The 57,671-nt window shown below is 54.7% G+C and carries 51 protein-coding genes and 1 pseudogene (2 of these 52 only partly in view); 39 read left to right on the top strand and 13 right to left on the bottom strand.

Translation table 11 applies throughout. From position 1 onward, the window contains the following. From purL to KGP17_RS20180, 16 genes are all read left to right on the top strand, one after another. Window positions 1-3,373 carry the 3' portion of a phosphoribosylformylglycinamidine synthase gene (purL, locus tag KGP17_RS20255; RefSeq protein ID WP_223499698.1) on the top strand. It extends 521 nt beyond the left edge of the window, so the window shows 3,373 of its 3,894 coding nt (coding positions 522-3,894); the start codon falls outside the window, past its left edge; it ends in the stop codon at window positions 3,371-3,373. 821 nt (window positions 3,374-4,194) lie between these two features. Further along, window positions 4,195-5,631, top strand: a complete 1,437-nt coding sequence (locus tag KGP17_RS20250; protein WP_037376562.1) for a HAMP domain-containing sensor histidine kinase — start codon at window positions 4,195-4,197, stop codon at window positions 5,629-5,631. A gap of 3 nt (window positions 5,632-5,634) precedes the next feature. Next, the gene (gene qseG / locus KGP17_RS20245) at window positions 5,635-6,516 is read left to right on the top strand and encodes a two-component system QseEF-associated lipoprotein QseG (RefSeq protein WP_021807697.1); all 882 of its coding nucleotides are present in this window, start codon (window positions 5,635-5,637) and stop codon (window positions 6,514-6,516) included. Further along, entirely contained in the window at window positions 6,513-7,853 is a 1,341-nt protein-coding gene (gene glrR, locus KGP17_RS20240) for a two-component system response regulator GlrR (protein WP_021178888.1), read from the top strand. The genes qseG and glrR overlap by 4 nt, the downstream gene beginning before the upstream one ends. 99 nt (window positions 7,854-7,952) lie before the next feature. Then, window positions 7,953-9,575 carry an NAD+ synthase gene (locus tag KGP17_RS20235; RefSeq protein ID WP_021178887.1) on the top strand — a complete coding sequence of 541 codons (1,623 nt, stop codon included), beginning with the start codon at window positions 7,953-7,955 and terminating at the stop codon, window positions 9,573-9,575. Between the two features lie 13 nt (window positions 9,576-9,588). Beyond that, on the top strand, window positions 9,589-9,927 hold the full coding sequence (gene glnB, locus KGP17_RS20230; protein ID WP_004847623.1) for a nitrogen regulatory protein P-II: 339 nt from the start codon (window positions 9,589-9,591) through the stop codon (window positions 9,925-9,927). Between the two features lie 180 nt (window positions 9,928-10,107). Continuing rightward, window positions 10,108-11,031, top strand: coding sequence for a LysR substrate-binding domain-containing protein (locus KGP17_RS20225; protein WP_021807699.1), 924 nt, complete (start codon window positions 10,108-10,110; stop codon window positions 11,029-11,031). Window positions 11,032-11,142: 111 nt separating this feature from the next. Continuing rightward, window positions 11,143-12,606, top strand: coding sequence for a gamma-aminobutyraldehyde dehydrogenase (locus KGP17_RS20220; RefSeq protein ID WP_021807700.1), 1,464 nt, complete (start codon window positions 11,143-11,145; stop codon window positions 12,604-12,606). A gap of 115 nt (window positions 12,607-12,721) precedes the next feature. Beyond that, the gene (gene ydcS, locus KGP17_RS20215) at window positions 12,722-13,831 is read left to right on the top strand and encodes a putative ABC transporter substrate-binding protein YdcS (protein WP_371822210.1); all 1,110 of its coding nucleotides are present in this window, start codon (window positions 12,722-12,724) and stop codon (window positions 13,829-13,831) included. A 258-nt stretch (window positions 13,832-14,089) separates the two neighbouring features. Beyond that, window positions 14,090-15,118, top strand: a complete 1,029-nt coding sequence (locus KGP17_RS20210; RefSeq protein WP_021178883.1) for an ABC transporter ATP-binding protein — start codon at window positions 14,090-14,092, stop codon at window positions 15,116-15,118. A 1-nt stretch (window position 15,119) separates the two neighbouring features. Then, window positions 15,120-16,064: an ABC transporter permease gene (locus tag KGP17_RS20205; protein ID WP_223498219.1), complete on the top strand. Its 945-nt coding sequence runs from the start codon at window positions 15,120-15,122 to the stop codon at window positions 16,062-16,064. Further along, window positions 16,054-16,860 (top strand): ABC transporter permease, encoded by an 807-nt coding sequence (locus KGP17_RS20200; RefSeq protein ID WP_021178881.1) that lies wholly within the window; start codon window positions 16,054-16,056, stop codon window positions 16,858-16,860. Before KGP17_RS20205 ends, KGP17_RS20200 begins: the two co-directional genes overlap by 11 nt. A 48-nt stretch (window positions 16,861-16,908) precedes the next feature. Continuing rightward, window positions 16,909-18,333: an aminobutyraldehyde dehydrogenase gene (patD, locus tag KGP17_RS20195; protein ID WP_094982601.1), complete on the top strand. Its 1,425-nt coding sequence runs from the start codon at window positions 16,909-16,911 to the stop codon at window positions 18,331-18,333. Between the two features lie 95 nt (window positions 18,334-18,428). Continuing rightward, entirely contained in the window at window positions 18,429-20,339 is a 1,911-nt protein-coding gene (locus tag KGP17_RS20190) for an FAD/NAD(P)-binding protein (protein ID WP_223498218.1), read from the top strand. After that, a complete protein-coding gene (locus KGP17_RS20185) occupies window positions 20,336-21,517 on the top strand; it encodes a cytochrome c (protein WP_223498217.1) in 1,182 nt (393 codons plus the stop codon). The genes KGP17_RS20190 and KGP17_RS20185 overlap by 4 nt, the downstream gene beginning before the upstream one ends. 380 nt (window positions 21,518-21,897) lie before the next feature. Further along, window positions 21,898-22,929, top strand: coding sequence for an IS630 family transposase (locus KGP17_RS20180; RefSeq protein WP_059201542.1), 1,032 nt, complete (start codon window positions 21,898-21,900; stop codon window positions 22,927-22,929). 111 nt (window positions 22,930-23,040) lie between these two features. On the opposite strand, the gene KGP17_RS20175 is transcribed toward KGP17_RS20180, so the two are convergent. From KGP17_RS20175 to hmpA, 11 genes and pseudogenes are all read right to left on the bottom strand, one after another. Then, entirely contained in the window at window positions 23,041-23,349 is a 309-nt protein-coding gene (locus KGP17_RS20175; RefSeq protein ID WP_037376419.1) for a hypothetical protein, read from the bottom strand. A 2-nt stretch (window positions 23,350-23,351) separates the two neighbouring features. Beyond that, window positions 23,352-23,909: a hypothetical protein gene (locus KGP17_RS20170; protein ID WP_223498216.1), complete on the bottom strand. Its 558-nt coding sequence runs from the start codon at window positions 23,907-23,909 to the stop codon at window positions 23,352-23,354. A gap of 57 nt (window positions 23,910-23,966) precedes the next feature. Then, window positions 23,967-24,095 (bottom strand): annotated as a pseudogene (locus tag KGP17_RS28015) (RHS repeat-associated core domain-containing protein); the annotation flags it as partial. 154 nt (window positions 24,096-24,249) lie between these two features. Beyond that, window positions 24,250-24,429 carry a hypothetical protein gene (locus KGP17_RS20160; RefSeq protein ID WP_137751187.1) on the bottom strand — a complete coding sequence of 60 codons (180 nt, stop codon included), beginning with the start codon at window positions 24,427-24,429 and terminating at the stop codon, window positions 24,250-24,252. Window positions 24,430-25,013: 584 nt separating this feature from the next. Continuing rightward, window positions 25,014-25,394 carry a hypothetical protein gene (locus KGP17_RS20155; protein WP_223498215.1) on the bottom strand — a complete coding sequence of 127 codons (381 nt, stop codon included), beginning with the start codon at window positions 25,392-25,394 and terminating at the stop codon, window positions 25,014-25,016. A 196-nt stretch (window positions 25,395-25,590) separates the two neighbouring features. After that, the gene (locus KGP17_RS20150) at window positions 25,591-25,938 is read right to left on the bottom strand and encodes a hypothetical protein (RefSeq protein ID WP_059201538.1); all 348 of its coding nucleotides are present in this window, start codon (window positions 25,936-25,938) and stop codon (window positions 25,591-25,593) included. A 2-nt stretch (window positions 25,939-25,940) separates the two neighbouring features. Further along, window positions 25,941-26,687: an RHS repeat domain-containing protein gene (locus KGP17_RS20145; RefSeq protein WP_371822051.1), complete on the bottom strand. Its 747-nt coding sequence runs from the start codon at window positions 26,685-26,687 to the stop codon at window positions 25,941-25,943. A gap of 231 nt (window positions 26,688-26,918) precedes the next feature. After that, window positions 26,919-27,254 carry a hypothetical protein gene (locus KGP17_RS20140; protein ID WP_059201537.1) on the bottom strand — a complete coding sequence of 112 codons (336 nt, stop codon included), beginning with the start codon at window positions 27,252-27,254 and terminating at the stop codon, window positions 26,919-26,921. Continuing rightward, window positions 27,254-32,149 (bottom strand): RHS repeat-associated core domain-containing protein, encoded by a 4,896-nt coding sequence (locus tag KGP17_RS20135; protein ID WP_223498214.1) that lies wholly within the window; start codon window positions 32,147-32,149, stop codon window positions 27,254-27,256. Before KGP17_RS20135 ends, KGP17_RS20140 begins: the two co-directional genes overlap by 1 nt. 10 nt (window positions 32,150-32,159) lie before the next feature. After that, window positions 32,160-32,945, bottom strand: a complete 786-nt coding sequence (locus KGP17_RS20130; RefSeq protein ID WP_021807200.1) for a DUF4123 domain-containing protein — start codon at window positions 32,943-32,945, stop codon at window positions 32,160-32,162. Between the two features lie 413 nt (window positions 32,946-33,358). Next, entirely contained in the window at window positions 33,359-34,549 is a 1,191-nt protein-coding gene (hmpA, locus tag KGP17_RS20125; RefSeq protein ID WP_094982796.1) for an NO-inducible flavohemoprotein, read from the bottom strand. A 341-nt stretch (window positions 34,550-34,890) separates the two neighbouring features. Here hmpA and glyA point away from each other — a divergent pair, with 341 nt between their 5' ends. Both glyA and KGP17_RS20115 read left to right on the top strand, forming a co-directional pair. Then, entirely contained in the window at window positions 34,891-36,144 is a 1,254-nt protein-coding gene (gene glyA / locus KGP17_RS20120) for a serine hydroxymethyltransferase (RefSeq protein WP_223498213.1), read from the top strand. A gap of 161 nt (window positions 36,145-36,305) precedes the next feature. Further along, window positions 36,306-37,457, top strand: coding sequence for a 3-phenylpropionate MFS transporter (locus KGP17_RS20115; RefSeq protein ID WP_223498212.1), 1,152 nt, complete (start codon window positions 36,306-36,308; stop codon window positions 37,455-37,457). Here the strand turns inward: KGP17_RS20115 and csiE are convergent. Beyond that, window positions 37,454-38,719 carry a stationary phase inducible protein CsiE gene (csiE, locus tag KGP17_RS20110; RefSeq protein WP_223498211.1) on the bottom strand — a complete coding sequence of 422 codons (1,266 nt, stop codon included), beginning with the start codon at window positions 38,717-38,719 and terminating at the stop codon, window positions 37,454-37,456. The genes KGP17_RS20115 and csiE overlap by 4 nt on opposite strands. Before the next feature lie 177 nt (window positions 38,720-38,896). On the opposite strand from csiE, the gene KGP17_RS20105 reads away from it, so the two are divergent. Beyond that, complete coding sequence (locus tag KGP17_RS20105) at window positions 38,897-39,532, top strand: DUF1007 family protein (RefSeq protein WP_223498210.1); 636 nt, start codon at window positions 38,897-38,899, stop codon at window positions 39,530-39,532. Beyond that, window positions 39,523-40,545 carry a nickel/cobalt transporter gene (locus KGP17_RS20100; RefSeq protein ID WP_209529323.1) on the top strand — a complete coding sequence of 341 codons (1,023 nt, stop codon included), beginning with the start codon at window positions 39,523-39,525 and terminating at the stop codon, window positions 40,543-40,545. Before KGP17_RS20105 ends, KGP17_RS20100 begins: the two co-directional genes overlap by 10 nt. Before the next feature lie 48 nt (window positions 40,546-40,593). Here KGP17_RS20100 and suhB read toward each other — a convergent pair whose 3' ends face one another. Continuing rightward, the gene (suhB, locus tag KGP17_RS20095) at window positions 40,594-41,397 is read right to left on the bottom strand and encodes an inositol-1-monophosphatase (RefSeq protein ID WP_021178863.1); all 804 of its coding nucleotides are present in this window, start codon (window positions 41,395-41,397) and stop codon (window positions 40,594-40,596) included. A 117-nt stretch (window positions 41,398-41,514) separates the two neighbouring features. Here suhB and trmJ point away from each other — a divergent pair, with 117 nt between their 5' ends. The 19 genes from trmJ to bamB all read left to right on the top strand — a co-directional run. Next, window positions 41,515-42,249, top strand: coding sequence for a tRNA (cytosine(32)/uridine(32)-2'-O)-methyltransferase TrmJ (gene trmJ / locus KGP17_RS20090; RefSeq protein ID WP_021807193.1), 735 nt, complete (start codon window positions 41,515-41,517; stop codon window positions 42,247-42,249). Between the two features lie 194 nt (window positions 42,250-42,443). Further along, the gene (gene iscR, locus KGP17_RS20085; RefSeq protein WP_021807192.1) at window positions 42,444-42,938 is read left to right on the top strand and encodes a Fe-S cluster assembly transcriptional regulator IscR; all 495 of its coding nucleotides are present in this window, start codon (window positions 42,444-42,446) and stop codon (window positions 42,936-42,938) included. A gap of 55 nt (window positions 42,939-42,993) precedes the next feature. After that, complete coding sequence (locus tag KGP17_RS20080) at window positions 42,994-44,208, top strand: IscS subfamily cysteine desulfurase (protein ID WP_021178860.1); 1,215 nt, start codon at window positions 42,994-42,996, stop codon at window positions 44,206-44,208. A 24-nt stretch (window positions 44,209-44,232) separates the two neighbouring features. Next, window positions 44,233-44,619, top strand: coding sequence for a Fe-S cluster assembly scaffold IscU (gene iscU, locus KGP17_RS20075; protein ID WP_004952090.1), 387 nt, complete (start codon window positions 44,233-44,235; stop codon window positions 44,617-44,619). Window positions 44,620-44,671: 52 nt separating this feature from the next. After that, window positions 44,672-44,995, top strand: coding sequence for an iron-sulfur cluster assembly protein IscA (gene iscA / locus KGP17_RS20070; RefSeq protein WP_021178859.1), 324 nt, complete (start codon window positions 44,672-44,674; stop codon window positions 44,993-44,995). Between the two features lie 68 nt (window positions 44,996-45,063). Beyond that, window positions 45,064-45,585 (top strand): co-chaperone HscB, encoded by a 522-nt coding sequence (gene hscB, locus KGP17_RS20065; protein WP_021807191.1) that lies wholly within the window; start codon window positions 45,064-45,066, stop codon window positions 45,583-45,585. A 34-nt stretch (window positions 45,586-45,619) separates the two neighbouring features. Continuing rightward, window positions 45,620-47,470, top strand: coding sequence for a Fe-S protein assembly chaperone HscA (gene hscA, locus KGP17_RS20060; RefSeq protein WP_094982792.1), 1,851 nt, complete (start codon window positions 45,620-45,622; stop codon window positions 47,468-47,470). 2 nt (window positions 47,471-47,472) lie between these two features. Further along, a complete protein-coding gene (gene fdx / locus KGP17_RS20055; RefSeq protein ID WP_021178856.1) occupies window positions 47,473-47,808 on the top strand; it encodes an ISC system 2Fe-2S type ferredoxin in 336 nt (111 codons plus the stop codon). Between the two features lie 9 nt (window positions 47,809-47,817). Next, the gene (gene iscX / locus KGP17_RS20050) at window positions 47,818-48,018 is read left to right on the top strand and encodes a Fe-S cluster assembly protein IscX (RefSeq protein ID WP_021178855.1); all 201 of its coding nucleotides are present in this window, start codon (window positions 47,818-47,820) and stop codon (window positions 48,016-48,018) included. Window positions 48,019-48,098: 80 nt separating this feature from the next. Beyond that, a complete protein-coding gene (gene pepB / locus KGP17_RS20045; protein ID WP_223498209.1) occupies window positions 48,099-49,394 on the top strand; it encodes an aminopeptidase PepB in 1,296 nt (431 codons plus the stop codon). 67 nt (window positions 49,395-49,461) lie between these two features. Further along, window positions 49,462-50,298, top strand: a complete 837-nt coding sequence (gene sseB, locus KGP17_RS20040) for an enhanced serine sensitivity protein SseB (RefSeq protein WP_021807188.1) — start codon at window positions 49,462-49,464, stop codon at window positions 50,296-50,298. A gap of 180 nt (window positions 50,299-50,478) precedes the next feature. Continuing rightward, on the top strand, window positions 50,479-50,904 hold the full coding sequence (ndk, locus tag KGP17_RS20035) for a nucleoside-diphosphate kinase (RefSeq protein ID WP_004952077.1): 426 nt from the start codon (window positions 50,479-50,481) through the stop codon (window positions 50,902-50,904). A gap of 208 nt (window positions 50,905-51,112) precedes the next feature. Further along, a complete protein-coding gene (locus KGP17_RS20030; protein WP_021178852.1) occupies window positions 51,113-52,300 on the top strand; it encodes a bifunctional tRNA (adenosine(37)-C2)-methyltransferase TrmG/ribosomal RNA large subunit methyltransferase RlmN in 1,188 nt (395 codons plus the stop codon). A gap of 98 nt (window positions 52,301-52,398) precedes the next feature. Beyond that, window positions 52,399-53,148 carry a type IV pilus biogenesis/stability protein PilW gene (gene pilW, locus KGP17_RS20025; RefSeq protein ID WP_021807187.1) on the top strand — a complete coding sequence of 250 codons (750 nt, stop codon included), beginning with the start codon at window positions 52,399-52,401 and terminating at the stop codon, window positions 53,146-53,148. After that, window positions 53,138-54,118: a cytoskeleton protein RodZ gene (gene rodZ / locus KGP17_RS20020; RefSeq protein ID WP_094982790.1), complete on the top strand. Its 981-nt coding sequence runs from the start codon at window positions 53,138-53,140 to the stop codon at window positions 54,116-54,118. The genes pilW and rodZ overlap by 11 nt, the downstream gene beginning before the upstream one ends. A 47-nt stretch (window positions 54,119-54,165) precedes the next feature. Continuing rightward, complete coding sequence (gene ispG, locus KGP17_RS20015) at window positions 54,166-55,287, top strand: flavodoxin-dependent (E)-4-hydroxy-3-methylbut-2-enyl-diphosphate synthase (RefSeq protein ID WP_021178849.1); 1,122 nt, start codon at window positions 54,166-54,168, stop codon at window positions 55,285-55,287. 121 nt (window positions 55,288-55,408) lie between these two features. Next, complete coding sequence (hisS, locus tag KGP17_RS20010; protein ID WP_021178848.1) at window positions 55,409-56,683, top strand: histidine--tRNA ligase; 1,275 nt, start codon at window positions 55,409-55,411, stop codon at window positions 56,681-56,683. Between the two features lie 13 nt (window positions 56,684-56,696). Beyond that, entirely contained in the window at window positions 56,697-57,317 is a 621-nt protein-coding gene (locus KGP17_RS20005; RefSeq protein WP_021807185.1) for a YfgM family protein, read from the top strand. Window positions 57,318-57,328: 11 nt separating this feature from the next. Continuing rightward, window positions 57,329-57,671 carry the 5' end (the start) of an outer membrane protein assembly factor BamB gene (gene bamB / locus KGP17_RS20000; RefSeq protein WP_094982789.1) on the top strand. The gene runs 839 nt beyond the window's last position, so 343 of the gene's 1,182 nt are visible here — the first part of the coding sequence; its start codon is at window positions 57,329-57,331; its stop codon lies beyond the right edge, outside the window.

The raw sequence follows: 57,671 nt of genomic DNA, 5'->3' as shown, positions 1-57,671 counted from the left end.
CAACACCAAACTGGGGCTGGCCCTGGCGCAGGACGAGATCGACTACCTGCTGGCCGCCTTTACCGAGTTGGGGCGCAACCCAACGGATATTGAGCTGTACATGTTCGCACAGGCCAACTCCGAACATTGCCGCCACAAGATTTTCAACGCCGACTGGGTCATCGACGGCGAACAGCAACCGAAGTCGCTGTTCAAAATGATCAAAAATACCTTTGAGCAGACGCCGGACTACGTGCTTTCTGCCTATAAAGACAACGCAGCGGTGATGGAAGGTTCCCAGGTAGGGCGCTTCTTTGCCGCGCCGCAAAGCGGCCTGTATGACTATCATCAGGAAGAAGCACACATCCTGATGAAGGTGGAAACCCATAACCACCCGACGGCGATCTCGCCTTGGCCAGGAGCTGCGACCGGTTCTGGCGGTGAGATCCGCGACGAAGGCGCCACCGGCCGTGGCGCGAAGCCGAAAGCTGGCCTGGTAGGGTTCTCGGTTTCCAACCTGCGTATTCCGGGTTTCGAACAGCCTTGGGAACAGGATTTCGGCAAGCCGGATCGCATCGTCACCGCGCTGGATATCATGACCGAAGGCCCATTGGGCGGTGCGGCATTCAATAACGAGTTTGGTCGCCCGGCGCTGGTCGGTTACTTCCGTACTTATGAAGAGCGCGTCAATAGCCACAATGGCGTTGAGCTGCGTGGCTACCACAAGCCGATCATGCTGGCTGGCGGCCTGGGCAACATCCGCGCCGATCATGTGCAAAAAGGTGAGATCACCGTGGGTGCCAAACTGGTGGTGCTGGGTGGCCCGGCGATGAACATCGGTTTGGGCGGCGGGGCGGCTTCTTCGATGGCCTCTGGTCAGTCTGATGCCGATCTGGATTTTGCTTCGGTACAGCGTGATAACCCGGAAATGGAACGCCGCTGCCAAGAGGTGATCGATCGCTGCTGGCAGATGGGCGATAGCAACCCGATCCTGTTTATCCACGATGTGGGGGCCGGTGGCCTGTCGAACGCGATGCCGGAACTGGTTAGCGACGGTGGCCGCGGTGGCCGTTTCGAACTGCGTGACATTCTCAACGACGAGCCGGGCATGAGCCCGCTGGAAGTGTGGTGTAACGAATCTCAAGAGCGTTATGTGATGGCAGTAGCGCCTGAGCAGATGGCGACCTTTGAGAAAATCTGCCGCCGTGAGCGCGCACCTTTTGCGGTGATTGGTGAAGCGACGGAAGAACGCCATCTGACGCTCAACGATCGCCACTTTGACAATCAGCCGATCGACATGCCGTTGGATGTGCTGCTGGGCAAAACGCCAAAAATGACCCGCGACGTGAAACGTCAGCAGGCGAGCGGCGAAGCGTTGCAGCGTGCTGATATCTCCATTGCCGATGCGGTCAAGCGGGTGCTGCACTTGCCAGCCGTGGCGGAGAAAACCTTCCTGATCACCATTGGCGACCGTACCGTCACCGGCATGGTTGCGCGCGACCAGATGGTCGGCCCGTGGCAGATCCCGGTAGCCGACTGTGCGGTAACCACGGCCAGCCTGGATAGCTATTACGGGGAAGCGATGTCGATCGGTGAGCGTGCTCCCGTCGCATTGCTGGATTTTGCCGCCTCAGGCCGCCTGGCGGTAGGGGAAGCGCTGACCAACCTGGCCGCGGTGGAAATCGGTTCGCTCAAGCGGGTGAAACTTTCTGCCAACTGGATGGCCGCAGCAGGCCACCCTGGCGAAGATGCCGGCCTGTATGAAGCGGTGAAGGCGGTGGGTGAAGAACTTTGCCCTGCGCTGGGGATCACCATTCCGGTGGGCAAAGACTCGATGTCGATGAAAACCCGCTGGCAGGAAGGCAATGAACAGCGGGAAATGACGTCACCGCTGTCGCTGGTGATCACCGCATTTGCTCGCGTGGAAGATGTGCGCCACACCGTGACGCCGCAACTGCGTACCGACAGGGGTGATAGCGCACTGTTATTGATTGACCTGGGTAATGGCCACAATGCCCTGGGGGCAACGGCGTTGGCGCAGGTTTATCGCCAACTGGGCGACAAGCCAGCCGATGTTCGCAACGTGGAGCAATTGGCCGGTTTCTTCAACGCGATGCAGCAACTGGTGGCGGATCGTGCGCTGTTGGCCTATCACGACCGTTCTGATGGCGGCCTGTTGGTCACCTTGGCCGAGATGGCATTTGCCGGGCATTGCGGCGTAGAAGTCGATATTCAGGCGCTGGGTTCCGACGCTTTGGCTGCCCTGTTCAACGAGGAGCTGGGGGCGGTGATCCAGGTGCCTGCTGCGCAACTGGCAGCCGTACAGCAAGTCTTTGCCCAACACGGTCTGACGGATAACGTACATCACCTTGGCCAGGCGCTGAGTGGCGATCGTTTCGTTATCACCAGCGCTGGCAAACCGGTGTACAGCGAAAGCCGCAGCACTCTGCGTACCTGGTGGGCTGAAACCACCTGGCAGATGCAGCGCCTGCGTGATAACCCGGAATGTGCCGATCAGGAGCACCAGGCCAAGCAGGACGAGCGCGATCCGGGCCTGAACGTCAAGCTGACTTTCGCTACGGACGACGACATCGCGGCACCTTATATCGCCAAGGGCGCACGCCCTAAAGTTGCGGTATTGCGTGAGCAAGGGGTTAACTCCCACGTTGAGATGGCTGCAGCGTTCCACCGTGCCGGTTTCGATGCGGTTGATGTTCACATGAGCGATCTGCTGGCAGGCCGCCGCGATTTGCAAGAGTTCCACACGCTGGTGGCCTGTGGCGGCTTCTCTTATGGCGACGTGTTGGGGGCTGGTGAAGGCTGGGCGAAATCGATACTGTTCAACGAGCGCGTACGCGATGAGTTTGCCGATTTCTTCCATCGCCCGCAGACCTTGGCGCTGGGCGTTTGTAACGGTTGCCAGATGATGTCCAACCTGCGTGAACTGATCCCGGGGGCTGAACATTGGCCGCGCTTTGTGCGCAACCTGTCGGATCGTTTCGAAGCGCGCTTCAGCCTGGTGGAAGTGGCCAGTAGCCCGTCGCTGTTTATGCAGGGTATGACAGGTTCGCGCATGCCGATTGCCGTCTCTCATGGTGAAGGCCATGTAGAAGTGCGCGATGCGGCGCATCTGGCGGCGTTGGAACATCACGGCCTGGTTGCGTTACGCTTTGTCGACAACCATGGTCAAGTGACCGAAGCTTACCCTGCCAACCCGAACGGCTCACCGAATGGGATTACCGCAGTGACTAGCAGCAATGGCCGCGCCACCGTAATGATGCCGCATCCAGAACGCGTGTTCCGCACCGTCAGCAACTCCTGGCATCCAGAGGAGTGGGGTGAAGACAGCCCTTGGATGCGCATGTTCCGCAACGCTCGCAAGCAACTGGGGTAATTTAACCTGAGGTTTGCGTGAAGTTTACTGAGGCGCCGCATTGGCGCCTTTTTTATTTCTTTATTTTTTAATCGGTTAGCCCGTATGTCGGTTTTTTGAGACAAAGGCCATATTGCCTGTCTCTAAAAAGAGACATTTAACTCATTGATTTTTATATGAGTTAAATCGATCGGATTTAGTTGTCGTGTTTTGGCGACGGTATGTCGGATTAATACTCAAGCTTGACTACCCAAGTAGAGCGCCGGAAGTGATGTTAAAATAAATTATCGTTAATAAACAATATGATATAAATATTTTCATAAAGTTGGCACGGAAGGTGCATTATAACTATCAGTTGCTCATTCAACTTTTTATGATTGGCCCCGTCTAGTATGGAACAGCGCCTCATAAGCCTCCGAATGATGCCTAAGAAATGGTGCCTATCGTCCAACCAAACCGATAACAGACGCGCAAGCGACTTTATCAAGCATCGGACGACACGTGGAGTGAGGCACCGCCTAGTATCCAACTGTGATGATATGTTCATCAATCCCGGATACTTTTTGGATGCTATTCGTCCCAATCAGATGCCAGCCTAGTGCTACATCACCTGGGGACGAGGAGTAAGGGCATCCACATATTCCTTGCGATGGGGCATCATGCCCCAGCGTCAATATCCAAACCGCATTGCCTCAGTTATTTCCCTCGATACGTTCTCAAACCACATCAGTTTCCTCTTTTGGGATAACGCGTTTTTGCTTATCTGAACGCCATTAATCCGCTGCCGGGCTTTTCTCTCCCCGGATTGTCGGTTAGCATCTGGGCAGACTAGAGATAATGAGATGATTTCTTTGAAAAGATGGCGTCTATTTCCACGCTCGTTGCGTCAATTGGTCGTAATGGCGTTCCTGCTGGTGCTGTTACCGCTGCTGGTATTGGCTTATCAGGCCTACCAAAGCCTGGATCATCTCAGCGCGCAGGCGGCGGATATCAACCGTACGACGTTGGTGGATGCCCGGCGCAGTGAGGCAATGACCAGCGTGGCGCTGGAAATGGAGCGCAGCTATCGTCAGTATTGCGTACTGGTCGATCCGACCCTGGAGCGGCTGTACCAGAACCAGCGTAAACAGTATTCACAAATGCTGGATGCCCACGCCCCGATCCTGCCGGACGAACGTTACTACCAGACACTTCGTAAACTGCTGACTCAGCTAGCCACTATCAAGTGCCAGAGCAGCGGGCCGGACAAGGACGCTTCACTACTGTTAGAGTCTTTTTCACATTCCAACGCCGAAATGGTCCAGGCCACCCGTACCGTAATCTTTTCCCGTGGGCAGCAACTGCAGCAGGCGATCGCCGAGCGTGGCCAATACTTTGGTTGGCAAGCGCTGTTGCTGTTCCTGGTCAGCGTGCTGTTGGTGGTGCTGTTTACCCGCATGATTATCGGGCCCGTCAAGGCCGTTGAGCGTATGATTAACCGCCTGGGGGAAGGGCGTCCCATCGGCATGACGGCATCCTTTAAAGGCCCGCGAGAACTGCGTTCTTTGGCTCAGCGGATTGTCTGGTTGAGCGAGCGCCTGGCCTGGCTGGAATCGCAGCGCCATGAGTTCCTGCGCCATATCTCCCATGAGCTGAAAACACCGCTGGCCAGCATGCGTGAAGGCACCGAGTTGTTGGCTGATGGTGTGGCAGGCCCGCTCACCTCCGATCAGAAAGAGGTGGTGGCGATCCTCGATCAGAGCAGCCGCCATCTGCAATTGCTGATTGAGCAACTGCTGGATTACAACCGCAAACTGGCAGATGGCCCGTCGGAACATGAAAACGTCGAGCTGGAAGAACTGGTGGATATGGTGGTCGCCGCCCACAGTTTGCCGGCACGTGCCAAGATGATCCGTACGGAAGTCAAACTTGAGGCGGAAATCTGCTGGGCAGAGCCTACGCTATTAATGCGCGTACTGGATAATCTCTACTCCAATGCGGTGCACTACGGCAAGGAATCCGGTAACATTTGGATCCGCAGCCGCCAGGTCGGCCAGCGGGTACAGATTGACGTTGCCAATACCGGCAGCGCGATCCCGCAAGCGGAACGAACCATGATTTTTGAGCCTTTTTTCCAGGGGAGTCACCAGAGAAAAGGGGCCGTTAAAGGAAGCGGACTGGGGCTGAGCATTGCACAGGACTGTATTCGCCGTATGCGTGGCGAATTGACATTGGTGGATCTCGCCGATGCCGACGTCTGCTTCCGTATTGAATTGCCATTAACCGCCGAGAATGAATAAATAATGTACACAGGGTCTAATCGCGCTTATCAATCGCAGACCGAAGGTTCACCGCGTGTTTCTCTACGCGCACCGCTCGGCAAACATTCGCTTTCTTTTTTGGGCACGATCCTTTTTGCCCCGTTTCTGCTGATCGGCTGTGTCGATCGTGCCGTCAGTAGCGGCCCGGCCCAGCAGCAACAGGAAGCGATCCCGGATACCAAGGTGGTGGATTACCGCATTGCGCCTTGCGATACGCTATGGCAGCTTGACGAAAAAGAAGCCTTGGAAAACTCACTCTTTTGGCTGCGGGCGATGGACTGCGCCGATCGTATCGGCTCCACGCAGGCCAGAGCGTTAGCGAAAACCCTGCCGGGCAACAATTGGCAGGACGTGTTCAAGCAAAGCATTTTGCTGGGCAGCGCTGAGCCGAGCTCGAGTGAGCGCCGTCAGATCATCGATCGTCTGAACAGCTATCGTCTCGAGTTCCCTAACTCGCTGCGTCCATTGCTGCAACTGTGGCGTCAGCAGCAGGCGTTGCAAGTGAGCCTGTTTGACGAGCGGGCGCGTTACCAGCACCTGCAGGAAAGTTCAGACAGCCAGATCGATTCGCTGCGCCAGAACCAGATCCATCTGCAGAGCCAGTTGCAGGAGACCTCCCGCAAACTGGAGAACCTGACCGATATCGAGCGCCAGCTCTCGTCACGCAAGCAAATGCAGGGGGAAATCCCGGAAAGCAGCGTGGCGCAGCCTAAAGCCGAGCCCGCAGGCAAGCCCGCAGCGCCCGCCAAAGTGGCCGAGCCCGCAGAGCCAGCCCCGGTGACTGAAACCGGTACCGCCTTGCCGGTAGAGCCGGAAGAGACCTACACGCCGCCCGCGGCTAACAAGGAGTCCCCAGCGCAATGACAGCTCGCAAACCGGCCAATCTGTTGTTGGTTGACGACGATCCCAGCCTGCTTAAGCTGTTGGGAATGCGCCTGACCAGCGAAGGTTTTCACGTTACCACGGCGGAAAGCGGCCAAGAGGCTTTGCGCCTGCTGGCCCGCGAAAAGATCGACCTGGTGATCAGCGATCTGCGGATGGATGAAATGGACGGCATGGCGCTGTTTGCCGAGATCCAGAAATACCAGCCGGGAATGCCGGTGATCATCCTGACCGCCCACGGTTCTATCCCGGACGCGGTGGCGGCGACCCAGCAGGGGGTGTTCAGCTTCCTGACCAAGCCGGTCGATCGCGATGCGTTGTATAAGGCGATCGATGAAGCGCTATCGCTGTCGTCGATCCCTGCCGGCGATGACAGCTGGCGTGAGGATTTTGTCACCCGTAGCCCGATTATGCTGCGGCTGCTTGAACAGGCCAAGATGGTCGCCCAGTCGGACGTCAGCGTGCTGATCAATGGCCAAAGCGGCACCGGCAAAGAGGTGCTGGCACAGGCTATTCATGCGGCCAGCCCACGGGCCAAGAAAGCCTTTATCGCCATCAACTGCGGCGCGTTGCCGGAGCAGTTGCTGGAGTCAGAGCTGTTTGGCCATGCCAAAGGGGCGTTCACCGGTGCCGTCAGCAGCCGTGAAGGTTTGTTCCAGGCGGCAGAAGGGGGCACGCTGTTCCTGGATGAGATTGGCGATATGCCGCTCTCGCTGCAGGTAAAATTGCTACGCGTGTTGCAGGAACGCAAGGTGCGCCCACTGGGCAGCAACCGCGATCTGGATATTGACGTACGCATCATTTCCGCCACCCACCGCGATCTGCCTAAAGCGATGGTAAAAAACGAGTTCCGTGAAGATCTCTATTACCGTCTGAACGTGGTTAACCTGAAAATACCAGCGCTCAACGAGCGGGCCGAAGATATCCCGCTGCTGGCCAACCATCTGCTACGTGCTTCGGCGCTGCGCCACAAACCTTTTGTACGCAGTTTCTCCTCCGATGCCATGAAACGCCTGATGACCGCCAGTTGGCCCGGCAACGTGCGCCAGTTGGTGAACGTGATCGAGCAGTGCGTGGCATTGACTACGGCACCGGTGATCAGTGAAGCGCTGGTTGAGCAGGCGCTGGAAGGGGAAAACACGGCGTTGCCAACCTTTGTCGAGGCGCGCAACCAGTTTGAATTACACTATCTACGTAAACTGTTGCAGATCACCAAGGGTAACGTTACCCAGGCCGCGCGCATGGCGGGCCGTAACCGTACTGAGTTCTATAAATTGTTGTCGCGCCATGAACTGGATGCCAACGATTTCAAAGAATGATGTTTTCTTTTCTGAACCTGCATGCGCAGGTTCTCAACAAAGTAGCCGGAATGATTTACACTCCGGTTTCTTTGTTGTGGCATGGCAGACCATAGAGATATGAGCAGATCACTTTCCATTGCGTTGGCCCAGCTGAATTTGCTGGTGGGCGATATTGAAGGCAACAGCGAGCGCATGTTGCAAACCGTGCAGGAGCAGCAGAAGGCGGGAGCCGATCTGGTCATGTTCAGCGAACTGGCGCTGTCCGGCTATCCGCCGGAAGACCTGCTGTACCGTGATGATTTCTACCAGCGTTGCGATACCCAGCTAAGCCGCTTGCAGCAGGCCTCCGCCGAGGTGGCGATCCTGGTCGGCCACCCGTGGCGTGAAGACGGCAAGCTGTATAACGCGCTGTCCCTGTTCTCTGAGGGGGCTTTGCAGGCTCGTTACTTCAAGCAACAGTTGCCTAACTACGGCGTATTCGATGAGAAGCGCTACTTCCATGCGGGTGATAAAAACTGCGTGGTGGAGCTGAAAGGTTACCGCCTGGGGCTGCTGATCTGCGAAGATCTGTGGTTCCCGGAACCGGTCGATGCGGCGAAAGCGGCGGGGGCAGAGATCCTGCTGTCGATCAACGCTTCCCCGTATAACCGCGAAAAGCCGTATATCCGCAAAACCCTGATGTCCGGCCACTGCCAGCGTACAGGGTTGCCGTTGGTCTATCTGAATCAGATCGGCGGGCAGGACGAACTGATTTTTGACGGCTGTTCAAAAGTCTTTGATGCCGCTGGCAATATGACTCATCGCCTGGCGGCTTTCGCCGAACAGGTGACTCTGCTTGAGTTCAAAGGCCTGGAAGTGGTGCCGATGACGGCTCCGGCGGCAGAGTTGCCACAGCTGGCGCAGGTGTATGAGGCGCTGGTGCTGGCCGTACGCGACTATGTGACCAAGAACGGTTTCAAAGGTGCGGTGCTGGGCTTGTCCGGCGGGATCGACTCGGCGCTGACCCTGGCGATCGCCGTGGATGCGTTAGGCAAAGACAAGGTTCAGGCCCTGATGATGCCGTTCCGCTACACAGCAGATATCAGCATCGCCGATGCCAAGGAAGAGGCCGAAATCCTTGGCATCGAATTTGACATCGTCTCGATTGAACCCATGTTCGACGCCTTTATGGGCCAGCTCGCCCCGATGTTTGCCGATACCGCACGGGATACCACCGAAGAAAACCTGCAGGCCCGCTGCCGTGGCGTGGTGCTGATGGCGCTGTCTAACAAACGCGGCAGCATCGTGTTAACCACGGGTAACAAAAGCGAGGTGGCCGTCGGTTATTGCACGCTGTATGGTGATATGGCTGGTGGCTTCGACGTATTGAAAGATGTGCCGAAAACCCTGGTGTTCAAGCTTTCCGAATACCGTAATACCGTCTCCTACGTGATCCCTCAACGGGTGATCGATCGTCCACCGTCTGCCGAGCTGGCGCCGGATCAGCTCGATCAGGATAGCCTGCCACCGTATGACATTCTGGATGCTATTCTGGAAGGTTATGTCGAGCGCGATAAATCGGTCGCCGATCTGGTTGCTGAGGGCTTTGAAGAAGCCGTGGTGCGCAAGGTGATCCGCCTGGTGGACATCAACGAGTACAAACGCCGTCAGGCCGCCGTTGGGCCGCGCATTACCGCCCGTAACTTTGGCAAAGACCGCCGCTATCCGATCACCTCAGGCTTTGGCCGTAAAAATTGGTAATTAAGGAATAAAAATGAAAAAAATTGACGCGATTATCAAGCCCTTCAAACTGGATGACGTGCGTGAAGCACTGGCCGAAGTAGGCATCACCGGCATGACGGTGACCGAAGTGAAAGGCTTTGGTCGCCAGAAGGGCCATACCGAGCTGTACCGTGGTGCCGAGTATATGGTCGACTTCCTGCCAAAGGTTAAAATCGAGATCGTGGTAGCTGACGATATCGTGGATACCTGTGTGGAAACCATCATGCAGACAGCGCAGACCGGTAAAATTGGCGACGGTAAAATCTTTGTCTTCGACGTGGCCCGTGTAGTGCGTATCCGTACTGGCGAGCAGGACGAAGAAGCGATTTAATCAAAGCCCTAACAGGCTCACAACCAAGGCGCGGCTTAGCTGCGCCTTGGTTGTTTTTGTGCACTCCCTCCCTCTTTGCGTTCTAAAAAAGCGAACGACATCGCGTTTTTCACACATTTCCTGATGGCTTAGCGGTGAGCATCTACACTCAAACCAACTGTTTTGTTTGAGGTTGCTACCATGATGACGTTACGCCAAATCCGCCATTTTATTGCCGTGGCCGAAACCGGGTCGATCTCGGCGGCGGCGCAGGCGGTGTTTGTGTCACAGTCTTCGCTCACGCTGGCGATCCAGCAGTTGGAAACCGACATTGGCGTCCGGCTGTTCGAGCGCCACGCCAAGGGAATGAACCTGACCCACCAGGGGCACCAGTTCTTGCGCCAGTCGTACCTGATCCTGGCAACGGTGGATAATGCCAAGCGCAGCCTGCAACTGGGCACTGAAAGCCTGAGCGGCAAACTGACCATCGGCGTCACCAGTCTGGTGGCGGGATATTTTCTGGTGGAACTGCTCAAGCGCTTCAAGTCTGCCTATCCCAACGTGACTATCCAGGTGATTGAGGACGAAAGGCCCTATATCGAGCATTTGCTGGTGAGCGGTGAAATCGATATTGGGGTGCTGATCCTGTCGAACATTGAAGATCGCGACGCCTTACAGACCGAAGTGCTGATGCACTCGCCGTATCGCCTGTGGCTACCGCCGCTGCACCCGCTGCTGGAGCACGAAAGCATCGGTTTGGCAGACGTGGCCAAACAGCCGCTGATCCAGCTCAACGTCGATGAAATGGACGTTCATGCCCGGCGCATCTGGGGACGCGCGGGCCTGAAGCCGGAGATCGCCATGAAAACTGCCTCCACCGAAGCGGTGCGTAGCCTGGTGGCGGCGGGCATGGGCATTGCCATCCTGCCAGATATGGCTTACCGCGCCTGGTCGTTGGAGGGCAACATGATTGAGGCGCGCAAGCTGGTGGATTTGCTGGAACCGCTGGATATCGGCCTGGCCTGGCGGCGTGGCAGTGCGCGGCCTGAATTGGTAACCCCATTCCTCACGATTGCGCGGGAGAACAGCAAAACGAACATGACCGGCCTCAAGCATTCGATTTAATCGAACGCTGCCTTCAGTATTTAGAATTTGTTGTCCGCAGTGCGCTCGCTTAGTCTGATTAAAACTAACTTATCACATTTAGTTAACGTTTTTGTCACATGAGGCAGCGCAATGGCAGAGCTACAGTTGGTTTCCGGTTTATCCTGTCGGCAATTCATTAACGGCGAGTCGCTCGAGGGTGAAGGCCATCAGGAGACCATTGTTAATCCTGCCAACGGTGAAACCCTGGTTTCTATTGCCGAGGCAACGCCAACCCAGGTGGGGCGCGCAGTTGCCGCCGCGCAGCAGGCATTTCCCCACTGGTCACGCACCACTCCCGCTTTCCGAGCAACAATCCTGCTGCGTATTGCCGATGCCATCGAACGGCAGGCAGAACATCTGGCGCGCCTTGAAGCGCTGAACTGCGGTAAACCTTTCCATCAGGCACTGAACGACGATCTGCCCGCAGCCATTGACGTATTCCGCTTCTTCGCCGGGGCCGTGCGCACCCAGCAAGGCCAGTTGGCAGGTGAATATGTTGAGGGCCATACCTCCATGATCCGGCGTGACCCGGTCGGCGTGGTGGCCTCCATCGCACCATGGAATTATCCGCTGATGATGGCGGCCTGGAAGATTGCTCCGGCGCTTGCAGCCGGCAACACCGTAGTATTCAAGCCCTCCGAACATACGCCATTGACCATTCTGGCCTTGGTGCCTGCGTTGCAGGAAATCCTGCCGCCAGGCGTGTTGAACATTGTCTACGGTGGTGGCGAAGGGGTGGGCAGCCATCTGGTTGGTCATCCGCAGGTTCGTTTAGTGTCGGTTACCGGCGATATCGTTACCGGGCAAAAAATCTTGCAGGCGGCGGTCAAAAGCGTCAAGCGCACCCACCTGGAACTGGGCGGTAAAGCCCCGGTGATCGTCTGTGACGATGCCGATCTGGATGAGGTCGTCAGCAGTATCCGTACCTTCGGTTACTACAATGCCGGGCAGGATTGCACCGCTGCCTGCCGCATTTACGCCCAGGCAGGCATCTATCCGAAGCTGGTGGAAGCCTTGGGGGAAGCGGTCGCCAGCCTGCGTTTTGCCCGCAAGCGTGATGAAGATAATGAAATCGGCCCGCTGATCAGCAGCCGCCAGCGTGACCGGGTCGCCAGCTTTGTCGAACGGGCTCTCAGCCAGCCACATATCGAATTGATTACTGGTGCGGCGGCACACTCTGGCCCCGGCTTTTACTATCAGCCCACGTTATTGGCTGGCTGCCTGCAAACCGATGAAATCGTCCAGCGCGAAGTGTTTGGCCCGGTGGTCAGCGTGACGCGTTTCGACACCCTGGAGCAGGCGGTGACCTGGGCCAACGATTCCGAATACGGTCTGGCCTCCTCGGTGTGGACACAGAATATCGACCGCGCGCTGCATATCGCGGCGCATCTGCAATATGGCAGCACCTGGATCAACACCCACTTTACGCTGGCGAGCGAAATGCCTCACGGCGGCTTAAAGCGCTCGGGCTACGGCAAAGATCTCTCCAGCGATTCATTACAGGATTACAGCGTTGTCCGGCACGTGATGGCGAAGTTCAAGGCTTCCTTCTAGCCACACGGCCGATAAAAAATCGGCGGCAACCGTTCCTTGCCGCATACCAACATGCAACACAGGGGTAATTACGATGGGAAAAACACACGCAATCACCACAGTCACCGCGCTCTGTATGACGATCCTTTGCGGTATGGCTCAGGCCGCCGATACTCCACAGCAGTTGGGCAAGGGGGAAGGGCGGTTGGACATCATCGCCTGGCCCGGCTACATCGAACGTGGTCAGTCCGACAAGAATTACGACTGGGTGACCCAGTTTGAGAAACAGACCGGCTGCGCGGTGAATGTGAAAACCGCCGCGACCTCGGATGAAATGGTCAGCTTGATGGCAAAAGGCGGTTACGATCTGGTGACCGCTTCTGGCGATGCCTCGCTGCGCCTGATCTACGGCAAACGCGTGCAGCCAATCAATACCGCGCTGATCCCTAACTGGCAGAATATCGACCCACGCCTGATAAACGGCCCTTGGTACAACGTGGCGGGCAAAACCTACGGTACGCCATATCAGTGGGGGCCAAACCTGCTGATGTATAACACCAAAACCTTCCCGACGCCGCCAGACAGCTGGGCTGTGGTGTTCCAGCAGCAAAATCTGCCGGACGGCAAGACCAATCAGGGCCGGGTGCAGGCTTACGACGGCCCAATCTATATCGCCGATGCGGCTCTGTTCCTGAAAGCGACTCAACCCCAGCTTGGCATCACCGACCCTTACCAACTGAACGAAGAGCAGTATCAGGCGGCACTGAAACTGCTGCGCAGCCAGCACGCGCTGATCCACCGTTACTGGCATGACACCTCGGTACAGATGAGCGATTTCAAAAACGAAGGCGTGGTGGCTTCCAGCGCCTGGCCATACCAGGCCAACGCCCTGAAAGGCGAAGGCCAGCCTATCGCTACCGTATTCCCGAAAGAAGGGGTTACCGGCTGGGCGGATACCACCATGTTGCACGCCGAGGCCAAGCATCCAAGCTGCGCCTACCAGTGGATGAACTGGTCGCTGGAACCGAAGGTACAGGGTGACGTTGCGGCCTGGTTTGGCTCGTTACCGGCAGTTCCTGCCGGTTGCAAAGCCAGCACCTTGCTCGGTGATAAAGGGTGTGAAACCAACGGTTTCAACCAGTTCGACAAAATTGCCTTCTGGAAAACGCCACAGGCCGAGGGCGGCAAGTTCGTCCCTTATAGCCGCTGGACCCAGGACTACATCGCCATCATGGGCGGTAGATAACCCTTATAGCTCTCACCTGCGAGCGCCAGACGGCTCCCTCTCCCTTTGAGAGTGTTGGGGTGAACAACTGGATTACATCGCCATTATGGGCGGTAATAACCATCATTGCTCTCACCCGCGAGCGCCAGACGGCGCCCCTGTGGGGACCGATCGAGTTTGCTGAGATGACCGTTTTACTTCCAAAAGAGCAGGGACTAACAGCTCCCTCTCCCTTTGGGAGAGGGTTGGGGTGAGGGGCAACATTTTGGAGCGTACATCATGACCATTGCTGTGCAATTTATCGATGTCTCGCGCATTTTCGGCGATGTTCGTGCCGTAGATCGGGTTTCTGTTGAAATACAGGACGGCGAGTTTTTCTCCATGCTTGGGCCTTCAGGCTCGGGTAAAACTACCTGCCTGCGGCTGATCGCTGGCTTTGAACAACTTAGCTCCGGCTCCATCCGTATTCATGGGCAAGAGGCGAGCAATCTGCCGCCTTACCAGCGCGATGTGAACACCGTGTTCCAGGACTATGCGCTGTTCCCACACATGTCGGTGCTGGAGAACGTGGCCTACGGCCTGATGGTGAAAGGCGTTGCCAAGCGTGAACGGCTGGCGCGGGCGAATCAGGCATTGGAAAGCGTGGCATTGGGGTTTGCTGCCGAACGTAAACCGGCGCACCTTTCCGGTGGCCAACGTCAGCGCGTGGCTCTGGCTCGTGCATTGGTCAATCGCCCACGCGTGCTGCTGCTGGACGAACCGCTTGGGGCGTTGGATCTAAAACTGCGCGAGCAGATGCAGGGGGAGTTGAAGAAGCTGCAACGCCAACTGGGCATCACCTTTATCTTCGTTACGCACGATCAAAGCGAAGCCCTGTCGATGTCCGATCGGGTGGCGGTGTTCAACAATGGCCGCATTGAGCAGGTAGACGCGCCACGCGAACTGTATATGCGGCCAAGAACGCCGTTTGTCGCCGAGTTTGTCGGCACGTCCAACGTGGTACGCAGCGAATTGGCGGAGCGTTTGCTGGGGCAATCGGCCACCTTTTCGATCCGCCCGGAGCATATCCGCCTGCTGGATCAAAGCGGCGCAACGCAGGGGGAAGTTCAGGTTCAGGGTACCTTGCAGGATATCCATTACCAAGGGGCGGCGACACGCTATGAAATCGCCCTGAGCAGCGGTGAGAAACTGCTGGTCAGCCAGGCTAACCCGCAGTGGCAGGCCGTGGCACAGCAGCGCCTGATCGGTCAGCCGGTCACCGCCTGTTGGGCCAGAGAGGCAATGGTGCCGCTGCTGGAGGAGAGGTGAGATGGACATGAGCATCGAGCAGCCGGCAGCGCCCGGCGGTAAAATTCGCGCGATTTCCACTTACCTGTACCGCAAGCCAACGCTGTATCTGCTGCTGTTGCTGGTGCCACCGCTGCTGTGGTTTTGGGCGGTGTATCTGGGCTCGCTGCTGACCCTGCTGTGGCAGGGCTTTTACACCTTCGACGACTTCACCATGACGGTGACGCCGGATCTGACCTTCGCCAACCTGAGCGCGCTGTTCAACCCGGCCAACTACGACATCATCGTGCGTACGCTGACCATGGCGGTGGTCGTTTCGCTGGCCAGTGCGGTATTGGCATTCCCCATCGCCTATTACATGGCCCGATACACCAGCGGCAAGGTAAAAGCGTTCTTTTATATCGCCGTGATGATGCCGATGTGGGCCAGCTACATCGTTAAAGCCTATGCCTGGACGCTATTGCTGGCGAAAGACGGCGTGGCGCAGTGGTTCCTGCAACATATGGGGCTGGAGCCGGTATTGGCGAGCATTCTGAGCATTCCCGGCGTAGGGGGTAATACGCTATCGACCTCCGGTCTTGGGCGCTTCCTGGTGTTTGTCTATATTTGGCTGCCGTTCATGATCTTACCGATCCAGGCGGCGTTAGAGCGCTTGCCGCCTTCGTTACTGCACGCTTCTGCGGATCTGGGCGCGCGCCCGTCCCAAACGTTCCGCTATGTGATCCTGCCGCTGGCGGTACCGGGTATCGCAGCCGGTTCCATCTTCACTTTTTCGCTGACGCTGGGTGACTTTATCGTGCCACAGCTGGTGGGGCCGCCGGGTTACTTTATTGGCAGCATGGTGTATGCCCAACAGGGGGCGATCGGCAATATGCCGATGGCGGCCGCCTTTACGCTGGTGCCGATCGTCCTGATCGCCATTTATCTCTCGATTGTGAAACGCCTGGGGGCCTTCGATGCACTCTGAACGCGCGCCGTTAGGGCTGAAACTGGCCGCCTGGGGTGGCCTGATCTTCCTGCACTTCCCGATAGTGATTATTGCCATGTACGCCTTCAATACCGAAGACGCGGCATTCAGCTTCCCGCCGCGGGGCTTCACCCTGCATTGGTTCAGCGTGGCGGCGGGGCGGCAGGACATTATTGATGCGGTACTGCTTTCGGTACAGATCGCCTGCCTGGCCACGGCGATTGCGCTGGTGCTCGGCACGCTGGCCGCAGCGGCGCTGTATCGCCGGGATTTCTTCGGCAAGGACAGCATTTCTCTGCTGCTGCTGTTACCTATTGCCTTGCCGGGGATCGTCACCGGTCTGGCATTGCTGGCGGCCTTCAAGGCGCTGAACATCGAACCGGGGATCATGACGATCGTCATCGGCCATGCCACCTTCTGCGTGGTGATCGTGTTCAACAACGTGATCGCCCGCTTCCGCCGTACCTCACACAGCCTGATCGAAGCCTCGATGGATTTGGGGGCCGATGGCTGGCAGACCTTCCGTTACGTGATCTTGCCGAATCTGGGCTCGGCACTGCTGGCGGGAGGAATGCTGGCGTTTGCCCTGTCATTCGACGAAATCATTGTGACCACCTTCACCGCCGGGCACGAACGTACGCTGCCGCTGTGGCTGCTGAACCAGTTGGGCCGCCCACGTGATGTGCCGATCACCAACGTGGTCGCGTTGTCGGTGATGGTATTGACGATGTTCCCGATCCTGGGCGCGTACTACCTGACCAAAGGCGGAGAAAGCGTCGCAGGCAGCGGTAAATAGCACCTCAATTCCTAAATAGCTTATGCCAATATTTCAAAGGATAACCCTATGCAAAGCCAACTGCTGATTAATGGTCAACTGGTTACCGGCCAGGGCGAAAAGTTGCCGGTCTACAACCCGGCAACGGGAGAAGTGATTGTTCAAGTGGCCGAGGCCAGCGCACAGCAGGTTGAAGAGGCCGTGCAGGCCGCCGATGCGGCGTTTGAACAGTGGGGGCAAACCACCCCGAAAGAGCGTGCCGAACACTTACTGGCGCTGGCGGACGTGATTGACCAGCATGCGGAAACCTTCGCCAAACTGGAGTCCCTCAACTGCGGCAAGCCTTATCACTGCGCGCTGAATGACGAACTGCCTGCGGTGGCCGATGTGTTCCGCTTCTTCGCTGGTGCCAGCCGTTGCCTGAGTGGCATGGCGGCCGGTGAATATTTGGCGGGGCACACTTCGATGATCCGCCGCGATCCGTTGGGCGTGGTGGCTTCGATTGCTCCCTGGAATTACCCACTGATGATGGCCGCCTGGAAGTTGGCACCCGCGTTGGCGGCAGGGAACTGCGTGGTGATCAAACCTTCTGAACAGACGCCGTTAACCACTTTCAAGCTGGCCGAACTGGCCGCTGGCGTGTTCCCGCCGGGCGTGCTCAACGTGCTGTTTGGCCGTGGTGCCAGCGTGGGCGATGTGCTGACCGGCCACGACAAGGTGCGCATGGTCTCTCTTACCGGCTCTATTGCTACCGGTGAGCATATCATTGCCCATACCGCTCCAGGGATTAAACGCACCCATATGGAGCTGGGCGGCAAAGCGCCGGTAATCGTCTTCGATGATGCCGACATTCAGCAGGTTGTTGACGGCATCCGCACCTTCGGTTTTTACAATGCCGGGCAGGATTGCACCGCTGCCTGCCGGATCTATGCGCAAAAAGGCATTTACCCACAGCTGGTGAAAGCGCTGGGTGAAGCGGTGGCCAGCTTGAAGATCGGGCCACCGGAAGACAGCAGTACCGAATTAGGACCGTTGATCACTTCCCAGCATCTGGAGCGGGTGATTGGCTTTGTTGAGCGGGCCAAAGCACTGCCTCATATCCAGGTGGTCACCGGGGGTGAAAAAGTCGCTGGCCCTGGCTTCTATTTCCAACCAACGCTGTTGGCAGGCGCGCGCCAGGAAGATGAGATTGTCCAGCGTGAAGTGTTTGGCCCAGTAGTGACGGTGACGGAATTCGACGACGAGGCGCAGGTACTGGCTTGGGCCAACGCCTCCAATTACGGCTTGGCTTCCTCTTTGTGGACGCGTGACGTAGGCCGTGCCCACCGCCTGAGCGCGCGTTTGCAGTATGGCTGCACCTGGGTGAACACCCACTTTATGCTGGTGAGCGAAATGCCGCACGGCGGGCAGAAGCTGTCGGGCTATGGCAAAGACATGTCGATGTACGGGCTGGAGGATTACACCACTATTCGCCACGTGATGTTCAAACACTAATCTACTTGATCTGGCAGGATTTATACGCACAATAACGCGGCTCTCAGGCTGGCTTCGGCTGGCCTGATAATAATAAAGAATAAAAGGACGCTTTTATGGCTATCACCCGTCGCGATTTTCTTAATGGGGTGGCGATCACCATCGCCGCCGGGCTAACGCCGATGCAGATCCTGCGCGCATCGCCGCAAGCCGCCCATCAAACCCTGTATTACCCACCAGCGTTAACTGGCCTGCGCGGCAATCATCCAGGCTCATTCGAACATGCCCATCAACTGGGGCGTGATGGCAAAACCTTTGATTTTGGCAACCTGCCGATCGAGGAAGAATTCGATCTGGTGATCGTCGGCGCTGGCATCAGCGGCCTGGCGGCGGCCTGTTTCTGGCAGCAAATGAAGGGCAAACAGCAACGTATTTTGCTGATTGATAACCATGATGACTTTGGCGGCCACGCCAAGCGTAACGAATTCAGCAGCGAGAACGGCACCCTCCTCGGTTACGGGGGCAGCGAATCGTTACAGTCGCCGCGTTCCAACTTCAGCCCGGTCGCCATGGGGTTGCTGAAAAATCTGGGCGTTAGCCTGGACGGTATGGAAAAGGCCTTCGACACCACTTTCTATCCGGACCTCAATCTCAGCCGTGGCGTCTACTTCGATCGCCAGAACTTTGGCGTTGATAAGGTGGTCAGTGGCGATCCGGGCCGAGTGGTGGCGGATGATATTCCGCGTGATCGCCTCAATGGTCGCTCTTATGCAGATTTTATCAACGACTTCCCGTTGCCGCAGGCCGATCGCCAAGCCTTGATTGCGCTGCACACCGTCGAAAAAGATTACCTGCCGGGCCTGAGCCAGGAAGAGAAGGTGGCCTGGTTGGACAAGCACAGCTATAGCCAGTTCCTGCGCGAGAAAGTGGGGCTGAGCGAAATGGCGATCCGCTATTTCCAGCAAACCACCAACGATTTCCAGGCCGTCGGCATTGATGCGACCTCTTGCAGCGATGCCCGCATCTGTGATCTGCCAGGCCTGAACGGCATGAACCTGCCGCCGCTGGATGAGGAATCGCAGGCCGATCTCGACGATCCCTATGTGTTCCACTTCCCGGATGGCAATGCCACGCTGGCTCGCCTGATGGTGCGTCATTTGATCCCGGCGGTGGCTCCAGGTGGCAAAGATATGAACGACGTCATCCTGGCGCAGTTTGATTACAGCCAGCTGGATCGCCCCGAGTCGCCGGTGAAACTACGCTTGAACAGCACCGGGCTGCACGTGGCCAACGTGGGTGATAAGGCCGAGGTGACCTATATCAACGGCGAGAAGATGGTCAAAGTACGGGCCGGGCAAGTGGTGATGGCCGGTTACAATATGATGATCCCTTATCTGATCCCGGAAATGCCTCACGAGCAGCAAGAGGCGCTGAAGCAGAACGTCAAATCGCCATTGGTGTACAGTAAGGTGGTGATCCGCAACTGGCAGCCGTTTATCAAACTGGGAGTGCACGAAGTCTATGCCCCGACCGCGCCTTATAGCCGGGTGAAATTGGACTACCCGGTAAGCATGGGGGGATATCAGCACCCACGCGATCCAAACCAGCCTATAGGGCTGCATATGGTGTATGTGCCGACATTGCCCGGTAGCGGCCTTAGCCCGCGTGAACAGTCGCGCAAAGGGCGAGCGCTGTTGCTAGGAACCCCGTTTGAGGTACATGAGAAGATGATCCGTGAGCAACTGCAGGGCATGTTAGGTGATGCCGGATTTGATCATCAGCGGGATATTCAGGCGATCACCGTCAACCGCTGGTCGCACGGTTACTCCTATTTCCTCAACGGTATGTTCGATGATGAAGATGAGTCCCAAAAGATCATCGAAACCGCGCGGCAACCGATCGGCAAGATCGTTATTGCCAATTCCGATTCCGACTGGAGCCCGTATGCCAACTCGGCGATCGATCAGGCTTGGCGAGCCGTGAATGAACTGGCCTACGGTAAGGTTGCTGCCAAGGAGGGGGTATGACATTACGTCCGTGGTACCTGATGCTGTTGCTGGCTGGTGGCTCGGCTCACGCCATGTCCGCCGGGGAATACGTGGCCAAGGCAGGGGACTGTACGGCTTGCCATACCGCTCCGGGTGGTAAGGAACTGGCGGGCGGGATGAAGTTCCCAACGCCGGTAGGGGATATCTATGCCACCAATATTACGCCGGATAAACAGCAAGGTATTGGCAGCTACAGCTTTGCAGAGTTCGACCGTGCCATGCGGCAGGGCGTGGCCAAAGATGGGCATCGTCTGTATCCCGCCATGCCTTATACCTCCTACGCCAAAATGAGCGAGCAGGACATGCGTGCTCTGTATGACTACCTGATGCACGAAGTCCCGGCGCAAGACACTGCCAACCGGGAAAGCGATATCAGCTGGCCAATGTCCATGCGTTGGCCGTTAGCGGTATGGAATACGCTGTTCCATGAAGACCAAACCTATCAGCCAGAGAGTAAGCAAAGCGCACAGTGGAATCGCGGTGCTTATCTGGTACAGGGGCTGGGCCACTGTGGCAGTTGCCATACTCCGCGCGGCTGGGCGATGCAGGAAAAAGGGCTGGATAACCAATCCCCTGAGTTCCTGAGCGGCGCAGAGTTGGATGGTTGGTATGCACCGAGCCTGCGTGGGTTGAAGCCGGATGATGTGGTTGCGCTGCTGAAAAGCGGCCGCAGCCAACATGCGGCTGTGGCCGGGCCGATGAGCGACGTGGTGGCGCACAGCACGCAATACCTCAGCGATGACGATTTAAAGGCTATCGCGCAGTATGTACACAGCCTGGAGATAGAGGCACCGAAACCTGTAGCAACCATGGCGGCATCAAGCGCGAGCATGGCTTCTGGCGGGCAGATCTATGCGATGTACTGTTCAACTTGCCATGGCAATAAGGGGGAGGGGAGCGACAATGTCATACCTGCTCTGGCGGGCAATCTGTCGGTGACGGCGGATAATCCACTGACCGCCTTGCGCGTGGTGCTGGAAGGAGCGCATACGCCCGTCACCCAACATGCACCATCTATCGTTATGCCGGGCTATGGCTGGGTGCTCAACGATCAGAAGGCTGCCGATCTGATGAGCTATCTGCGTGGGAGCTGGGGGAACCAGGCTGCGCCGGTGACGGCGGAACAGGTACGGGATGCGTGGAAGCTGACTAAATAACAGAGTGTTGCGGTGTGTTACTCTGTGCTTGTTTTATAGGGTTCGAACATGTTCGAACCCTATAACTTCAGCCACTCTCATCGAATGCCACCTCCAGATTGTCGAAGCGCCGTATATCGTACCCAGGCAAACCCCACCGTATACACCAAATTAACATCATGTCTGCGATATCTGATGCAGCTAATTAAAAAATAATTAACCATCGTGTTTTCCCTTCCGAATAAGCTCGTCATAATACTCAGGCGTATGGATCAAGGTTTGTATAAACTACTTCACCTAAATAGCTGCGCCTAATAGTAGATCACTTAAAGGGAACTCAGCCCGGGTTGTGCGATCTGATCAATCGCCAAACCAACCAAAATCACCAACCGGACTGAGTTATGCCGATCATAGCACCCATCCCCCGAAATGAACGACGCCAGATGCAGAAAATCATCCATAAAACACCAGATAAAAATCATGCCCGCAGGCTTATGGCTATGTTGATGTTGCACCGTGGAGAACGCGTCAGCGACGTCGCAAGAACTCTCTGTTGTGCCCGTTCATCCGTAGGCCGCTGGATTAACTGGTTTACATTATCGGGTGTCGAAGGTCTGAAATCCTTGCCTGCCGGGCGCTCTCGACGCTGGTCTTTTGAACACATCTGCACATTGTTACGCGAACTGATAAAGCACTCTCCCGGCGATTTTGGGTATCAGCGTTCACGATGGAGTACAGAACTGTTGGCGATAAAAATCAGAGAGATAATAGGATGTTCGTTACATGCCGGAACTGTACGTCGCTGGTTGCCGTTAGCCGGACTGGTCTGGCGCAGGGCAGCACCAACCCTGCATATCCGTGACCCACACAAGGATGAAAAGATGGCTGTAATCCATAACGCGCTGGCTAAATGTAGTGCAGAACATCCGGTCTTTTATGAGGATGAAGTGGATATCCATCTCAACCCAAAAATCGGCGCAGACTGGCAACTTCGCGGACAACAAAAGCGAGTGGTAACGCCGGGCCAGAATGAAAAATACTACCTTGCCGGGGCCTTACACAGCGGTACGGGAAAGGTCAGTTACGTAGGTGGCAACAGCAAAAGCTCGGTGTTGTTCATCAGCCTGCTTAAACACCTTAAAGCCACATACAGACGGGCAAAAACCATCACACTCATCGTGGATAACTACATTATCCATAAAAGCCATGAAACACAGCGTTGGCTAAAGGCGAATCCAAAGTTCAGGGTGATTTATCAGCCGGTTTACTCGCCGTGGGTGAACCACGTTGAGCGTTTATGGCAGGCGCTTCATGACACAATAACCCGCAATCATCAGTGCCGTTCAATGTGGCAGTTGTTGAAAAAGGTTCGTCATTTTATGGAAACCGCCGGCCCATTCCCTGGAGAGAAACAGGGTCTGGCAAAAGTGTAGCGGTATTAAGCGCAGCTATTTAGGAACGCCAGTTATTGATATGGAGAGTTAACTGCTGGAAATCGGCAGCTAACCCTACTGTATCATTACAAAAATCATTTGCATATTAAATTAATAATGCAGATATTTTCTATAATACTCTTCAGTATCCTGTACTGAATTAATATCCGTGTAAGATCCTCTGCATCGAATGCTTATTTGCTCATCTGGAATATCAGCGACATTCCCTATCCTTCCCTTTTCATTGCTACCTACACAAACATATACTTCATCTTCATCTGCTTCTATGCAAGCGATAAACTCATCATGATGAACACTTGCCAATGGCTCCCATTCTCCATATAAATCAAAGTTATCCATTCTACCATTCAGTAGAAACCCAACAACTTCCTTCTTCCAGAAAACTTTATCTTTTCGCATAGTTACTCCAACTCTTTTTTCACATCAACAATTTTGAAACCTGATTTACTAGTTCCTTTTCCCTTAGGCGGAACATATAGATCCTTAATTCCGAACTCATTCATTTCCTCATCTCTAAACCTATTGGGTTTTGTTCTTCCACCTCTAGTTTCAAGTTCCAGATTGAAATCTATGCCAGCACTTTTTGGACCTCTAATCGTAATAAGCTCCACATTTCTACCGTCATTTAATGCCTCACGAAATTCACGTTCTGCCCCAGCTTTATCAAAAGTTGTAGATATCACTGGACTGCTACCTCCACCAGCCTGAGCATGCTGCATAGCTCTAACCGCGTCTGCAGGATCATCAGACTCCAGTTTTCCAAGCAATTTCTTCCGCTGATTATTTGCCTGCATTATAGATTTACCTTTCTCACGCTCACGCAAGAATGCACCACCTAAAACAATATCTGAATTAGGTCTCACGGGCTGAACTCGATAAACTTCAACCAGTTCTTCACCCGCATGCGCTCTTACTCCTGTGCCCGGCGGCTCCGGACAATCTCCAGGAACGCTAGCCAAACCAAGCGGATCCACCCACCCGGTAGGGTTAGGTACATACTGCGTCTGGTTTAGGCCACCGGCCAGCCCAATCGGATCAGGGATGATAAACCTTGCGGTCTCCGGCGAGTAATAGCGATACCGGTTATAGTGCAACCCGCTTTCTACATCGAAGTACTGCCCCTGAAAACGCAGTGGTTGCGGCACAGATTCAACGAACGCTACCGCCAGATTGCCGTAGGCGCGGTACGCCGCGCTCCAGGCAATCTGTCCTTTGCCGTTGACCAGTTCCTCGGGGGACCTAGGTAGTCATTCAGATTGTTCAGGTCGATATTTTCATATCGACCTTTCTGAGCTACCTTTATATCATTTCATTCACTTTATAGTTATAAATTCCTTTTTTATTATCATCTATTTCTTGATTGATTGAGATTTCAATTGCATACTCAAGAAGTAATTTCATAAAATGGTGGGGATCTTCTAAGATGTCACCAAATACTAACTTATGCAAAGCATCTTCAAAAGACTCGTCAGCATTCAAAAGATACTTCTCAAGCACGGTAATAGTTAAAAACATCCAAGCAGGGATGATGCCAGATCACTTTTTATATATTTATCAAATAATTTAAAAATGCTTGACTTATCGGAGAAATTGCATTCAAATATATCCTCACTCCACAGTAGTGATATTTGAGTTGAAGGGGCTTAACACCCCCCCTAAAAACCCCATCGCTTTCAGCCTTTTCTTTTTATTTAATTTCACTTTTACTGTCCCCGTTTAGGATGGCTGGTTAATGGACTGCCATTATCATCAATATCTTTCCCCATATGTTGAGGCCTTTTTGAAAGACTGTTGTCACCTCTTTGTTTCAATATCAATTTGGCGTGATAAATAGAGTTAAGCTGATCTCGTTGGCTTAAATATCGTTTCGGAGCTCTAGGGGACTTTCGCTTGCCCAGCTTTCGCGGCACTTTTATGTATTACTGCTTGATAAACCGGACTGTATCCAGTGACTGGAAAGATAAGTGATGTAAAAAGCCGGAACTATCAGAAGTTCCAGCATTCTCATCTACAACATAACTAATGAATTACGTCAAGTTATCATGAGAGCAGTGGGTTAACATTTATCTAATATTGTTTATTATTTCCCTTGCTTTATAAGTCAAAACAAAACAATCCTCCAGTGGTTCTCCATCTAACGCCCAGTATTCAATTAACTGAAAATGCTTCTGGTGATTATTTGAAAGCAAATCTAATGCTTTAACGATAACTTCATTATTAGTATCCATTCCCATACTTAAACAATCATTAGTAAAATCGAGTATCAATTGCATCAGCAAATCTCTCTCTGATTCTGAATAATTATCATTTGAGTAAGTTAAGATATATTTGTTCAGATATTCCTCGGTACGAAATTCCTCAGGTAATTCATATGTCCAATCTTGAGTAAAATCATCCCCGCAAGGTAAGCCAAGATCTCTGCATATCCGTTCTATTGAGTTCATTTTTTGCAACTTTATAATTTTTTTTGAGATGTGTTAAGTTATATAGCAATGACGTTATGGCAGAGCCAGAATATCAATCTGGTGGGACTGTAAGCATGATATCCGACAAGGTGATTCGGTGTGGCAAAGGAATATACTTATATAACAAAAAAGATATAAGGCCGAAAAAATCTTAACCTCCGGCCTTTCTAATCACTTAAGCATATACAACTTCGCACTGACCTATCACATCAAAGACATGATCATAAGTACTTAAAATGTAATTGTTATTTCCTCCTGAAACAATCAAATCAAAACAAGACTTCTTTATCAACTGATAGTCTGATTCATCAATCATTATTATTTTTAAGCTCTTTATGTTTTTGAATTTAAAACAAACTAGAGCTTCAATATTACTTTCTGTGGGCGGCTGACAAAAAGACAGATCAAGTAAAGCATTCACCTCAATGCTCATGGGGTACATATCTAACTTGACATCCTTTAATATTAGCGCATCTCTTCCATGTATTGTCCCGTACTGAGTTTTAATTGCTCTGTTTTCCATTTTTAATTCCTCACCCTTATATTTTTCCCACCTGTTTTAGTGGAGAACCTGTCAACTAAATTAATCCCTTTCAAATCATCCGGTGTTGCCCATCGTGTTGGAATTTGGGATATTCCAGCCTCCTTAGCTGCATATAACCTTCTGTTGTCTAAAGAAAATACTGAATGTTTGTGCGCTCCTTGTGACAATAGTTTTTCTTGGACTTCAACAGGGAGATCCACCATCCTCACTCTTCTTATTGGCTCAACTTGATTGATATATGAAGGATCATTTTTCAATCTAAATATTAAATCATTAATTTTATTACCGTCACTAAAATGTGGATTAATACTATCTTGAGAGTACTGGATAGTTTTAGGATTTATGAACTTAATTGATGGCGGACAATCTCCCAACGCATTCGCCAACCCCAGCGGATCCACCCACCCGGTAGGGTTAGGTACATATTGCGTCTGGTTCAGCCCACCGGCCAGCCCAATAGGATCAGGGGTGATAAACCTTGCGGTCTCCGGCGAGTAATAACGATACCGGTTATAGTGCAACCCGCTTTCTGCATCGAAGTACTGCCCCTGAAAACGCAGTGGTTGCGGCACAGATTCAACGAACGCTACCGCCAGATTGCCGTAGGCGCGGTACGCCGCGCTCCAGGCAATCTGTCCTTTGCCATTGAGCAGTTCCTGCGGGGGGCCCAGATGGTCATTCAGGTAGTAGTAAATCTCCGACTGATATCCTTGACTCAGTAACCGCACAAGTGGGTGCTGGCTTCGCACCCACACTAGCTTGGCGCTGCGCACTTCGCGTGTCAGGTTGCCGAAGCGACATAGTCAAACCACGTTCGCAAGCAGGTTGCCACGGACTTTTGCCCCACTGCAGGTGGTGTTCGTTCACTATGCTGAGAGCCGCATTCGGTGGATTGGAATGCTCTTCAACATCATCACTGCACCAAAGTGAGTTGTTCGTAACACTACATAATTAAGGCCTCATGATTTTTTAAACTCAACTGAGTCTGGCAATGCTAGGATTTTCAAAACAGCGTTATTAGACCACGCGGAAAAAAAATTGAAGCAAATCATTTCAGAAAGGTCTTCATCTGTATATTTTTGGCTTTCATGTTTAAAGTCGTCGTTGCTCGATTCTTCGAGATGTGACAATTCACAACCAATTGAATTAAATGATAGCAAGGCAGATACATCGTTAAAATGAAGAGTGTTTTCTCTTTCCTGCCAATCAAGAACATAAACATCCACACTCCCATCCGTATTTGAAGTTATTTTTTTTAATATATTATCACTGATATTTATTTTACTTATAGCCATTATTCTATCCCTGGATGTTGTTCACCGGGCAAATGGCCAGTACCATGCCCACGTTGATAGTCTCTTGGTGTAACCTTTGTAACTCTATTTTGCCTTCCTGCTTGTCCCCAAGATAACTCTTCTGGTTTTAACTCGATGTGATAATGCTCACCATGATGTCGGGCGTTGAATGTTCCTCCATCACCAGGGTGGCTTTCATACCTGATGCGAGTATCACTATTTGGTTGCCATACCATACGGGTGGTTCCATGTTGGGTCTCCGTTATCTTGGGAGGAACACCTAATACTTTAGTTAGTTCGTTTGGATCTTCTGGAAAATGGGTATAGGCGGTTTTTCCATTTGATGTCGGGATATCAGGCTCACCCGTCTTCACCCCAGCCGGTATATCTGAGTCCGGAGGGCACCCCCCCTTCACACTAGCCAACCCCAGCGGATCCACCCACCCAGTAGGGTTAGGCACATACTGCGTCTGGTTCAGCCCACCGGCCAACCCAATAGGATCAGGGGTGATAAACCTTGCGGTCTCCGGCGAGTAATAACGATACCGGTTATAGTGCAACCCGCTTTCTGCATCGAAGTACTGCCCCTGAAAACGCAGTGGTTGCGGCACAGATTCAACGAACGCTACCGCCAGATTGCCGTAGGCGCGGTACGCCGCGCTCCAGGCAATCTGTCCTTTGCCATTGACCAGTTCCTGCGGGGTACCCAGGTGGTCATTCAGGTAGTAGTAAATCTCCGACTTGCGTCCTTTGCCCAGTAACTGCGCCAGCGGCACAAAGCTGCCGGGGCTGTACAGGTAGCTTTTATAGGTCGCCAGGTGCGCCGGTTTTGGATCGTCCGCTGTGAAGATATTATCATCGTCGGCGCATTCTGCCACCATCCGCTCACCCTGCCAGAAGAACCGGGTTACGGCATCAGGCCGTTGGGCTAGCAGGTTCTGCTTTTGGATGCGTCGACCAAAGGCATCATAGGTATAGGCAAAATGGGTTTTCTGCCCCTGGCGTTGTTCAATGAACTCCACCAGCCGGTGCTGGCAGTCATAACGGAACTCCCGCACCCACAGTGGCTTGGTGCTGCGCACTTCACGTGTCAGGTTGCCAAACTCGTCATACTCGAACCGCACATCGCCTTTCTGCTTCAGCAGGTTGCCACGCACTTGTGTTCCACGGGAGGCAGCATCGTTCCCCAATACGTTACCCGCTGCATCGTGCGTAAATTGTTCACTGATACCCCGCCAGCGCAGCGCCTGCGGCAAGGCTTCGGGGTAGGCTATCGGGTGGTGCAGCGCTTCGGTCAGGCGATGTTGCTTATCGTAGCGGTATTCCCGGTTGCCCTTGTGCGGGTCGAGGATCTGCGTCAGGTTGCCTGCCGGGTCGTACTCGTAGCGGCGCTGCATCACCGGCGTCACGTCTGGGGCGTCACCCTCCATTTCTGCCTGTACCACGGCGGTAGCCCGTTGATGGCGCAGGCGTTGCTGCGCGTCATAATCAAACTCGCTTACCACCTCACCGGTGATGCGCCGGGTTTCCCGCTCGCCGCGATACTGGTGTTCACTGAGTATGCGGCCATTCAGGTCAATGCGTGAGACTTGCCCCTGTTGGTAGTGGTAAGCCAGCAGGTTGCCATCGGGCAGGCGTTGGCGTGTCAGGTTGCCCGCGCTGTCATAGCCGTAAAACAGGCTGGCAAAGCCCTGATATTCCTCCGTCAGTCGACCAACCTCATCATAGCCGTACGCCAATGGCCAATGCCCATCATCCACCAGGCGCAGGCGGTTAAAGGTGTCGTAGGCGTAACTGACTTCCTTGCCGTCCGGCAACACTTTGCGAACTAGCCTACCGGCAGCATCCCGCTCGTAGCGAGTCACCAGCGCGGTCTGTTCACTCTGGCTGGTGCCGTACTCGGTGCGTTGGGTCAGATGCCCGTTAAGGTCGTAGTTATAGAGGAAGTGGCGTCCGTCAACGGTGTGCTCTTCACTCACCAACCCGTTGGGGTGATAGGCCAGCCGATGGTGTTCTCCATTCTGGTTGATGATGTCGCTGACGAAGTTCTTCGGGTTGTCATAGCGGTATTCCACCTGGCTGAGGTCAGGGTAAATGACTCGGCTCACCAGATGGGAGTTTGGATGGTATTCGTATTGGGTGGTCAGCCCCTTTTCGTCACGCTCGCTGGTCACCTTGCCGTAGGCGTTATAGCGGTAGTGACGCACTGTGCCGTCAGGCGCGTGAATAGCCTCCAGCCGGTTGGCGGCATTCCAGGTATAACGGGTGCCGTTGACCCCGGCCTCGTCCAATGGGCTGTCGCTGTGCCGGATCACTTGCCCCAGCAGGTTGTAACGATAATAGTGGGTCAGCCCGTTGCGTTGATGGTGCTCCAGCACCTGGCCAAAGGCATCGCGGACAAAGCGCTCGCGGCTGCCATCCGGGTATTGCACCTCGTTGAGTGCCCCTTGCGCAGACCACAGGTAGTGGCAGGTATTGCCCAACGCATCGGTTTCTTCCGTCAGGTTGCCCTGCGTATCGTAGCGATACCGTTCACGGATCTTGTCCTCCTGATCGAGGCTCCAGGTGGTTTTCTCTACAACTCGGCCCCGCGAATAACGGTATTGGGTCTCTTGCCCGTCAGGAGTCCGCACCCAAGTGCACTGCAGTTCACCGTTATAGCCATATTCGGTGCGGTTGCCCAACGGATCGGTTTCACTCAGCAGCTCACCGCGTTCACCGTATTCGTTGTGGTGAATCGCCCCGTCTGGGTCGACCTTCTTTATCAGGCGGCGAAAGCGGGTGTCATGTTGCCAGGTCTCCCGTGAACCGTCCTGATGGACCAGGGTGACGGCCCCGGGTTGCTCATCCCACAGAAAACGTTGGTCAAAGTTAGGCAGGTTGCTCCAGTGGCGCACCGCACGAGCTTGTTTGCCTTCCCCTTGCCATTCCCAATAAAACTCAGCCCCGCCGGCCAACTGCCGCAGGCTGAACACATAATCATCACGATACTGATAGCGCTCGGCCTCCCCGGCCGCATTGATAGCGGCACTCAGTTGCCCCCGTTCATCGTACTCATAGGTCATCAGTGGATGGAGAGCCTCTTCCCGACCCGATTCTGGGGTCAGGCTCAGCTGCGTCAGGCGCCAGCCTTGAGGCAGCTCTTGATAGCTGAACTGCAAGGCCGCACCTGCCGGATGTTCCAGCCGAACAGGTAAGCCATCGTGATAATGCAGGGTCAATCGCAACTGGCGGTGTGAAAGGCCGGTGATAAGCCCGGTCGTCTTGCCCGGCAGCCGCTGCACATGCAGCACCCAGCCTTCCATGCTACCGGCCATCAGGCAGTAGCTATCAGGTTCCTCGTCCAGATAGGCGGCGGCCCCGGCTACATAGTTAAGCCCACTTGGGGAAACTTCGGTAGGTAACGGCAGAATGGTGGTGAGGGTCTGGTGATCGGTCCAGTGCAGTTCATCACCGATAAACTCCACCTGATGTTGCAGGCTATGGCTCCAGCCAAAACCAAACACCGACGTGCGTTCGACCGCGGTGGTGCGGTACTGACGCTGGAAGATAAAGGGCGTCAGGCCAATCAGTTGCCCATCGTCCAGAGTAAGCAACTCTTCGCCGTTGATCAGCGAGACCGGGCAGCCGGTGCCGGGGGTGCACTGCGAGTTCACCGTGGGCTGGTCAGCCGCATTTGTCGCGGGGTTGTTTTTCACCGTGCCTGAGTTATCCACCAGACCAGTATGGTTTGACGAACCCAGCTGGTTTTTCCGATCCTGTTTCAACTTGGCATTGGCCTGGCGCTTGAGGTTCAGTTGGCGGGTCTTCTCAAAGAACCGTTTGACCAGTTCCAGGGTGGCAAACAGAATCGTCTTCAGCCCCTGCCAGACAGACTGCAATGCGTTGCCCAGTTTCTTGAGCAATCTGCCTACCTTATAGATCAGGAACGCCACGCCCAACCCGGCGGTCACCAGGGTCAGCAGCGCCCCGAAGACAATACCGACCAACGCATCGCTGATAATGGACCCCCCTATTTTTACCATCGGTTCCAGTAGTGCGCCCCAAGGGTACATACGCACTTGCAGTTCCACTGAGCGCATAAACAGGTACAGCGCAGCTTCATCATTGAACAGCGCCAACAGCTCGCGGGCCATCTGCTTGCTGCCTTCCAGCAGCGACTTCAGCTTCTGTTCATCTACCTGGGTGATCAGATCCTTATACTTACCCGCTTCCGCATAGATTTTCTGCCCGTACTTTGCGGGGTCGGTGATCACGTCGTAGGCCAGTTTCACGTCGTCCCACAGCCCAAACATGCCGTCGTACAACCCAGTGCCCAGCGCAGTCAACAGGCCTGCATTGATTGGACTCAACTGCCACTGCGGCCTGTAGGTCTGCCATTGCGTTGACAAGGTGTCGTACATCTCCAGCATCAGGCCGTCATAGGCTTGCAGCATCTGGTCATTGTGCTGCTCCAGCTGGGGATCGGTGGCTTTAACGTAATATTTCTTGCCCGCAGTCAGACCAGGGAAACGGGCTATGCCTTGCTCATCGGTCTGCTGGGTAGCCACCTTGGAGTCAAAACCAAAACTGACATCTTCATAGATCTCAATGGTTACATCGGGGATGGGCAGTTCAAGCGTGGACTCGTAGGCGAGAGCCACCTTGATCTCGCCACTCTTCGGGCAGGTCACTACGCTACTCTCAAAGCTGCGATCGTTTTCCGAGACCACGGTCTTGCTGTCGTTGAGCCGCAGAGTTTTTTCCATCTCCAGCGTCGGCCCACCTAATCGCCCGGAAATGCTGCTGGCCGTGGCCCACTCCTTGACGATCTGCCGATACTCTTGGGTGATCAGGGTCTTGTTTTTGAAGCCCAGCAAGGCATTGTCAATACTCGCAATATATTCGGTCGTCATAGTCCATTACTCACGGTCGAAAAGAGGAAACGTTGAAGGTGATCACCTCGAACGGATTGGTACGGCGGCTCAGCGCATCTACCAGGGCCTGGGACAACCGGGCGGTTCGCTTCTTCGGATCTGGCGTCTGTTGCCAGACCTGTGGGTAAAGCCGCAGCGCTATCTGGCGCAGAACCGGTTCTGGCACGGCTTGATAGAGTTCAAACTCATTCTCGCGCAGCCAGGTCAGCTGGTTGGCGATCAGCGGTTCTGGATCTTCATCCAGCAGAGCATCCACCATCCCTTGGGGCACCTGCCACCAGGGGCTGATCTGGGCCTGCGCAGAAGGATCCACCGGGCAGGTAAAACCCTCGCCGTTCACCCAGTAATCGGAGAATACCGGCAGGATAGAGCGCCACTCATTGCCAAAGTAGCGCAGGTAAGCTGGCAGATAGCGCCCATCCCAATAGCGGAAAAACACCGCTTTGCCGCTGGGCATGATCACCTGTGTCAAACCGGCAAGGTGGGCCGCCAGGGCAGCCTGCGGCAACGGCGAACGTGCCAGCCAGCCCCAGTTGCGTAAAGGGGTTTCTGCCACCCAGCGTAAGAATGGGCTGCCTTCGTTTAGCTGCACCAGTACCGGCATCACTTCAAACCAGTTGGCATAGGGCGTATTGGCGTAAAGCCCGTGCGGCGTGCGGCTGCCGTCCTCACGGTAATAGGCCTTGATGCCTTGCGCACCATGGGTATTGGCCAGGATGGCATACAACGGTGTACCCGCCGTGTTTCTTACCCAGTCCTGTACGGTCTGTTGCATCTCTGTACCTCCTTGAAGATGACGCAAATAGTGAGTCCACTGATGCGATCAACGTACACTTTCCATAATTAACAACGTGAATGAACAGCTATGGCTGCCAAAAAAGGTATTAGCCTGACGGGAGTATGGCGAGAGTGGCGGGTCAGATTACTGGCGAAAATACAGCGGGATGCTGAAAGCTGGATCATCCTTGCGCTCCATGCAAAGTCCTTATCAATGGGGCGTAGATTTACCACAATGTCGGTTTAAAAACGATAGTGGAAAGGGGAATAACATTAAGGAAATTGTAGGTTTTAGATTGAGGTCAAATCCGTTGATGATTTTTGCGGGTACCGTTTCTTAGGCACCCGCACTTATCGCGCAAAGTAATCAATAACATTCGTACCTGATAATGTTATCAAGACACTAGGATGTTACAGCACCTTATGCGGGCCGAAGCATTCGTAGTGGATACGTTCGGCCTCCACGCCCATCTCAAGCAACTGCTTACCCACGTGCTGCATAAACGGCACCGGGCCACAGAAGTAGTAATGCATCTGCGGATCGCTTAACTCGCTACGCAATGCGCTCAGATCCATCAGGCCCTGGCTGTGATAATCGCGGCCCTGCACATCATCGGCATTGGGTTCACGGTACCAGACATGACGGCTCAGATTAGGCATACGCCCGGCTATATCCGCCACTTCGTCGGCAAAAGCATGCACCGCACCGTTTTCTGCAGCATGTAACCAGTGGATGTTGGCCGGATGCTGATTGTTGTGCAGGGTGTTAAGCATCCCCAGCATTGGCGTTTGGCCAACGCCTGCCGAGATTAATGCCACTGGCGTAGTCGGTTCTACCTGCAGGAAGAAATCGCCGTGTGGTGCCGCAAGATGAATAATATCGCCTTCTTTGGCCTGCTGATGCAGGAAGTTGGAAACGGCGCCCCGTTCCTCACGTTTGACCGCGATACGGTAATATTCCCCGTTCGGTGCGGTGGTGAGTGAATATTGGCGGATCTCCTGATGTTGCAGGCTGTCATCGTTAATATAAATCGCCAGATACTGGCCTGGCTGATAATCGGCCACGCGACCACCGTCTACTGGAGCCAGTACAAAGCTGGATATGACCTCGCTCTGAGGCTGTTTTTTCACGATGCGGAAGGCACGCAAATCACGCCAGCCACCGTCACTCTTTTCCGTTTCCTGATAGATCTGGCCTTCACGCTGAATAAACACGTTGGCCAGCACCCCGTAGGCTTTTCCCCAGGCATCAAGCACTTCCTGGCCAGGGCTGAGCATTTCGTCCAACGTGGCTAACAGGTGGTGGCCGACAATCTGATACTGATCGGGCTGGATATTGAAGCTGGCGTGCTTCTGGGCAATGCGTTCTACCGCAGGCAGCAGGGCGGCCAGGTTTTCCAGATTGCTGGCGTAAGCGCAGATGGCATCGAACAACGCCTGGCGCTGATCGCCGTTACGCTGGTTGCTCATATTGAAAATATCTTTCAATTCAGGGTTATGGGCAAACATGCGATCGTAGAAGTGGGCGGTCAGTTTGGGGCCGGTTTCGGCTAACAGGGGAATGGTCGATTTAACGGTGGCGATGGTTTGACTATCCAGCATGGTGATACTCCTTGGCGGGCGTTTTATGTTTGTCTAATAGGTGTATTTTAAATGCATCTTATAAAATTACCCCGTGCTTGTAAATATCCCTGTTATTGTTATGGGGTTGTTAACCGTCGATCGCCTTCACAGAACATGAAAAAAGCGCATTTTGTTGATGAGTAAAACTCCGTTGCCAAAATGTGGCCTTTAAGGGTTCAAAGCCTTACGCCACGTGATGCCAATCGTTTGCGTAAAAACCTCTGTCAAGACCTATCTTCGATAGGCCGAAACGGTTTACACTGTTGCCCAGCACCCGTAGGGGTAAATTAAGTTAGCTGATTTCAGTCAGGAGATGCCGGATGTTAAAGCGTGAAATGAACATTGCTGATTATGATGCCGAACTGTGGCATGCAATGGAGCAGGAAGTCGTGCGTCAGGAAGAGCACATTGAGCTGATTGCGTCTGAGAACTACACCAGCCCGCGCGTGATGCAGGCCCAGGGTTCCCAACTGACCAACAAATACGCAGAAGGCTATCCGGGCAAGCGTTACTACGGCGGTTGCGAATACGTTGATATCGTTGAGCAACTGGCGATCGATCGCGCCAAAGCGCTGTTCGGTGCCGACTATGCCAACGTGCAGCCACACTCAGGTTCCCAGGCTAACTTTGCCGTTTATACCGCGCTGCTGCAGCCGGGCGACACCATCCTGGGGATGAACCTGGCACACGGCGGCCACCTGACGCACGGTTCACCGGTGAACCTGTCCGGTAAGCTGTATAACGTGGTGCCTTACGGCATCGACGAAACTGGGCAGATTGACTATAACGATCTGGCCAAACAGGCGCAGACACACAAACCAAAAATGATCATCGGCGGCTTCTCTGCCTTCTCCGGTGTGGTTGATTGGGCAAAAATGCGTGAAATCGCTGACAGCATCGGCGCTTATCTGTTCGTGGATATGGCACACGTGGCGGGCCTGATTGCCGCTGGCGTTTACCCGAATCCGGTTCCTCATGCCCACGTTGTGACCACTACTACCCATAAAACGCTGGCGGGTCCGCGTGGCGGCCTGATCCTGGCCAAAGGTGGTGATGAAGAGCTGTATAAGAAGCTGAACTCTGCCGTCTTCCCTGGCGGCCAGGGCGGCCCGCTGATGCACGTCATCGCCGGTAAAGCGGTAGCGTTGAAAGAAGCGATGGAGCCTGAGTTCAAGGTTTACCAGCAGCAAGTGGCCGATAACGCCAAAGCGATGGTGAAAGTGTTCCTGGAGCGCGGTTACAAAGTGGTTTCCGGCGGCACCTACAACCACCTGTTCCTGCTGGATCTGGTCGATAAGAACCTGACCGGTAAAGAAGCTGATGCCGCGTTGGGCCGCGCTAACATTACCGTTAACAAGAACAGCGTGCCAAACGATCCGAAGAGCCCGTTTGTGACCTCTGGCATTCGTCTGGGTACTCCAGCGGTGACTCGCCGTGGCTTTAAAGAAGCCGAAGTGCGTGAACTGGCTGGCTGGATCTGTGACGTGCTGGACAACCTGAACGACGAAGCCACCATCGAACGTACCAAGAAGAAAGTGCTGGATATCTGCGCTCGCTTCCCGGTTTACGCCTAAGTACTTCAATTGGTTTGCAGATAAACCCGCCTCGGCGGGTTTTTTTTAGCATTGTTGCAGCTAAACTGTGAACTGCTTTGCACTCTAGCCCTTTGAACATGAATGAAGATTGCTGCAAGGTGTGAGCTCTGTCAAAGTATTGCCCTCATCCTGGAGGGAACATGGTTCTGCAATCAACGCGTTGGCTCGCTCTCAGTTATTTCACGTACTTCTTTTCCTATGGCATCTATCTCCCGTTTTGGAGCGTTTGGTTAAAAGGTGAGGGCATACCGCCTGAAACCATCGGTATCTTGCTCGGCGCTGGCCTGGTGGCGCGCTTCCTCGGTAGCCTGCTGATTGCTCCACGTGTAAAAGATCCCTCCTATTTAATCACCGCGTTGCGTTTGTTGGCATTGCTCTCCCTGGCGTTTGCCGTCGGCTTCTGTTTCGGTAATGGTTGGGCCTGGCTGATGCTGGTGATCGCCGGTTTTAACCTGTTCTTCTCCCCGCTGGTTCCGCTGACCGATGCGTTGGCTGCCACCTGGCAACGGCAGATCACTCTGGACTATGGCCGGGTGCGGTTATGGGGATCGCTGGCCTTTGTGATCGGCTCGGCGTTAACCGGCAAGCTGGTGTCCGTTTGGGGCCATAATGCGATTTTGATCAGTCTGTTGGTCAGCATCCTGGCGATGCTGGTGGGCATGTTGCTGAAACCGAGCGTGCTGCCAAAAGGTGAATCTCGGGCGCAGAATGAACCTAGCCGCTCCTGGCGTGCACTGCTCAGCGAAGGGCCAGTCTGGCGTTTTCTGCTGTGCGTGACGCTGTTGCAAGGGGCACATGCCGGTTATTACAGCTTTGCCTCCATCTATTGGGAAGAGGCGGGTTACTCTGCGGCGACTATCGGCTACCTGTGGTCTTTGGGGGTGGTCGCTGAAGTGGTTATCTTTGCCAGCAGCAATTTCCTGTTCCGCCGTTGGAATGCGCGTAATCTGCTGTTACTTTCCGCCGTGTGTGGTCTGCTGCGCTGGGGCCTGATGGCAACCACGACGGAAATCGGCTGGCTGTTGCTGGTGCAGGTGCTGCACTGTGGTACCTTCACGGTCTGCCATCTGGCGGCAATGCGCTTTATTGCGGCGCGTCAGGGGGCGGAAGTGATCCGTCTGCAGGCGGTTTATTCGGCGCTGGCGATGGGCGGCGGCATTGCAGTGATGACCGTAGTGGCGGGCTTCCTGTTCGAGCACTATCAGGGCGGAGTGTTCTGGGTGATGGTCGCGGTGGTGGTGCCAGCGTTGTTTATTCGCCCACCGGCGGTGGCGGTTAGTAATAGCCGTTAATGGCTTTCCAGCAGCGCACGGATCGCCTTGCGCTGCTGACGCTCCAGCGGCAGTTCGGTAATAATCAGTGTGGGTGGTTGCTCCTGGCTCGGTGTGGCGTAGGGGCTAATCACCAGCGTAATCCCTTGTGGTGCACCAGCAAGCAGGTAGTCGTGTAAGGGCTGATATTTGATATTCAATGGCAATAGCGTCAATTCGCGGATCTGATATTCCACTTCTTCTTCCAACTGCGGGTTATCCAGCGTCAGCAACAGTATCTGCTTTTCATGCAGCGCGTTGCCCTGCATCAACCAGGCACCAAAGCTGATCGCCACTAGCCCTGCTTCTTCCCGCGAAAATTGAATCTCATATTCCTGTTCAAACGGCGCTAACGCCTCCTGTGTGGTACGCATCAGACGGGGATATTTACGGACCACCTCTTCCAGTAGCGTATTGTCTATGCCGATAGCAAACCGGCAGCGTTCCACGGCAGGGGCCAAATGGGCAAACAGCTGGCTGATTAACCCCTCCTGGCTGCTGAAATGCATGCCGGAGATCTGTTGGAAGCGTTCCACCACCTGCCCGATGGCCGCCATCAGGCGTTGGTCCTCGGGCGAATCACTGCTCTGGTAGCTGTGACTTTTCAGCAGGGTAAACATCAACGCCAGGAAGTCACATTCTCTACTGTCACCGGGCTGGCCAAATAGCTGATTTAGCGCTTGATGCAGTTCCTCTGCCGCCAGATGCTCTGGCTTGGTTTGCAGCCACTCATGCTGGCGGCGATCAAATTGAGGATGGCGCTGATGCTGGCTAGCCCAGACGCAATAACAAAGATAGTGTTGCAAAAACAGTCGGTCACGCTGCTCAAAGCGGCGGTTAAGGCGCTGTTCACATTGGTTGATGCACAATTCCAGTGCCGGAAGCTGTGGGTGTTGAAGTTGCATCGCCCGCTGATACTGAGGGCCAAAGTGTTGCTCGACAAACTCTGGGCTGCAACGCAAGGCTCGCCGTAGCCATTGGAGCAGACACAAGCGAAGATCCAGCGCGCTGCCCTGGATCTGGTAGCCCTCGTAGGGATCGCCGCTGATTTCCAGATGATGGAAATGCTGGATCTCGCGGGCAACCTCAGCTATATCTTGCCGGGTAATGAGCTGGTCTACGCCGTTGATTTGGCCGATGGTCTCCAGTTGTACCGAGGGTACTGGCGCATACAGCATCAGCAGTAAATGACAGCGCCGTTGTTGACCTGAAAACTCAGGCGCAGAAGAAGTCTCCAGGCTCATATCACCTTCTGGCAGGTCGTGTTTAAATTATGTTTAAGCATAGCAAAAGGCTCTGTGGGCCGTGGCAGTTGCCCCTGCTTTTACTTCGGCTTACTACTTTCGTCACAGTTATTCGGCTTGTTAACGCCGGTTGAGGTTTGGTTGATGTTATATTATAACAATAAAAAGTATGCTTGGATGATGAAACTCCGTGGCCTGGTGGCTTGCTTGCTAATGATGACCTGCATGGGCGCACTCGCCCACCCACACAGTTTTATCGATATGAACACCACCTTTGTGGCTAAGGATCAGAAGCTGACCGGTTTAAAAATGGTTTGGGTAATGGATGAGATCACCTCGGCGGATCTGCTGTATGACGCAGAAAATGCCAACAGCGATTCAGAAGTCTGGAAAAAACTGGCGGCGGAAGTAATGGCTAACGTCCTCGGGCAGCACTATTTCACCGATATTTACCGCGCAGGCAAACCGGTGAAATACCTCAATCTGCCAACCGAATACCATCTATCCCGGCAGGGCCATAAAGCCGTGCTGGAGTTTGTGCTGCCGCTGGCGGAGCCACAGCCGCTGGTGGGGGAACCCTTTGAGATTGCCACCTACGATCCCACCTATTTTGTGGACATGACCTATCAGGATCAAAAGGCGCTGCACTTGCCGCCAGAGATGGCAAAGCAGTGCAAATTCAGCCTGGTGACGCCAAAGCCCGATTCGTCATTACAAGCTTATGCATTGTCTCTCGATAAGAACGACTCGCCCGGTGAAGATATGGCATTAGGGCAACAGTTTGCCCAGCGGGTGACGTTAACATGTCAATAAACCTCAGCCAGACCAGCAAACCTCAGCGCCATTGGGCCTTCAGCCTGTGGCCGTTGTTGCTGTTCTTCATTCTGCTGGCGGCGGTGGCCCAGTGGGTTTGGCATTACTGGCCGCAGCTGTTGATGCAAAGCGTGGTGTGGCAGAAAGGGTTACATCAGGAAATGGCGGCCTTGCTGCAACAGGTCAAGGCGGCTCCCCAGCAAGCGGGAGTGGCGCTGATGCTGTTCAGTCTAGGCTATGGCGTATTGCATGCCCTGGGGCCGGGCCACGGTAAAGTGGTGATCGCCACCTATCTGGCTACCCACCCGGCACGGTTGAAAAGCAGCCTGAAGCTGACGTTTGCCGCCTCTGTGGTGCAGGGATTGGTCGCGATTGCCCTGGTCACGCTAGTGCTGGTGGTGCTGCAACTTTCTTCCCGGCAGTTGCATCAAAGTAGTTTCTGGCTGGAGAAGGGCAGTTTTATTCTGGTGATCCTGCTCGGTGTCTTGCTCAGTTGGCGGGCGTTAAAGCGCTTGTTTATGGCGGTGAAAGCGATGCGGCCTCGGCCTGCGCTGCGCATCAACAGCTTGCAGCCTCTGCCTGCCGATCATGTCCATAGCGCGAATTGTGGTTGTGGCCACCGGCATTTGCCGAGCGATGAGGAACTGCAAGCTGGCAATGATTGGCGCACCAAAACGGTGATTGTGCTGGCAATGGGTCTGCGGCCTTGCTCCGGGGCGATCCTGGTCTTGCTGTTTTCCAAGGTGATCGGCGTTTTTACCTGGGGTGTGTTGTCGGCACTGGCCATGGCATTAGGTACCTCGATCACGATTTCCGGATTGGCGCTGTTGGTGCATTACAGCCGTAAGCTGGCGATACGCATCAGCCGCCAGCGCGCACCGGCGGCCTGGAGTGCGGTTGCTTGGGGCTCGTTGGCGTTAGCCGGAGGTTTAATTCTGCTGTTTGCCGGTGTGCTGCTGTACGTCAGCGCTCAGCCGGAATTTGGCGGCGGGATACGGCCTTTTGCCCGCTGAGGAAAAAAAAGCGCTGCAAATGCAGCGCCTTGATTTTCAGCTGAGTTATTAACGCTTCAGCGCTTCACTCAGTTCTTCACGCATATTGGAAAGCAATGCTTTCACCACACGTGGGTTACCGGCAACTACGTTGCCAGAGCTGAAGTGGTTATGGCCGCCAACGAAGTCGGTGACCAGGCCGCCAGACTCACGTACCAGCAATTCGCCAGCAGCAAAGTCCCAAGGCTTCAGGCCAATCTCAAAGAAACCATCAACGCGGCCAGCGGCAACGTAGGCCAGATCCAGCGCGGCTGAACCGGTACGGCGGAAGTCGGCACATTGGGTGAACAGTTTGCCCAGCACGTTAATGTAAGCCGGTGCGTGCTGTTTGACTTTGAACGGGAAGCCGGTCGCCAGGATGGTGCCATCCAGATCTTTGGCATTGGTGCCGCGCAGACGGTAACCGTTGAGCTGTGCGCCCTGGCCACGGGTGGCGGTGAACAGTTCGTTGCGCATTGGATCGTAAACCACGGCCACTTCGGTACGGCCTTTAATGCGTACGGCGATGGAAACGGAGAAGTGTGGAAGACGTTTGATGAAGTTGGCGGTGCCATCCAGTGGATCAATCACCCATTGTACATCCTGATCTTCACCGGTTAACTCACCGCACTCTTCACCAATAACGGTGTGTTTCGGGTAAGATTTACGGATGATTTCGATGATCAGACGCTCAGCCTCGCGATCGACGTTAGTGACAAAGTCGTTAGAACCTTTTTGTGTCGCTTCTACAGCGTCTGGAGTCTCGTAATTTTTGGCAATCAGGTTGCCAGCCTTGCGCGCAGCGCGCACGGCGATAGTCAGCATCGGATGCATGGGTATCTTCCACAGGATGTTAAAGAACAGGAAACGGCGCGAAGTATAGCAGGTGTTCGGCAAAATACCTACGACTGTGTTAGGATGCTACGATTTTCCGCAACGCTCAGAGTTTGTATGCTGCACAATATCCGCATTGTTCTGGTTGAAACCTCTCATACCGGCAACATGGGCTCTACTGCCCGTGCCATGAAAACCATGGGGTTAACCAACCTTTATCTGGTCAATCCACTGGTGAAACCCGATTCCCAGGCGATCGCCCTGGCCGCAGGCGCCAGCGATGTGATTGGCAACGCCACGATTGTCGATACCTTTGATGAAGCCATTGCGGGTTGCCGCTTGGTAGTGGGCACCAGCGCTCGCTCGCGCACTCTCCCATGGCCGATGCTGGAACCCCGCGAATGCGGCGTGCGAGCAGTACAGGAAGGCGAGCAGGGGCCGGTTGCGTTGGTCTTTGGCCGTGAACGCGTTGGGCTAACCAATGACGAATTACAGAAATGCCATTATCATGTCGCCATTCCTGCCAACCCGGAGTACAGCTCGCTGAATCTGGCCATGGCGGTGCAAATCCTGGCGTATGAGGTTCGCGTTGCCTTCCTCGATCGTCAGCAGGCTGATGCCGCACCGGTGGAAGAATCGCCGTATCCTCTGGTGGATGATATTGAACGCTTCTATCAGCATCTGGAGCAGACTTTGGTGCGCACCGGCTTTATCCGCGCCGCCCATCCAGGGCAGGTGATGAACCGTTTACGCCGCCTGTTTGCCCGGGCACGCCCGGAAGCGCAGGAGCTGAATATCTTGCGTGGTATGCTGACCTCGATCGAGAAACAGGATAAACAGCAAGGTAATTAATTTTGCTGTCACCCGCAGTTAGGCAAGATAGTATTGCTTATCTGCGGGTTATAAGGTGTATTTTATATGCATCGGATAGCAAAGCGCACAAAAAGCACGAATACTTGAGTAAATTAGTAGGTTAAATAGTTGACTGATTTACTCGGGAATGTCAGAATTTGGCCCATGTTTGACCAACAGGTAACCAATTAGCTATGAGACTGACATCCAAAGGCCGTTATGCAGTAACTGCCATGCTCGACGTGGCATTACACTCCCAGGAAGGGCCGGTACCACTGGCGGATATTTCCGAACGCCAAGGTATCTCGCTCTCTTATCTGGAACAACTGTTTTCCCGTCTGCGTAAGAATGGCCTGGTGGCCAGCGTGCGTGGGCCAGGCGGTGGTTACCTGTTGGGCAAAGAAGCGGACGCTATCGCCGTAGGCGCGGTGATTTCCGCAGTCGACGAATCGGTAGACGCCACCCGTTGCCAGGGTAAAGAAGGCTGCCAGGGGGGCGATCGTTGCCTGACCCATACCCTGTGGCGCGATCTGAGCGAGCGCATCAGCGGGTTCTTGAACAATATTACGCTGGCCGAACTGGTAAACAACCAGGAAGTGCTGGACGTGGCAGACCGTCAAAATAGCGATACGCGCCGCACGGCCAACGGTCGTCTGCAAGAAACGATCAACGTTAATCTGCGCGCATAAGCAGCTGACGACTAATTTATTGGTTTTTGGAAGTGATGTACGGAGTACAAGAGCAATGAAATTACCGATTTATCTGGACTACTCGGCCACGACTCCGGTCGACCCGCGTGTTGCCGAGAAGATGATGCAGTTTTTGACCCTGGACGGCACTTTCGGTAACCCGGCCTCCCGTTCCCACCGTTTCGGCTGGCAGGCGGAAGAGGCGGTTGATATCGCCCGTAACCAGATCGCTGAACTGGTTGGTGCGGACCCGCGTGAGATCGTGTTTACCTCAGGGGCCACCGAATCCGATAACCTGGCGATCAAAGGCGCTGCCAACTTCTATCAGAAGAAAGGCAAGCACATCATCACCTGTAAAACCGAACATAAAGCCGTGCTGGATACCTGCCGCCAACTTGAGCGCGAAGGTTTTGAAGTCACCTATCTGGCACCGCAGAGCAACGGAATCATCGATCTCCAGGTTCTCGAAGCCGCGATGCGTGAAGACACCATCCTGGTTTCCATCATGCACGTGAATAACGAAATTGGCGTAGTGCAGGATATCGCCGCCATCGGCGAAATGTGCCGGGCGCGTGGCATCATCTATCACGTCGATGCAACCCAGAGCGTAGGCAAACTGCCTATCGACCTGAGCAAGCTGAAAGTGGATCTGATGTCCTTCTCCGGTCACAAGATTTATGGCCCGAAAGGCATTGGTGCCCTGTATGTGCAGCGTAAGCCGCGCATCCGCATCGAAGCCCAGATCCACGGCGGTGGCCATGAGCGCGGTATGCGTTCTGGTACCCTGGCAGTGCATCAGATCGTTGCCATGGGTGAAGCCTATCGTATCGCCAAAGAAGAAATGGCCAGCGAAATGGCACGCCTGCGCATCCTGCGCGATCGTCTGTGGAACGGCGTGAAAGATATGGAAGAAGTGTATCTGAACGGCGATCTGCAACACGGTGCACCGAACATTCTCAACGTCAGCTTCAACTATGTTGAAGGTGAGTCGCTGATCATGGCGTTGAAAGACTTGGCGGTTTCTTCAGGCTCAGCCTGTACTTCTGCCAGCCTTGAACCTTCCTATGTGCTGCGTGCACTGGGTATGAGTGATGAGTTAGCGCACAGCTCGATCCGTTTCTCCCTGGGGCGTTTCACCACGGAAGAAGAGATCGATTACACCATTTCGTTGGTGCGTAAATCCATTGGCCGTCTGCGCGATCTCTCCCCACTGTGGGACATGTTCAAGCAGGGCGTGGATATCAACAGCATCGAATGGGCACATCATTAATTCTCAGGATCCAGGAGCAACGTCATGGCTTACAGCGAAAAAGTAATCGATCATTATGAAAACCCGCGTAACGTAGGGTCGTTTGATAACGAAGATCCTACCGTCGGTAGCGGTATGGTAGGGGCACCGGCCTGTGGCGACGTGATGAAGCTGCAGATCAAGGTCAACAACGAAGGCATTATTGAAGATGCCCGTTTCAAAACCTACGGCTGCGGTTCCGCCATCGCTTCCAGCTCGCTGGTCACCGAATGGATGAAAGGCAAGTCTCTTGATCAGGCCGAAGCGATCAAAAATACCCAGATCGCCGAAGAACTGGAGTTACCTCCGGTTAAAATTCACTGCTCAATTCTGGCCGAAGACGCCATTAAAGCAGCGATCGCCGACTACAAGAGCAAGCACAGCGCCAAGTAGTTATTATTGAGTCAGTTAGCCCGCCTTGCGGGCTAAGATTGAAGAGGTTGTTATGTCGATTACCATGAGCGACAGCGCCGCGCAGCGGGTTCAGGCATTTTTGGACCACCGTGGCAAAGGTCTCGGCCTGCGTCTGGGCGTGCGAACTTCCGGCTGTTCCGGAATGGCGTATGTGCTCGAATTTGTTGATGAAACGAACGACGATGATATCGTTTTTGAAGACAAAGGCGTCAAGGTGATCATTGACGGCAAGAGCCTGGTCTATCTGGACGGTACCGAGCTTGATTTCGTCAAGGAAGGTCTGAACGAAGGCTTCAAGTTCAACAACCCGAACGTCTCAAGCGAGTGCGGCTGCGGCGAGAGCTTTAACGTCTGACAGTCCATCGTGCTCCCCCGTGACCCACGGGGGAACCTCAATCATCACGATAACGCCCCGAGCACGCTATGGATTACTTTACTTTATTCGGGTTGCCGGTCCGCTATAGCGTAGACGGCAGCTTGCTTACCTCACGCTATCAAGATTTGCAGCGCCAATTCCACCCCGATCGTCATGCCCTCCAACCGGAGCGTGAACGCCTGATGGCGTTACAGCAGGCGGCGACCATCAACGAAGCCTATCAGTCGCTGAAGCACCCGTTAAAACGTGCCGAGTATATGTTATCTTTGCACGGCTTTGATTTGGGCAACGAGCAGCATACCCTGCGCGACACCGCGTTCCTGATGGAACAGTTAGAGCTGCGTGAAGAGCTTGATGCCATTGAACGTTCGCCGGATGCGCAAAACGCACTGGCTGCCTTCGCCACGCGCCTGAACAAGACCTTCAAACAGCGTAGCGCGCAGATGGTGCAGGAGTTGGACGAGCAGCAGTGGTCACAGGCTGCCGATACCGTGCGCAAGCTACGCTTTTTGGACAAACTCCAGCAACAGATTGAACAACTCGAAGAAAAACTGCTGGGTTTTGAGTAATAGATTCTTGATCTCGATTTTGGAAGCTCTGTAAATGGCCTTATTACAAATTAGTGAGCCTGGCCTCACGGCTGCGCCGCATCAGCGCCGCCTGGCTGCCGGTATTGATCTGGGGACCACCAACTCGCTGGTGGCTACGGTGCGTAGCGGCCAGGCCGAGACGCTGGCCGACATTGAAGGGCGCTATCTGCTGCCTTCCGTGGTGCATTATCAGGCCACCGAACATCAGGTTGGCTGGAGCGCTCGTGCACAGGCGGCACAAGATCCGGTCAATACGGTCAGCTCTGTCAAGCGCATGATGGGCCGTTCTTTGGCGGACGTGCAACAACGCTATCCAAACCTGCCGTATCAGTTCCAGGCCAGCGATAACGGCTTGCCAATGATCGTGACCGCCGCAGGCCTGGTTAACCCAGTTGGTGTTTCCGCCGATATCCTCAAGGCACTGGCTACCCGCGCTAAAGCAGCGTTGGAAGGTGAGCTTGATGGTGTGGTGATCACCGTTCCTGCCTACTTCGACGACGCTCAACGCCAAGGCACCAAAGACGCTGCGCGTCTGGCTGGCCTGCACGTGCTGCGCCTGTTGAACGAACCGACCGCTGCGGCTATCGCTTACGGGTTGGATTCGGGTCAGGAAGGGGTCATCGCCGTTTACGATCTGGGCGGTGGCACCTTTGATATTTCCATTTTGCGCCTCAGCCGTGGCGTGTTCGAAGTGCTGGCTACCGGCGGTGATTCCGCATTGGGTGGCGATGACTTCGATCATCTGCTGGCGGACTGGTTGCGTGAACAGGCAGGTATTAGCGATCGTAGCGATCATGGTGTGCAACGCCAATTGCTGGATGCTGCGATTGCGGTCAAAATCGCCCTGAGCGATGCGCAGAGCACCACGGTAGATATCGCTGGTTGGCAGGGTGAAGTGACCCGCGAACAGTTCGAAACGCTGATTGCCTCGCTGGTGAAACGTACCCTGATGGCCTGCCGCCGCGCGCTGAAAGATGCCGCCGTCAGTGCCGAAGAGGTGCTGGAAGTGGTGATGGTGGGCGGTTCAACCCGTGTGCCATTGGTCCGCGAACAGGTGGGCGAGTTCTTTGGCCGTACGCCGCTGACGTCGATCGATCCGGACAAGGTGGTGGCGATCGGTGCTGCTATCCAGGCGGATATCCTGGTGGGTAACAAACCGGATAGCGAAATGCTGCTGCTGGACGTGATCCCGCTGTCGCTTGGCTTGGAAACCATGGGTGGCTTGGTTGAAAAGGTGATCCCGCGTAACACCACCATTCCGGTGGCGCGTGCGCAGGAGTTTACCACCTTCAAAGATGGCCAGAGCGCGATGATGATCCACGTGCTGCAAGGCGAGCGTGAACTGGTGCAAGATTGCCGTTCGCTGGCGCGCTTTACGCTGCGTGGCTTACCGCCGCTTCCTGCCGGCGGGGCGCATATCCGTGTGACCTTCCAGGTGGATGCCGACGGCCTGCTGAGCGTGACGGCGATGGAGAAATCCACCGGCGTCGAAGCCTCCATTCAGGTCAAGCCTTCGTATGGCCTGTCCGATGCCGAAATTGCCGGCATGTTGAAGGACTCGATGGCCAATGCGCAAAGCGATGTCGGTGCTCGCAAGCTGGCGGAGCAACGGGTAGAAGCTTCCCGCGTGCTGGAAAGCCTGCAAGGTGCACTGGCAAGCGATGCCGCTCTGCTGAGTGACGAAGAAAGCCTGGCTATCAACAACGCGGTAGCCGAGCTCCAGCAAGTGATGCAAGGCTCCGATCCTGCTGCGATCGAGGCCGCAATAAAAATAGTCGATGCAACAACCCAAGATTTTGCCGCGCGCCGCATGGATGCCTCCATTCGCCGTGCGCTGGCTGGCCATTCTGTGGATGAGGTTTAACCATGCCGAAAATTGTTTTCCTGCCCCATCAAGATCTCTGCCCGGAGGGGGCAGTACTGGAAGCGGAAGTTGGGGAAACTATCCTCGATGTCGCACTGCGTAACGGTATTGAAATTGAACATGCCTGTGAGAAATCCTGTGCCTGTACCACCTGCCACTGCATCGTGCGTGAAGGGTTTGATTCCCTGGCCGAAAGCAGCGAGCTGGAAGATGACATGCTGGACAAAGCCTGGGGGCTGGAGCCGGAAAGCCGCTTGAGCTGCCAGGCCCGCGTCACCGAAGACGATTTGGTGGTCGAAATGCCGCGTTATACTGTCAACCATGCGCGCGAGCACTAGGAGATAAGAATGGGACTGAAGTGGACAGACAGCCGCGAAATCGGCGAAGCCCTGTACGACGCCTATCCAGATACCGATCCGAAAACCGTGCGTTTCACCGATATGCACCAGTGGATTTGCGATCTGGAAGAATTTGACGATGAACCGCAGGCTTCCAATGAAAAAATACTGGAAGCGATCCTGCTGGTCTGGTTAGATGAAGCAGAGTAAATAGCATGACGGGCTGCCATAGGCAGCCCGTTTATTTTGTATCCGACAAGATTAGTACAAGAATAATCCGGAGTAAGGCTATGACAACCGAAATCATGCAGATCACGCTATCCCAGCAACCCGCCGATGCGCGCTGGGGTGAAAAGGCGCTGCTGAGCACCAATGACCAAGGCATCACCATCCATCTGAGCAATTCCGGCAAGCTGGGCCTGATCCAGTGCGCGGCACGCAGGATCGATGGCCAGGGCATCAAGAAAGTGAAACTGGCCGGGGAAGGCTGGGACCTGGAAAACAGCTGGGCGTTTTGGCAGGGCTATCGCGGGCCAAAAGGGCAGCGTAGCGTCGAGTGGGCTGAGCTGCCGGAAGCGGAAAGCCAAGAGCTGCAACAGCGCCTGAAGATTGTCGATTGGGTGCGTGACACTATCAATATGCCAGCGGAAGAGCTGGGGCCTGAGCAACTGGCAACCCGCGCGGTTGATCTGATGTGTGCTGTTGGTTGTGATGCCGTCAGTTACCGCATCACCAAAGGTGAAGACCTGCGTGAGCAGAACTACGCCGGTATTCATACGGTTGGGCGGGGTTCCGATCGTTCTCCGGTGCTGTTGGCGCTGGACTTTAACCCGACGGGCAACCCGGATGCACCGGTATTCGCCTGCCTGGTAGGTAAAGGGATCACCTTCGACACAGGTGGCTACAGCCTCAAGCAAAGCGCGTTTATGGACTCGATGAAGTCCGACATGGGCGGCGCGGCCACCATCACTGGCGCATTGGCATTGGCGGTGGCTCGCGGCTTGCAGCAGCGCGTCAAACTGTACCTGTGCTGTGCGGACAATATGGTCAGCGGTAACGCCTTTAAACTGGGCGACATTATCCGCTATCGCAATGGCAAAACGGTTGAAGTGATGAACACCGATGCGGAAGGGCGTCTGGTATTGGCCGATGGCCTGATCGATGCCAGCGCACAAAACCCGCAGTTGATCATCGACTGTGCGACCTTGACCGGCGCCGCGAAAACGGCGGTAGGTAATGATTACCACGCGCTGTTCAGCTTTGACGATGCTCTGGCGCAAGAGCTGTTGGCCAGTGCGGATGAAGAGCACGAGCCGTTCTGGCGCCTGCCGCTGGCGGAATTCCACCGCAGCCAGTTGCCGTCAAACTTTGCTGAACTGAACAACGTTGCGGGCCCGGCTTACACCGCTGGCGCCAGCACCGCCGCGGCCTTCCTGTCGCACTTTGTGCAGAATTATCAAAAGGGTTGGCTGCATATCGACTGTTCTGCCACCTATCGCAAAGGTGCCGTGGAGCAGTGGTCAGCAGGCGCAACCGGTCTGGGCGTACGTACGCTGGCCAACCTGTTGCTGAGCAAAGCGAAGTAAGTTTAACATTACGTTTTTCCGTAGGGGCTCAGCATGCTGGGCCCTTAATACATTGGAGGAGTCGGCAATGAGTTCCCACCATCATGATGATGACGCCGTTTCAGGCGAAAACGAGCTTGAGCGCCTGCTGAGGCTGGCGGCCTCAGAACCGGCATACCGCCCGGCGTTTTTCCGCGAACTGCTGGATTCAACGGTCTACATTCTGGGTGACAGCGAGCAGGTGCCGCACGACGGTGAAATTACGCTGAATGCCGAGACACCGGTGAACATTCAGCACTGGGAAAAGCAGGATGGCAGCAGCGTGGTGCCTTTCTTCACCTCGCTGGAGGCGCTGCAAAACGCAGTGGAGGATGAGCAACCCTTTATCGCCATGCCCGCTCGCGTGCTGTTTGAAATCACCCAAGGTGCCGAACTGTTCCTGAACCCGAAAGGCACCCACGGCAAGGAATTCTTGCCAGCCGAGATCGCCATGCTGTTGGCTACCGGCGGCGTAGTGAAACCGGCAGAGCGCTATATCGATACCGAAACTCAGCTACTGCTGGGGCAGCCTGAAGAGTATCCGGCGGCGATGGTGGATGCGCTGACGACCTTGTTCAGCCAGCGGAAACCGGTACGCCGCGCTTTCCTGGCGTTGATGCACGATCGTGCCGTAGACGAGAAGCCGAACCTGCTGGTGGGCCTGGAAGTGGATGGCGATCCGGCAGAGATTGAAGCCCTGATCAGCGAAGCCGGTATGGTGGCCAGCGAAACCGCGCCAAACGATGAGCCAGTCGACTTTTGCCTGGTAGAAGAGAATGCGCGGGGCGTGAGCCATTATCTGATCAACCATACCCAGGCTTTCTACCAGCGTCGCTGGGGCAGTTGGCTGCGAAATATGATCCCATCGACCGATAAAACCCAGTAAGCCGATCGGTCAGGATCCCATTTGTCGCTGACTATGGTGGATTAAGATAATTTTTTTTTAATGAAATGTTGATTTTCCCGTAGGCAAGCGTTAACAGCGCACATATAATCTGCGCCACTTGAAAGGCCGGCACCTCACCTTATCGCCCGGCCTGTTTTGGAAGACATAATAGAGGCCATCATGACCGTAGAACGTACCTTTTCCATCATTAAGCCAAACGCTGTAGCTAACAATGACATCGGCGCTATCTATGCTCGTTTCGAGCGCGCGGGTTTCAAAATCATCGCATCTAAAATGTTGCGTCTGACTCGCGAACAAGCCGAAGGCTTCTACGCCGAGCACAAAGGCCGTCCTTTCTTCGACGGTCTGGTTGAGTTCATGACCTCTGGCCCGATCGTGGTACAGGTTCTGGAAGCGGAAAATGCCGTACAGCGTAACCGTGACATTATGGGCGCAACCAACCCTGACAACGCATTGGCCGGCACCCTGCGTGCTGACTATGCAGACAGCTTCACTGCCAACGCCGTTCACGGCTCAGACGCAGTAGAATCTGCCCAGCGTGAAATCGCATACTTCTTTAACGAAAGCGAAATCTGCCCACGTTAATGGTGGTGGGGTCTGCTGAAACCGGCAATTTACCGGCAGATACAATAAAAATGCCGTGAAAGCCGTTCAGACGTAGAAACCCGCTACTAAAATTTGTACAATGCCGCGCCCCAGGGAAGCTATCTTGCCTGGGGCGTGTCTTTTGATGACACACTTACTTTTCACTCCTTCAAGCCATAACGTGTAATAACGAGGCTAAGAGATCATTATGTTAGAACCCATCGCGCCCGAGCATACCTTGTCTGAAAATACTTCCCTGACCGTGCAAACGGAACAACCGGCTACCGCCAAAATCAACCTGCTGGATTTGAACCGTCAGCAATTGCGCGAATTTTTCGCCAACATGGGTGAAAAACCTTTCCGCGCCGATCAGGTGATGAAGTGGATGTATCACTATTGCTGCGACGATTTTGAGCAGATGACCGACATCAACAAGGTGCTGCGCAATAAATTACAACGCGTGGCGGAAATCCGTGCGCCGGAAGTCGCAGAAGAGCAGCGTTCGGCCGATGGCACCATCAAGTGGGCCATCAAGGTGGGCGATCAACAGGTCGAAACCGTCTATATCCCAGATGGCGATCGCGCCACCCTGTGCGTGTCTTCACAGGTAGGCTGCGCACTGGAGTGCAAATTCTGTTCCACGGCTCAGCAGGGCTTTAACCGCAACCTGCGCGTCTCGGAAATCATTGGCCAGGTATGGCGTGCTGCTAAAATCCTGGGCGCCATCAAAGTCACCGGCCAACGTCCTATCACCAACGTGGTGATGATGGGCATGGGGGAGCCGCTGCTTAACCTGACCAACGTGGTGCCAGCGATGGAAATCATGCTGGATGACTTTGGTTTTGGTCTGTCCAAGCGCCGCGTTACCTTGTCTACCTCCGGTGTCGTACCCGCTCTGGACAAATTGGGCGATATGATCGATGTGGCGCTGGCCATTTCGCTGCATGCGCCTAACGACAAGATCCGTGACGAGATCGTACCGATCAACCGCAAGTACAATATTGAAACCTTCCTGGCGGCGGTTCGCCGTTATCTGGAAAAATCCAATGCCAACCAAGGGCGCGTCACCGTTGAATACGTGATGCTGGATCACATCAACGACAGCACCGACGATGCGCACCAACTGGCGGAAGTGCTGAAAGATACGCCGTGCAAGATCAACCTGATCCCATGGAACCCGTTCCCTGGGGCACCTTATGGCCGCAGCTCCAACAGCCGCGTCGACCGTTTCTCCAAGGTGTTGATGGAATACGGCTTTACGACTATTGTTCGTAAAACCCGTGGCGATGACATCGATGCTGCCTGTGGGCAGTTGGCGGGAGAGGTGATCGATCGTACCAAGCGTACCCTGAAAAAGAAAATGGCCGGGGAACCTATCAACGTACGAGCGGTCTGAATCCTATAGCATGATTTTTTTGTTATCTAACAGCCTGTTATGTGAGCAGCAATCCTTCAGGCGATCGGGTAACATCGGATAAGGAAATGAGTGCAAGCATGAAGCTGAAACTGTGGGGTGTATTATTGGCGGCCAGTTTGCTGGCGGGCTGTTCCAGCTCGCAACCCGATAACGACGGGCCAGCGGTGGCAGCAGGCCAGACCCGGTTACAACTGGGCCTGGAGTATCTGAACCAGGGCGATCTACCGGCTGCCAGGCAGAATCTGCAAAAAGCGGTCGATGCGGCCCCACAGGATTATCGTACCCAATTGGGCATGGCACTCTACAATCAGCGGATCGGCGATAACGCCGCCGCTGAACAGCGTTATCAGCAAGCGCTTAAACTTGCACCGGGCAACGGTACCGTATTGAATAATTACGGTGCGTTTCTCTGTAGTTTAGGGCAGTATGTACCGGCCCAACAGCAGTTTAGCGCTGCGGCACTGGCGCCAGAATATGGCCAGGTTGCCGACAGTCTGGAAAACGCAGGTTACTGTTTCCTCAAGGCCGGTCAAAATGATGAAGCTCGTAAGTTATTAACGCGAGCGCTGAAGATCGATCCGGACAAGGGGGCTCCGCTGCTAGTGGAAGCAGAAAAGCAATTTGGAGAAGGGAAGCGCGCGCAGTCGCAACTTTTATTGGACAGTTATCAACATGTTCTGCCGGCGAGTGCCGACAGTCTATGGCTACAGATTCGTTTCGCCGCGTTAGCGGGCCGTCAGGATAGCGTTCAACGCTATGGCAAACAGCTAGCGCGAAGTTTTCCACAATCCAAACAGTACCAGCAGTTCTTAGCTAATGAATACTGAAGATTCCCAAGATAAAACCGTATCTATGACAACAGGTCAACGCCTGCGCCAGGCTCGTGAACAACTCGGGCTGAGTCAACAGGCCGTGGCTGAACGCCTGTGCCTAAAAATGTCTACCGTGCGCGACATTGAAGACGACAATATGTCTGCCGATCTGGCTTCAACGTTCGTGCGTGGTTATATCCGTTCCTATGCCAAGCTGGTGCATTTGCCAGAAGATGAACTGTTGCCGATGATGGAAAAACAGGCACCGGTGAGAGCGGCCAAAGTGGCTCAGATGCAGAGCTTCTCTTTGGGTAAGCGCCGTAAAAAGCGTGATGGCTGGCTGATGAGCTTTACCTGGCTGATTGTGTTTGTGGTCGTGGGTTTGACCGGTGCCTGGTGGTGGCAGAATCACAAGGCTCAGCAGGAAGAGATCGCCACCATGGCGGATCAATCTTCCGCACAGCTTTCTCAGCATGGTGAAGGCCAGCCAGTGCCATTGACCGACGGCAACGTGGATAATGGTGCATCGGCAGTTGTCCCAGACAACAGCCCTGCGCCGTCAACCAATAGCGCTGCTACGACTCAACAGGTCCCGGCCGTGCTTGATCCTCAGGCGGCTCAACAGCCTGCTGTAGTAGCACCAAGTCAGGCTACTATCCCGGATGCGACATCGACCGCGCCAGCCGCCCAGGCTCAGTTGCCTACCGGTGCTGCTGGCGTCAGTGCTTCGGAGGCTGATGCCAACGGGCTGGTGATGGATTTTTCCGGCGACTGCTGGGTGCAAGTGGTTGACGCGACGGGTAAATCCTTGGTCAGCGGCATCCAGAAAAGCGGTTCCCGGCTGAATCTGGCTGGCAAGGCGCCGTTTAAACTGACCCTTGGCGCACCGGCTTCGGTACAGGTCCAATTCCAGGGTAAACCGGTCGATTTAAGCCGGTTTGTCAAGTCAAACCGTGTTGCTCGTCTGACCGTTGCCGCGCAGTAATTGCGCGGCTATTGTCGTTAAGTCAGAGCAGCAGTGGAGAGTAACTGATGCATAACCAAGCTCCCATTAACCGCCGCAAATCCACCCGTATTTACGTCGGTAACGTGCCTATAGGCGATGGAGCGCCGATTGCCGTGCAATCGATGACCAACACCCGTACCACCGATGTCGAAGCGACGGTTAATCAGATCCGGGCTCTGGAGCGCGTGGGGGTTGATATCGTCCGCGTTTCCGTTCCCACCATGGACGCCGCCGAGGCGTTTCGGCTGATCAAGCAGCAGGTCAACGTACCGCTGGTGGCCGATATCCATTTCGATTACCGCATTGCATTGCAGGTTGCCGAATACGGCGTTGACTGCCTGCGTATCAACCCAGGCAACATTGGCAACGAATCTCGTATCCGTTCAGTGGTTGATTGTGCGCGTGACAAAAATATCCCGATCCGCATTGGCGTTAACGGCGGCTCGTTGGAAAAAGATATTCAGGAAAAGTACGGCGAACCTACGCCGGAAGCGCTGCTGGAATCCGCCATGCGTCACGTGGATATTCTGGATCGTCTCAACTTTGACCAGTTCAAGGTGAGCGTGAAAGCGTCCGACGTGTTCCTGGCCGTACAGTCTTACCGGCTGCTGGCTGCCCGTATTGACCAACCCTTGCATCTTGGCATCACCGAGGCGGGCGGAGCACGCAGTGGCTCGGTGAAATCAGCCATTGGCCTGGGCATGCTGCTGTCGGAAGGGATCGGCGATACGTTGCGCATTTCGCTGGCGGCGGATCCGGTTGAAGAAGTGAAGGTTGGCTTTGATATCCTGAAGTCCTTGCGCATCCGCGCTCGTGGCATCAACTTCATTGCCTGCCCAACCTGCTCACGTCAGGAGTTTGACGTCATTGGTACCGTCAATGCGTTGGAACAACGCCTGGAAGACCTCATCACCCCGATGGACGTGTCCATTATCGGTTGCGTGGTGAACGGGCCGGGCGAAGCCCTGGTGTCGACCATTGGAGTAACCGGTGGGCACAAGAAGAGCGGCTTCTACGAAGACGGCGTGCGCCAGAAAGAGCGTTTTGATAACGAACAGATGATTGACCAGTTGGAAGCGAAGATCCGGGCCAAAGCGGCCATGATGGACGGATCCAAGCGCATTTCGATCAATCTTCTGGAAGAATAAGTCGGCGGCTATTGGCCCGCTGATTGATAATCCGAGGACTGGATTGCGCATCTGCGTTGAATAGCGGGTGGCAAAGTCCCTATAATCGGATCCATTTTATATAAACGGACAGAGAACTCACGTGGCAAAAAACATTCAAGCCATTCGCGGCATGAACGATTACCTGCCGGAAGAAACGGCACTGTGGCAGCGTATTGAAGGCACACTCAAGCAGGTGCTGAGCGGCTATGGCTATAGCGAAATCCGGTTGCCGATTGTAGAGCAGACCCCGTTATTCAAGCGCGCCATCGGTGAAGTGACCGACGTCGTGGAAAAAGAAATGTATACCTTCGAGGACCGCAACGGCGAAAGCCTGACGCTGCGCCCGGAAGGAACGGCTGGCTGCGTACGCGCCGGTATCGAACATGGTCTGCTGTACAATCAGGAACAGCGTCTGTGGTATATCGGCCCGATGTTCCGTTACGAACGTCCACAAAAAGGCCGTTACCGCCAGTTCCATCAGTTAGGGGCAGAGGTATTTGGCCTGCAAGGCCCCGACATTGACGCCGAGCTGATCCTGCTGACCGCCCGCTGGTGGAAAGCGCTGGGCATTGCCGAACACGTCAATCTGGAACTGAACTCCATTGGTTCACTGGAAGCTCGCGCCAACTACCGTGACGCTCTGGTGGCTTTCCTGGAACAGCATCAGGAAAAACTCGACGAAGACTGCAAACGCCGCATGTACAGCAACCCACTGCGCGTGCTGGATTCTAAAAATCCAGAAGTGCAAACCCTGCTTAACGATGCGCCGCGTCTTTCCGACTATCTGGATGAAGAGTCCAAAGCCCACTTTGCCGGGCTGTGTGAACTTTTAGCTCAGGCCGGTATCCCATATACCGTTAACGAGCGCCTGGTGCGCGGCCTGGATTATTACAATCGCACGGTGTTTGAGTGGGTCACCACCAGCCTGGGCGCTCAGGGCACCGTGTGTGCCGGTGGCCGTTACGACGGCCTGGTTGAGCAACTGGGGGGGCGCGCTACCCCTGGCGTGGGTTTTGCCATGGGGCTGGAGCGTTTGGTACTGCTGGTTCAGGCGGTTAATCCGGACTTCAAGGCACCGGCCACCATCGACGTATACGTCATATCGAGCGGTGCGGGTACCCAGAGTGCGGCCATGTTGCTGGCAGAGCAGGTTCGTGATGCTGCGCCGCAGATTAAATTGATGACCAACTATGGCGGCGGCAACTTTAAAAAGCAGATCACCCGTGCGGACAAGTGGGGCGCGCGTATCGCCCTGATCCTGGGTGAGAACGAAGTCGCAGCACAGCAGGTGGTGGTTAAAGACCTGCGCAGTGGTGAACAAGAAACGCTGGCGCAAAGCGAAGTCGCTGCGCGTCTGGCTTTGATGTTAGGTTAAGGAGAAGGACACCGTGGAAGTCTATACCACTGAAAACGAACAGCTTGACGCCGTGCGCAACTTTTTTGCCGAAAACGGTAAAGCTTTGGTTGTGGGTGTGGTGCTCGGTATTGGTGCCCTGGTTGGTTGGCGCTACTGGCAGAGCAACCAGACCTCCAGCATGATGGCTGCCTCACAGTCGTATCAACAGGTTGACGTTGCCTTGGCATCGGGTAAAGCCGAAGACGTGGCAGCGGCAGAGAAGTTTATCCAGGCGAACGACAACAGCTACGGCGTGTTCGCGGCTCTGGATTTGGCTAAACACTTTGCACAACAAGGTGATTTTGCCAAGGCAGAACAGCAACTGGTGGTGGCACAGAGCCATGCCAAAGATGAAAACCTGCTGGCGTTGGTAAATCTGCGTCTGGCTCGTGTTCAGATGCAAGAGAAAAAGCTGGATGAAGCGCTGAAAACGCTGGATGGCGTGAAAGGCGAAGGTTGGATGGCCATGATGCAAGACGTACGCGGCGACGTGCTGTTGGCCAAAGGCGACAGTAAAGGTGCGCGTGAAGCTTACAGCAAAGGCATCGAATCCAATGCTTCTCAGGCGCTTGCGGCAGTAATGCGCATGAAATTGAATAACTTGTCCAGCTAAGGGGAATTCCCATGCAATTGCGTAAAACACTCTTGGTCGGACTGGTTTCCGTGACTTTGCTGAGTGGCTGCTCGTTGTTTAGTGGCGAAGAAGACGTGGTTACCATGTCGCCGCTGCCAACGGTTGAAAATCAGTTCACGCCGAACAAAGCGTGGAGCACGTCGGTCGGTGATGGTATTGGTGAGTATTACTCTCACCTGCGCCCGGCTTATCAGGACAGCACGGTTTATGCTGCCGATCGTCGCGGTACGGTGAAAGCGATGGACCTGGCCGACGGTAAAGAAAAATGGAAGGCCGATCTCTCCGAGAAAACCGGCTTCTTCTCCAGCAACCTGCCTGCGCTGCTGTCTGGCG

Origin of the sequence: Serratia sp. JSRIV001, assembly GCF_019968745.1 — a bacterium.
GTDB classification, from domain to species: Bacteria; Pseudomonadota; Gammaproteobacteria; order Enterobacterales; family Enterobacteriaceae; genus Chania; species Chania fonticola_B.
This window is presented reverse-complemented; position numbering and strand designations above follow the sequence as displayed.

Coding starts and splice junctions, on each gene's coding strand:
- KGP17_RS20250 (WP_037376562.1), top strand. CDS start 4,195: ATGATTTCTTTGAAAAGATGGCGTCTATTTCCACGCTCGTTGCGTCAA.
- qseG (WP_021807697.1), top strand. CDS start 5,635: ATGTACACAGGGTCTAATCGCGCTTATCAATCGCAGACCGAAGGTTCA.
- glrR (WP_021178888.1), top strand. CDS start 6,513: ATGACAGCTCGCAAACCGGCCAATCTGTTGTTGGTTGACGACGATCCC.
- KGP17_RS20235 (WP_021178887.1), top strand. CDS start 7,953: ATGAGCAGATCACTTTCCATTGCGTTGGCCCAGCTGAATTTGCTGGTG.
- glnB (WP_004847623.1), top strand. CDS start 9,589: ATGAAAAAAATTGACGCGATTATCAAGCCCTTCAAACTGGATGACGTG.
- KGP17_RS20225 (WP_021807699.1), top strand. CDS start 10,108: ATGATGACGTTACGCCAAATCCGCCATTTTATTGCCGTGGCCGAAACC.
- KGP17_RS20220 (WP_021807700.1), top strand. CDS start 11,143: ATGGCAGAGCTACAGTTGGTTTCCGGTTTATCCTGTCGGCAATTCATT.
- ydcS (WP_371822210.1), top strand. CDS start 12,722: ATGACGATCCTTTGCGGTATGGCTCAGGCCGCCGATACTCCACAGCAG.
- KGP17_RS20210 (WP_021178883.1), top strand. CDS start 14,090: ATGACCATTGCTGTGCAATTTATCGATGTCTCGCGCATTTTCGGCGAT.
- KGP17_RS20205 (WP_223498219.1), top strand. CDS start 15,120: ATGGACATGAGCATCGAGCAGCCGGCAGCGCCCGGCGGTAAAATTCGC.
- KGP17_RS20200 (WP_021178881.1), top strand. CDS start 16,054: ATGCACTCTGAACGCGCGCCGTTAGGGCTGAAACTGGCCGCCTGGGGT.
- patD (WP_094982601.1), top strand. CDS start 16,909: ATGCAAAGCCAACTGCTGATTAATGGTCAACTGGTTACCGGCCAGGGC.
- KGP17_RS20190 (WP_223498218.1), top strand. CDS start 18,429: ATGGCTATCACCCGTCGCGATTTTCTTAATGGGGTGGCGATCACCATC.
- KGP17_RS20185 (WP_223498217.1), top strand. CDS start 20,336: ATGACATTACGTCCGTGGTACCTGATGCTGTTGCTGGCTGGTGGCTCG.
- KGP17_RS20180 (WP_059201542.1), top strand. CDS start 21,898: ATGCCGATCATAGCACCCATCCCCCGAAATGAACGACGCCAGATGCAG.
- KGP17_RS20175 (WP_037376419.1), bottom strand. CDS start 23,349: ATGCGAAAAGATAAAGTTTTCTGGAAGAAGGAAGTTGTTGGGTTTCTA.
- KGP17_RS20155 (WP_223498215.1), bottom strand. CDS start 25,394: ATGAACTCAATAGAACGGATATGCAGAGATCTTGGCTTACCTTGCGGG.
- KGP17_RS20150 (WP_059201538.1), bottom strand. CDS start 25,938: ATGGAAAACAGAGCAATTAAAACTCAGTACGGGACAATACATGGAAGA.
- KGP17_RS20140 (WP_059201537.1), bottom strand. CDS start 27,254: ATGGCTATAAGTAAAATAAATATCAGTGATAATATATTAAAAAAAATA.
- KGP17_RS20135 (WP_223498214.1), bottom strand. CDS start 32,149: ATGACGACCGAATATATTGCGAGTATTGACAATGCCTTGCTGGGCTTC.
- KGP17_RS20130 (WP_021807200.1), bottom strand. CDS start 32,945: ATGCAACAGACCGTACAGGACTGGGTAAGAAACACGGCGGGTACACCG.
- hmpA (WP_094982796.1), bottom strand. CDS start 34,549: ATGCTGGATAGTCAAACCATCGCCACCGTTAAATCGACCATTCCCCTG.
- glyA (WP_223498213.1), top strand. CDS start 34,891: ATGTTAAAGCGTGAAATGAACATTGCTGATTATGATGCCGAACTGTGG.
- KGP17_RS20115 (WP_223498212.1), top strand. CDS start 36,306: ATGGTTCTGCAATCAACGCGTTGGCTCGCTCTCAGTTATTTCACGTAC.
- csiE (WP_223498211.1), bottom strand. CDS start 38,719: ATGAGCCTGGAGACTTCTTCTGCGCCTGAGTTTTCAGGTCAACAACGG.
- KGP17_RS20105 (WP_223498210.1), top strand. CDS start 38,897: ATGATGAAACTCCGTGGCCTGGTGGCTTGCTTGCTAATGATGACCTGC.
- KGP17_RS20100 (WP_209529323.1), top strand. CDS start 39,523: ATGTCAATAAACCTCAGCCAGACCAGCAAACCTCAGCGCCATTGGGCC.
- suhB (WP_021178863.1), bottom strand. CDS start 41,397: ATGCATCCGATGCTGACTATCGCCGTGCGCGCTGCGCGCAAGGCTGGC.
- trmJ (WP_021807193.1), top strand. CDS start 41,515: ATGCTGCACAATATCCGCATTGTTCTGGTTGAAACCTCTCATACCGGC.
- iscR (WP_021807192.1), top strand. CDS start 42,444: ATGAGACTGACATCCAAAGGCCGTTATGCAGTAACTGCCATGCTCGAC.
- KGP17_RS20080 (WP_021178860.1), top strand. CDS start 42,994: ATGAAATTACCGATTTATCTGGACTACTCGGCCACGACTCCGGTCGAC.
- iscU (WP_004952090.1), top strand. CDS start 44,233: ATGGCTTACAGCGAAAAAGTAATCGATCATTATGAAAACCCGCGTAAC.
- iscA (WP_021178859.1), top strand. CDS start 44,672: ATGTCGATTACCATGAGCGACAGCGCCGCGCAGCGGGTTCAGGCATTT.
- hscB (WP_021807191.1), top strand. CDS start 45,064: ATGGATTACTTTACTTTATTCGGGTTGCCGGTCCGCTATAGCGTAGAC.
- hscA (WP_094982792.1), top strand. CDS start 45,620: ATGGCCTTATTACAAATTAGTGAGCCTGGCCTCACGGCTGCGCCGCAT.
- fdx (WP_021178856.1), top strand. CDS start 47,473: ATGCCGAAAATTGTTTTCCTGCCCCATCAAGATCTCTGCCCGGAGGGG.
- iscX (WP_021178855.1), top strand. CDS start 47,818: ATGGGACTGAAGTGGACAGACAGCCGCGAAATCGGCGAAGCCCTGTAC.
- pepB (WP_223498209.1), top strand. CDS start 48,099: ATGACAACCGAAATCATGCAGATCACGCTATCCCAGCAACCCGCCGAT.
- sseB (WP_021807188.1), top strand. CDS start 49,462: ATGAGTTCCCACCATCATGATGATGACGCCGTTTCAGGCGAAAACGAG.
- ndk (WP_004952077.1), top strand. CDS start 50,479: ATGACCGTAGAACGTACCTTTTCCATCATTAAGCCAAACGCTGTAGCT.
- KGP17_RS20030 (WP_021178852.1), top strand. CDS start 51,113: ATGTTAGAACCCATCGCGCCCGAGCATACCTTGTCTGAAAATACTTCC.
- pilW (WP_021807187.1), top strand. CDS start 52,399: ATGAAGCTGAAACTGTGGGGTGTATTATTGGCGGCCAGTTTGCTGGCG.
- rodZ (WP_094982790.1), top strand. CDS start 53,138: ATGAATACTGAAGATTCCCAAGATAAAACCGTATCTATGACAACAGGT.
- ispG (WP_021178849.1), top strand. CDS start 54,166: ATGCATAACCAAGCTCCCATTAACCGCCGCAAATCCACCCGTATTTAC.